Annotated in this window: 52 protein-coding genes, 1 tRNA gene and 1 pseudogene (1 of these 54 only partly in view); 26 read left to right on the top strand and 28 right to left on the bottom strand. The window is 59.1% G+C overall.

Annotated elements, in window-relative coordinates; all coding sequences use genetic code 11:
* Positions 1–309: the beginning of a BTAD domain-containing putative transcriptional regulator gene (locus PL599_RS00585; RefSeq protein WP_269823452.1), read on the bottom strand. It extends 1,644 nt beyond the left edge of the window; 309 of the gene's 1,953 nt are visible here — the first part of the coding sequence; its start codon is at positions 307–309; the stop codon falls past the left edge of the window.
* 172 nt (positions 310–481) lie between these two features.
* Between PL599_RS00585 and PL599_RS00590 the strand changes: the two genes are divergently transcribed.
* The 3 genes from PL599_RS00590 to PL599_RS00600 all read left to right on the top strand — a co-directional run bounded on the left by PL599_RS00590 (position 482) and on the right by PL599_RS00600 (position 2,772).
* Positions 482–973, top strand: a complete 492-nt coding sequence (locus tag PL599_RS00590) for a hypothetical protein (protein ID WP_077985189.1) — start codon at positions 482–484, stop codon at positions 971–973.
* Between the two features lie 90 nt (positions 974–1,063).
* Complete coding sequence (locus PL599_RS00595) at positions 1,064–1,435, top strand: hypothetical protein (protein ID WP_245307239.1); 372 nt, start codon at positions 1,064–1,066, stop codon at positions 1,433–1,435.
* Between the two features lie 422 nt (positions 1,436–1,857).
* The gene (locus tag PL599_RS00600) at positions 1,858–2,772 is read left to right on the top strand and encodes a TIM barrel protein (RefSeq protein WP_269823453.1); all 915 of its coding nucleotides are present in this window, start codon (positions 1,858–1,860) and stop codon (positions 2,770–2,772) included.
* 77 nt (positions 2,773–2,849) lie between these two features.
* Here the strand turns inward: PL599_RS00600 and PL599_RS00605 are convergent, their stop codons facing one another.
* A complete protein-coding gene (locus PL599_RS00605; protein WP_269823454.1) occupies positions 2,850–4,247 on the bottom strand; it encodes a family 16 glycosylhydrolase in 1,398 nt (465 codons plus the stop codon).
* 250 nt (positions 4,248–4,497) lie between these two features.
* Between PL599_RS00605 and greA the strand changes: the two genes are divergently transcribed.
* On the top strand, positions 4,498–4,980 hold the full coding sequence (gene greA / locus PL599_RS00610; protein ID WP_077985186.1) for a transcription elongation factor GreA: 483 nt from the start codon (positions 4,498–4,500) through the stop codon (positions 4,978–4,980).
* A gap of 9 nt (positions 4,981–4,989) precedes the next feature.
* On the opposite strand, the gene PL599_RS00615 is transcribed toward greA, so the two are convergent.
* Positions 4,990–6,408, bottom strand: a complete 1,419-nt coding sequence (locus PL599_RS00615) for an O-antigen ligase family protein (RefSeq protein WP_269823455.1) — start codon at positions 6,406–6,408, stop codon at positions 4,990–4,992.
* 130 nt (positions 6,409–6,538) lie between these two features.
* Positions 6,539–7,702 (bottom strand): SGNH/GDSL hydrolase family protein, encoded by a 1,164-nt coding sequence (locus tag PL599_RS00620; RefSeq protein WP_271358769.1) that lies wholly within the window; start codon positions 7,700–7,702, stop codon positions 6,539–6,541.
* Between PL599_RS00620 and PL599_RS00625 the strand changes: the two genes are divergently transcribed.
* The 3 genes from PL599_RS00625 (at position 7,685) to PL599_RS00635 (ending at position 10,594) form a co-directional block, all read left to right on the top strand.
* Complete coding sequence (locus tag PL599_RS00625; protein ID WP_271358771.1) at positions 7,685–7,867, top strand: hypothetical protein; 183 nt, start codon at positions 7,685–7,687, stop codon at positions 7,865–7,867. The two genes, PL599_RS00620 and PL599_RS00625, sit on opposite strands and share 18 nt — an antisense overlap.
* A 422-nt stretch (positions 7,868–8,289) precedes the next feature.
* Complete coding sequence (locus tag PL599_RS00630) at positions 8,290–9,438, top strand: glycosyltransferase family 4 protein (RefSeq protein WP_142912057.1); 1,149 nt, start codon at positions 8,290–8,292, stop codon at positions 9,436–9,438.
* A gap of 55 nt (positions 9,439–9,493) precedes the next feature.
* Complete coding sequence (locus PL599_RS00635; RefSeq protein WP_269823457.1) at positions 9,494–10,594, top strand: glycosyltransferase family 4 protein; 1,101 nt, start codon at positions 9,494–9,496, stop codon at positions 10,592–10,594.
* 21 nt (positions 10,595–10,615) lie between these two features.
* Here PL599_RS00635 and PL599_RS00640 read toward each other — a convergent pair whose 3' ends face one another.
* From PL599_RS00640 to PL599_RS00670, 7 genes are all read right to left on the bottom strand, one after another.
* Positions 10,616–11,815, bottom strand: coding sequence for a glycosyltransferase family 4 protein (locus PL599_RS00640; RefSeq protein WP_269823458.1), 1,200 nt, complete (start codon positions 11,813–11,815; stop codon positions 10,616–10,618).
* Positions 11,816–11,871: 56 nt separating this feature from the next.
* The gene (locus PL599_RS00645) at positions 11,872–13,443 is read right to left on the bottom strand and encodes an O-antigen ligase family protein (RefSeq protein WP_269823459.1); all 1,572 of its coding nucleotides are present in this window, start codon (positions 13,441–13,443) and stop codon (positions 11,872–11,874) included.
* Positions 13,444–13,522: 79 nt separating this feature from the next.
* On the bottom strand, positions 13,523–14,200 hold the full coding sequence (locus tag PL599_RS00650) for a hypothetical protein (RefSeq protein WP_077985181.1): 678 nt from the start codon (positions 14,198–14,200) through the stop codon (positions 13,523–13,525).
* The gene (locus PL599_RS00655) at positions 14,187–16,448 is read right to left on the bottom strand and encodes a polysaccharide biosynthesis tyrosine autokinase (RefSeq protein ID WP_271358772.1); all 2,262 of its coding nucleotides are present in this window, start codon (positions 16,446–16,448) and stop codon (positions 14,187–14,189) included. The genes PL599_RS00650 and PL599_RS00655 overlap by 14 nt, the downstream gene beginning before the upstream one ends.
* Positions 16,449–16,578: 130 nt before the next feature.
* Positions 16,579–17,472: a hypothetical protein gene (locus PL599_RS00660; RefSeq protein ID WP_269823461.1), complete on the bottom strand. Its 894-nt coding sequence runs from the start codon at positions 17,470–17,472 to the stop codon at positions 16,579–16,581.
* 180 nt (positions 17,473–17,652) lie between these two features.
* Positions 17,653–18,765 (bottom strand): acyltransferase family protein, encoded by a 1,113-nt coding sequence (locus PL599_RS00665; RefSeq protein ID WP_077985178.1) that lies wholly within the window; start codon positions 18,763–18,765, stop codon positions 17,653–17,655.
* Positions 18,766–18,909: 144 nt separating this feature from the next.
* A complete protein-coding gene (locus PL599_RS00670) occupies positions 18,910–20,238 on the bottom strand; it encodes a hypothetical protein (RefSeq protein ID WP_269823462.1) in 1,329 nt (442 codons plus the stop codon).
* A 479-nt stretch (positions 20,239–20,717) separates the two neighbouring features.
* Here PL599_RS00670 and PL599_RS00675 point away from each other — a divergent pair, with 479 nt between their 5' ends.
* The 5 genes from PL599_RS00675 (at position 20,718) to PL599_RS00695 (ending at position 26,948) form a co-directional block, all read left to right on the top strand.
* A complete protein-coding gene (locus PL599_RS00675) occupies positions 20,718–21,953 on the top strand; it encodes a glycosyltransferase family 4 protein (RefSeq protein WP_142912051.1) in 1,236 nt (411 codons plus the stop codon).
* Positions 21,954–22,114: 161 nt separating this feature from the next.
* Positions 22,115–23,599 (top strand): lipopolysaccharide biosynthesis protein, encoded by a 1,485-nt coding sequence (locus PL599_RS00680; protein ID WP_269823463.1) that lies wholly within the window; start codon positions 22,115–22,117, stop codon positions 23,597–23,599.
* The gene (locus PL599_RS00685; protein ID WP_191216708.1) at positions 23,587–24,912 is read left to right on the top strand and encodes a polysaccharide pyruvyl transferase family protein; all 1,326 of its coding nucleotides are present in this window, start codon (positions 23,587–23,589) and stop codon (positions 24,910–24,912) included. The genes PL599_RS00680 and PL599_RS00685 overlap by 13 nt, the downstream gene beginning before the upstream one ends.
* Before the next feature lie 9 nt (positions 24,913–24,921).
* On the top strand, positions 24,922–26,148 hold the full coding sequence (locus PL599_RS00690; protein WP_269823464.1) for a glycosyltransferase family 4 protein: 1,227 nt from the start codon (positions 24,922–24,924) through the stop codon (positions 26,146–26,148).
* Positions 26,149–26,291: 143 nt separating this feature from the next.
* Positions 26,292–26,948: a DUF2161 domain-containing phosphodiesterase gene (locus PL599_RS00695; RefSeq protein WP_269823465.1), complete on the top strand. Its 657-nt coding sequence runs from the start codon at positions 26,292–26,294 to the stop codon at positions 26,946–26,948.
* A gap of 68 nt (positions 26,949–27,016) precedes the next feature.
* Here PL599_RS00695 and PL599_RS00700 read toward each other — a convergent pair.
* A pseudogene (locus tag PL599_RS00700) lies at positions 27,017–28,056 on the bottom strand (hypothetical protein); the annotation flags it as partial.
* On the opposite strand from PL599_RS00700, the gene PL599_RS00705 reads away from it, so the two are divergent.
* Positions 27,998–28,291 carry a hypothetical protein gene (locus PL599_RS00705; RefSeq protein ID WP_269823467.1) on the top strand — a complete coding sequence of 98 codons (294 nt, stop codon included), beginning with the start codon at positions 27,998–28,000 and terminating at the stop codon, positions 28,289–28,291. The pseudogene PL599_RS00700 and the gene PL599_RS00705 overlap by 59 nt on opposite strands.
* A 42-nt stretch (positions 28,292–28,333) precedes the next feature.
* On the opposite strand, the gene PL599_RS00710 is transcribed toward PL599_RS00705, so the two are convergent.
* Positions 28,334–29,587 (bottom strand): arsenic transporter, encoded by a 1,254-nt coding sequence (locus PL599_RS00710; protein ID WP_269823468.1) that lies wholly within the window; start codon positions 29,585–29,587, stop codon positions 28,334–28,336.
* 339 nt (positions 29,588–29,926) lie between these two features.
* Here PL599_RS00710 and PL599_RS00715 point away from each other — a divergent pair, with 339 nt between their 5' ends.
* The 3 genes from PL599_RS00715 to PL599_RS00725 are packed head-to-tail and all read left to right on the top strand — an operon-like array spanning position 29,927 to position 30,907.
* On the top strand, positions 29,927–30,454 hold the full coding sequence (locus PL599_RS00715) for a dihydroxyacetone kinase subunit DhaK (protein WP_269823469.1): 528 nt from the start codon (positions 29,927–29,929) through the stop codon (positions 30,452–30,454).
* The gene (locus tag PL599_RS00720) at positions 30,444–30,800 is read left to right on the top strand and encodes a dihydroxyacetone kinase subunit DhaK (RefSeq protein WP_269823470.1); all 357 of its coding nucleotides are present in this window, start codon (positions 30,444–30,446) and stop codon (positions 30,798–30,800) included. The genes PL599_RS00715 and PL599_RS00720 overlap by 11 nt, the downstream gene beginning before the upstream one ends.
* Positions 30,797–30,907, top strand: coding sequence for a DAK2 domain-containing protein (locus tag PL599_RS00725; RefSeq protein ID WP_191216705.1), 111 nt, complete (start codon positions 30,797–30,799; stop codon positions 30,905–30,907). The genes PL599_RS00720 and PL599_RS00725 overlap by 4 nt, the downstream gene beginning before the upstream one ends.
* A gap of 96 nt (positions 30,908–31,003) precedes the next feature.
* Here the strand turns inward: PL599_RS00725 and PL599_RS00730 are convergent, their stop codons facing one another.
* Positions 31,004–31,378 (bottom strand): MerR family transcriptional regulator, encoded by a 375-nt coding sequence (locus PL599_RS00730; protein WP_142912044.1) that lies wholly within the window; start codon positions 31,376–31,378, stop codon positions 31,004–31,006.
* Between the two features lie 80 nt (positions 31,379–31,458).
* Between PL599_RS00730 and PL599_RS00735 the strand changes: the two genes are divergently transcribed.
* Positions 31,459–32,271 carry an aminotransferase class IV family protein gene (locus PL599_RS00735; protein WP_142912043.1) on the top strand — a complete coding sequence of 271 codons (813 nt, stop codon included), beginning with the start codon at positions 31,459–31,461 and terminating at the stop codon, positions 32,269–32,271.
* 7 nt (positions 32,272–32,278) lie between these two features.
* On the opposite strand, the gene PL599_RS00740 is transcribed toward PL599_RS00735, so the two are convergent.
* From PL599_RS00740 to PL599_RS00750, 3 genes are all read right to left on the bottom strand, one after another.
* Positions 32,279–33,070, bottom strand: coding sequence for a metallophosphoesterase family protein (locus PL599_RS00740; protein ID WP_269823471.1), 792 nt, complete (start codon positions 33,068–33,070; stop codon positions 32,279–32,281).
* Between the two features lie 120 nt (positions 33,071–33,190).
* Positions 33,191–33,796, bottom strand: a complete 606-nt coding sequence (locus tag PL599_RS00745) for a transglutaminase-like cysteine peptidase (protein ID WP_269823472.1) — start codon at positions 33,794–33,796, stop codon at positions 33,191–33,193.
* A 146-nt stretch (positions 33,797–33,942) separates the two neighbouring features.
* Entirely contained in the window at positions 33,943–34,242 is a 300-nt protein-coding gene (locus tag PL599_RS00750) for a hypothetical protein (RefSeq protein WP_077985324.1), read from the bottom strand.
* A 344-nt stretch (positions 34,243–34,586) separates the two neighbouring features.
* Between PL599_RS00750 and PL599_RS00755 the strand changes: the two genes are divergently transcribed.
* A complete protein-coding gene (locus PL599_RS00755) occupies positions 34,587–35,144 on the top strand; it encodes an HNH endonuclease (RefSeq protein WP_003585610.1) in 558 nt (185 codons plus the stop codon).
* 30 nt (positions 35,145–35,174) lie between these two features.
* On the opposite strand, the gene PL599_RS00760 is transcribed toward PL599_RS00755, so the two are convergent.
* The 5 genes from PL599_RS00760 to PL599_RS00780 form a co-directional block, all read right to left on the bottom strand.
* Positions 35,175–35,690 (bottom strand): disulfide bond formation protein B, encoded by a 516-nt coding sequence (locus tag PL599_RS00760; RefSeq protein WP_078053374.1) that lies wholly within the window; start codon positions 35,688–35,690, stop codon positions 35,175–35,177.
* Between the two features lie 336 nt (positions 35,691–36,026).
* On the bottom strand, positions 36,027–37,568 hold the full coding sequence (locus PL599_RS00765; protein ID WP_269823473.1) for a sugar ABC transporter ATP-binding protein: 1,542 nt from the start codon (positions 37,566–37,568) through the stop codon (positions 36,027–36,029).
* A 4-nt stretch (positions 37,569–37,572) separates the two neighbouring features.
* The gene (locus PL599_RS00770; RefSeq protein ID WP_269823474.1) at positions 37,573–38,550 is read right to left on the bottom strand and encodes an ABC transporter permease; all 978 of its coding nucleotides are present in this window, start codon (positions 38,548–38,550) and stop codon (positions 37,573–37,575) included.
* 10 nt (positions 38,551–38,560) lie between these two features.
* Complete coding sequence (locus PL599_RS00775; protein WP_269823475.1) at positions 38,561–39,601, bottom strand: ABC transporter permease; 1,041 nt, start codon at positions 39,599–39,601, stop codon at positions 38,561–38,563.
* A 138-nt stretch (positions 39,602–39,739) separates the two neighbouring features.
* A complete protein-coding gene (locus PL599_RS00780; protein WP_077985163.1) occupies positions 39,740–40,780 on the bottom strand; it encodes a sugar ABC transporter substrate-binding protein in 1,041 nt (346 codons plus the stop codon).
* 154 nt (positions 40,781–40,934) lie between these two features.
* Here PL599_RS00780 and PL599_RS00785 point away from each other — a divergent pair, with 154 nt between their 5' ends.
* The 6 genes from PL599_RS00785 to PL599_RS00810 are packed head-to-tail and all read left to right on the top strand — an operon-like array spanning position 40,935 to position 46,989.
* A complete protein-coding gene (locus tag PL599_RS00785) occupies positions 40,935–41,684 on the top strand; it encodes a GntR family transcriptional regulator (RefSeq protein ID WP_269823476.1) in 750 nt (249 codons plus the stop codon).
* A 22-nt stretch (positions 41,685–41,706) separates the two neighbouring features.
* Positions 41,707–42,447 (top strand): SDR family NAD(P)-dependent oxidoreductase, encoded by a 741-nt coding sequence (locus tag PL599_RS00790; RefSeq protein ID WP_149742896.1) that lies wholly within the window; start codon positions 41,707–41,709, stop codon positions 42,445–42,447.
* Between the two features lie 18 nt (positions 42,448–42,465).
* Positions 42,466–43,938 carry a mannitol dehydrogenase family protein gene (locus PL599_RS00795; protein ID WP_269823477.1) on the top strand — a complete coding sequence of 491 codons (1,473 nt, stop codon included), beginning with the start codon at positions 42,466–42,468 and terminating at the stop codon, positions 43,936–43,938.
* A 3-nt stretch (positions 43,939–43,941) separates the two neighbouring features.
* On the top strand, positions 43,942–45,135 hold the full coding sequence (uxuA, locus tag PL599_RS00800) for a mannonate dehydratase (RefSeq protein ID WP_269823478.1): 1,194 nt from the start codon (positions 43,942–43,944) through the stop codon (positions 45,133–45,135).
* Positions 45,132–46,121, top strand: coding sequence for an aldo/keto reductase (locus PL599_RS00805; RefSeq protein ID WP_269823479.1), 990 nt, complete (start codon positions 45,132–45,134; stop codon positions 46,119–46,121). Before uxuA ends, PL599_RS00805 begins: the two co-directional genes overlap by 4 nt.
* A 25-nt stretch (positions 46,122–46,146) precedes the next feature.
* Positions 46,147–46,989 (top strand): amidohydrolase family protein, encoded by an 843-nt coding sequence (locus tag PL599_RS00810; RefSeq protein ID WP_269823480.1) that lies wholly within the window; start codon positions 46,147–46,149, stop codon positions 46,987–46,989.
* 61 nt (positions 46,990–47,050) lie between these two features.
* Here the strand turns inward: PL599_RS00810 and PL599_RS00815 are convergent.
* A tRNA-Leu gene (locus PL599_RS00815) sits at positions 47,051–47,135 on the bottom strand.
* A 356-nt stretch (positions 47,136–47,491) separates the two neighbouring features.
* Here PL599_RS00815 and uppQ point away from each other — a divergent pair.
* On the top strand, positions 47,492–48,145 hold the full coding sequence (gene uppQ, locus PL599_RS00820) for a polysaccharide biosynthesis GNAT family N-acetyltransferase UppQ (protein ID WP_269823481.1): 654 nt from the start codon (positions 47,492–47,494) through the stop codon (positions 48,143–48,145).
* A 54-nt stretch (positions 48,146–48,199) separates the two neighbouring features.
* Here uppQ and PL599_RS00825 read toward each other — a convergent pair whose 3' ends face one another.
* The 5 genes from PL599_RS00825 to secA all read right to left on the bottom strand — a co-directional run bounded on the left by PL599_RS00825 (position 48,200) and on the right by secA (position 55,974).
* A complete protein-coding gene (locus PL599_RS00825; RefSeq protein WP_269823482.1) occupies positions 48,200–49,471 on the bottom strand; it encodes a GNAT family N-acetyltransferase in 1,272 nt (423 codons plus the stop codon).
* Positions 49,472–49,479: 8 nt separating this feature from the next.
* A complete protein-coding gene (gene uppV, locus PL599_RS00830; RefSeq protein WP_142912030.1) occupies positions 49,480–50,895 on the bottom strand; it encodes a Wzx-type polysaccharide biosynthesis protein UppV in 1,416 nt (471 codons plus the stop codon).
* A 57-nt stretch (positions 50,896–50,952) separates the two neighbouring features.
* Positions 50,953–52,155: a glucans biosynthesis protein MdoC gene (gene mdoC / locus PL599_RS00835; protein ID WP_269823483.1), complete on the bottom strand. Its 1,203-nt coding sequence runs from the start codon at positions 52,153–52,155 to the stop codon at positions 50,953–50,955.
* Between the two features lie 81 nt (positions 52,156–52,236).
* Positions 52,237–53,130, bottom strand: coding sequence for a DMT family transporter (locus PL599_RS00840; RefSeq protein WP_137411494.1), 894 nt, complete (start codon positions 53,128–53,130; stop codon positions 52,237–52,239).
* A gap of 135 nt (positions 53,131–53,265) precedes the next feature.
* Complete coding sequence (gene secA, locus PL599_RS00845; protein ID WP_173990916.1) at positions 53,266–55,974, bottom strand: preprotein translocase subunit SecA; 2,709 nt, start codon at positions 55,972–55,974, stop codon at positions 53,266–53,268.
* A gap of 242 nt (positions 55,975–56,216) precedes the next feature.
* Between secA and PL599_RS00850 the strand changes: the two genes are divergently transcribed.
* Complete coding sequence (locus PL599_RS00850; protein WP_080796595.1) at positions 56,217–57,080, top strand: peptidylprolyl isomerase; 864 nt, start codon at positions 56,217–56,219, stop codon at positions 57,078–57,080.
* The last annotated feature ends 79 nt before the right edge of the window (positions 57,081–57,159 follow it).

Here is a 57,159-nt window from a genome sequence, read left to right on the forward strand (position 1 = left end):
GCCGGCCTTCAGGTCGTTTCCTTCGGTCAGAAGGATGGCGTCGTCCTCATTGGGCAGTTTCTGCAGGCGCAAAATCAACTGCCGCAAATTGCCGAGAGCCCTCTTCTGCTCGACATTTTCCCACAGCAGCGATGCGGCGTACTGGCGGGAAAGGGACTGGTTCGGCGCAAGGATGAGGGCGGCGGTCAGCGCGAAGCCCTTGGACGGAAAAAATGCCTCCCGCACCGCATCACAGCGCGGGGTGCCAAAAAGCCGGATCGGTATCAGTTCAGCGTTCCCAGCCACTTTCGTCCCCTCATGAACCATCATCTAACAACGTGTCCGGGAAATTGAAAGTCATCATAGCGTTCCATTTGACGCTGGTGTGACGCGGCTTGGGTATTGTCGCAGACAGAAGCGTGAATGACGGGTGGAAAACAGCGAACATGCGACGGGCGGGCATCGGGAATTTTCGACAGTGATAGCGTTCAACGGAAGCTACATGGCCTTCGAGCCGCGTATCGAGCCTTACCAGCGTGCCGACGATGTCGGATATGCGGTCAGTGAATTCATGTGGTTCAAGGGTCGTCCGTTCTATCCGGTATCGGCGCTCGTCCATGCGAAGGTCGCGCATGCCAGGCTGTCTGCGGAAAAGGGTGACGACGAGGACGAGGATAATCTCGATATTCTCTTTCGTATGCCGCTGGTGGCGGGCGGGCACTTTTTCGAGATTGTGCTGCGTTCGAATGAGGGGACGTCCTACGGCGGCTGGGTGTGGGGAGAGGAACTGGAAATCCTCAATGAATTCGTAAACGGTTATCGCGTTCTGGCGGGGAAGTTCGACGACAGGCTGATCCGATTCGAATATTCCAGGCGATTTCAGCGCTACCGGACAATCGAGCCGCTGCCGGTGGAAAAATCCGTTTTCCTGATCCAGCGGGAGGCGAAACCTTATGCGGGCAGGCGTGATCTGCCGGGGGTCCCGGTAGCCTGATGACGGGGGCGGCCTTTGGGTCGGCGGGGGAAGCATGGACGCGCTTATCGCGGCATGTCCGGTAAAGCGCAGCTTTACCGGAAGTAACTCGTGAATATTTTTATTTTTATTGTGTGGAAGATTATGATGCCCAATAGAGGTAAAGTGCGTAACAGGGGGGTATCATCGCAGCTTGTGGCGGTGAATTGCGTTTCCGGCGACGATACGCTTTCCGATGCGGAGAGCGTCGGGGATAATTCGCGTCCGCGCGGCGACAGGCTCTACGTTGTCGGCGAACCTGTTTCGCAAACATTATCTTCATCTGTCGTCGTGGACGATCGAGCCGGAGACGAGGCGTCGGGCAGGGCCGAGATTCGAAACAGGATCGTCGATGCCGATATCAGGGCCGCCAAATGGGCCTGGGCGATATTGGCCATTGCGCATTGCTGGCTGATTTATTTCATGGTGTACAATCTCGGTTAGCGCCTTCCGCCCGAATACATGCAGCTTTAACCCGCCGGTGCGAAAACCCATCGCCGCAATTTGCGACCAATCCGATTTTGAGCGGACCCGAGTGTCCGAAACCGGACCTTGCGACAATTTCCCCCGCACGTCTTCATGATGCCGCCGCTTGTCCAGGCGCGGCGTGCGCTCCCTGCTGTTTGCCAGCGGAAATGTCATAAAGCTGTAAATGAAGAAACTTAATTGAGGGATCGGTTTCAACGGAAACGGATCACAATGTCCCGTTCGCTTTCCAACACAACGGCGGCGACCCTGGACTTTCTTACGATATCGCACCGCCCGGGATAGACGATGCCAATATCGGCCGCCCGGACCTGCTGGAAGTGGCGTCGCATGCACGGCGCCCGAGCTCCCATGACCTTTTTAACCCTGGAGATGACGACGTGAGCAATCTTATAGGTACCGGCTTCAACGCCGGCTCGGATGATGGCGAACTGGCCACCCTCGAACACGATCTGCGCGCGCTTGCCGAAATCGGCTGCGATACCGTGGAAATCGCCGCAACAAGCCTCGACATGATCGCCGGCGGCCGGCTCATCGAGGAGCGCGCCGACCGTTTCGTAACGCTCGCGAAGCGGTTCGACTTCCGTTACACCGTGCACGGTCTCGTCTCTTCGAATTTCATGGATCCGGTGACATGCCGTTACCAGATCGACGCGGCCAAGGCGCTTGCCGTTCTATGCGACCGTATCGGTGCGGGCATTCTCGTCCAGCATGGCGGCGCGCTGCGTGCCGACCAGATCGCCGAACGGGCCGATGCCGACAGCCGCGAGCGGGACGCGCTTTTCGAACTGGCTGAATTTTGCAGGCCCTATGGCGTGCGCATCGCACTCGAGAACATCTTCTCCACCGAGCCCGGCCAATATCGCCAGACGCCGGCCGAGGTGGCCGCAACCGTGAAGGCTGTCGGGCACGACAATCTCGTAGCGCTGATCGACTTCAGCCATGCCTATCTCGAATCCACCTATCGTGGCCTCGATTTCCGCGATGAACTTCGCGCCATGGCGCCGGTTGCCGGCCATCTGCATGTGCATGATTCCTTCGGCCGCCCACAGGGCTTCTATCAGCCCTATTTTCCTCAGGAAAACACAGCACTCGGCATCGGCGATCTGCACATGCCCCTCGGCTGGGGCGATATCGACTGGCAGGACATCTTCTCGGAACTTTCCTTCCTGCCAAATACTGTGCTGATGATGGAAATCGGCCGCCGTTATCGCGCCGAGCAGCCGGCAAGCCTTGAAACGGCGCGGCATCTGATTTCGCTGAATGCCGCCCGCACCCAGCTCGCGGCCGAGTGATGGGCCTGACAAGGCGTGAGCCGAGATGCTGATGTTTGAAACACCGGCAGTCCCGATGCGACTGCCGGTGTTTTAATTTATGCGGCCCAGTCGGAGAGCGAATAGGCCTTGATGTAATCGATCATCATCTGCGAGCCGTCGCTGAAATCGGCTGCCGATGGCGTTCCCGCCGTGCCACCGACGGCAAGGTTGACGACCATGTACATGGGGTCATGCATATCGTCAGGCGTATCCGTCTGCGCCACGGCGACATCATCGAAATACCAGGTTATGTGTTCGGCATCCCACAGCACGCCATAAGTGTGAAACCCGTCGGTGCTCGGTACACTGACATTGTTGATCACCGAGGTCTGTTCACCGGTGGCGTTGGAATGGGCGGACATGATGAGCGTGTTAGGGTTCTGGCCGCGCATTTCGATGACATCGAGTTCAGGCGGCCAGGAGCCATCTTCGGGCAGCAGCCAGAAGGCAGGCCAGGCGCCCCGGTCGGTCGGCATATCGACGCGGATCTCGAAATAACCATAGGTCTGGCTGAAGGAGGAATAGGTGTTCAGCATCCCCGAGGTATAGTCATAACCCTCGACCTCGTCGGCAATCGACTGCGGGGTCTCCTCGGCGGTGATGGTCAGGACGCCGTTTTCGGTGCTGAAAGGATTGACCTCCGATGTGCCGGCATAGGCCGGGTTGATATACCATTGCGCCTCACCATTCGTCGTCAGCGAGCTTCCCTTTTCCGGCGCCCACCAATATTTGGCGTCCCAGATACCCTGATCGCCACTGCGCAGCGAGAGCGTATCGAATTCATCGGCAAAGGTCTGGGTAAGGGACGAGCGGTCGAGGCTGAGTTCGAACTGGTCGGCCTGAAGGTCGTTTACGGTCGTTCCAGCAAGAACGATGGCCTCGCCATTCGAAAAATTGAGCCACAGGTCGTCGCCTTGCTGTGTGGCGCTGCCGACAAGCTGATCGAAAGATGTGATGCCGTAGCCATTGAGCCGGATCGTGTCGTTGGCGCTGAAATCGGTAATGAGATCGGTGCCGTTGCCGCTCGTGAAAACAAAGGTGTCGGCCCCGCCGCCGCCGATCAGCACGTCGTTGCCGGCCCCGCCATCGATCGTCTGACTGCCCGACCCGCCGGTAATGATATTGTCGAGCGAATTGCCGAAGGCATAACGCCCGTCACCCGTTACCCGCAGATTCTCGAAATTGTCGGGCAGGGTGTAACTCATCCAGGTATCGATGGTGTCGATGCCTTCCCCGGCATTTTCGGCGGCGCGATTGATGCTCGAATAGAGATAATAAATATCGTCGCCCGTGCCGCCGGCCATGGTCACGTTGACGGAACTGTCTCCCCACATGGAATCATTGCCTGCCGTGCCGGTGAGCAGCGGGCCGGAACCCGTGGCGGAGAAAAATCCCGTGGAGTTGCCGCTGTAATAGAGTGTGTCTCCAAGCGCATTCACTACTGTCCGGGCCATGAACCGTCTCCTGTCCGTTAGCGTTGGCGTCTCACTCCTCCTGCTGCACACTCTAACAGGGCAAAAAGCCCCCTGTTAGGCCGAAATATGAGGGGTATGTTCCGTTACGGTTGCATTGAGCTGTTGAACGAGCACGTTGTCCTGACCCGCTTGCGCCTGTTACATGTCCGTTTTGAACCCGCGCAGCGTGCTCTTGCGGGCGCCTGCGAGCGATGGCAGGATTGGGGCATTCGGGAATGGAGTGTCAGGATTGAGCGTAGCCTTTACCAAGGAAGACAGTGCGGAAACCGCAGCCGAAACCGTTCTGCCGGACCGGATAATCTCGCCTCATCCCAATTTGGTAACGCGGTCCGGGCTGAAGGCCCTAGAAGAGCAGCTGCGGCTGGCGCGCGAAGCCTGTGAGGCGGCTAATGCCATTGAAGACATCAATGAAAGACGCCGCATTTCCGCCAGCCCGCTTCGCGATCTGCGATATTTCTCCGAGCGGGTCCGTACCGCGCAATTGATGCCTGATCCGCCAGCGGACGGCGTCGTCGTCTTCGGCAGCCTGGTGACGTTCAGCCGCGATGACGGGCGAACGCAACGGTTCCGGATCGTCGGCGAAGATGAAGCAGATCCCGCTGCGGGAACGATGTCCTATGTCTCCCCGGTTGCAAGGGTGCTGATGGGAAAAGCGGCTGGCGATCTCGTCCGTTTGGGCGGGAGGGAGATCGAGATCGTCGATGTGGCCTGAAACGTCCCGTCAGAACACAGGCGGCCTTAGACCCGGCGGGTCGCTGATGAGGCTTCGTTCTCCCCTGTTGCGCGCATTGTCTGCCGTTCCCAGCATCCGCATCATTGTGTTTCTCAGGAAAAGCCTGAAGTCCAGATCAATGGCGGTATAGGCAAGCCCAAGCCCCACATGAGCCATGAAGACGGGGTTGAAATTCAGCTCTTCAAATTGATAGCCAATAATGACGCCGATTGCTGAATAGGCGAAAAAGCCGATTTTGCGTTTTCGGAAAATTACATAAACCAGCGCAAAGGCGCTCATGATGCAAAATCCCAACCCGGAAGCGTAGGCGGTGGCCATAAAACCATTATGTGGTGTGCCGATCCTCGATATCCGCGCAAGTTCTTCGTATCGCGCGGTAAACCCTATGCCCACAGGATGCTGGAACATGACCTGAAAACCGCCGGTGATCGTCTCCCACCGCTCATGCAAATTGTTGCTGCTGTTGCTGTCCTCAAGAAAACGTTTCGTAAAGGCCTGTTCCGCAAAGTCGAAAGCACCGAGCGGCAAAACGGCGGCGATGACGAGCGCGCACAAGGCAAACCCGAAATAGGTGCTGAGCAGCATTTTGATCGAAAAATTCCGAATGTAGAAATATAGCCCGATAGCGAGGACGGCAAACACCCCCGAGCGGTTGAGCGTGAGGGTGAAGCTGGCGAGATATACGAGCAGAAACACGGCAAACAGTGCGGGGCGTTTGTGGCGTTCGGCGACATAGGCCGCCGCTGCTCCGGCGAGCGCGAAGGCCGGTCCAGCTGTATTGCCGACGGGCCAGATGCCGCCTGCCTTTTCGACGCGCAAAAGCAACGGGGTTATCTCACCTTTCGCCGCAAGCTCCAGGACGCCTGCCTCATCGAACATGAAGGACAATCCGAGCGAGGCGAGCTGGTCATGGATGACGGTGTCCAGGAAAAGCAGGATCGTCACCGCTATGAACCCCGCAAATATGCCCCAGCAGAACAGTTCGAGGAGGTTTTCCTTGAACAGCATATAGGCAAAGAACAGAAAATAGACCGCATAAAAATAGGTCATCGCCGTTGTATAAAACTCGCCATCGCCGCGCGCGTCGGCAAACAGCGTCGTGAGGACAAACAGCATCGTCAGCGGAACAAGATAAAACAGGATAATCGACAGCGTCAGGCAGCGAATGTAAAGCAGGGCGAGGACGGGCAGCGTCATCAGCACCAGCATGTCGGTAATATTGAGGAAACGCAGGCCGAGATTGCTGGTCAACACATTGCATTGAATGAAGAAACCGATGGAATATACGAATATCGCGAGACAGACGCCGGGAATATTGATCGTTTTTGACGGGTAAAGCGGCATTGCCAAAACAAAACCCGGTATAGAGGGCTGGCGCGACGCCGCATGATTTGCTGGTCTTCTCATCAGCAGTCTCTATCTTTTGTGAGCGGATTTCGACTGTCCATAGGAGAGCTCTACCGCCTGGCAATGAATATAATATAACGACTATTAGTGGGCTGGATGGCGCCGCCACGCAAGACATTTTATCGTTTCGTCATGAGATCAGATTGCCTTTCGGCAAATCCCCTTCGACGGCGATGATGCGCTGAATATGAAGTGGCTCATTCGAGCCGGGCGCGCCGGTGCCGAATGCCGGAAGGATTCGCAGATAAAAAGCATACCCCGACGGGTTGATGTCGGGGTCTATGGCAATCCCGTTGGCGATCGCCCACATCCAGCCGCTATTGCCGGAGATGTTGGCCCCTCCAAATTGCAGGGCGGAGCAAACGATCGTCCGGACTGCGCCGCCGCTTTTTGCAACCAGCGTTATGTAGGGCAGACGCTGCTTTCCGTTGTTTTTATAAAGTACGGCGAAGGAAACGGTCCTGCCGATCATCGCGACGGCCTCCGCATTGCGGAAATAACGTGTGAGCCCTGCCGTCTGGCTGCCATTTGCATAGAGGGCGAGGCTGCTTGCAAAGGACGGGGAGAAGATGATTTCGGTGGTTTGGGTGGCGGAACCTGGCGAAGTCATGCCCCAGCCCGTCGGGACGGAACCAGTCCAATCGGTGAAATCACCATTGCCGATGAGATTGGCGGCGGGCAGCCTTGGCCAGCAAGGTGTCTGGAAGCTGTTATCGCGTGCCGACCTCAGATAGGAATCGAGCAGGGCCTGGGCTACCAGGCAGGAACCCGCCTCGTTGGGGTGAATATTGTCCCGATAAAGGGCGGCGTCCTTGCCCTTCGCCATAAATACGGCATGCGTATCCACCAGCGTGAGATTCGGATGGGAGCGGGCCAGGTCGAGGATCGCCTGATAGACCTTGTCGTAACCCGTGCCATCACGCCACGGGTTCTGCGTGGTGATGAGTTGAGGAGCATTTGGCCATTTCCATTCGGTCATTCCCAGTGGTCCGAACAATGCGGCTCGTCCGGAGCTCAAAATGCTGCCCGGCATTTCGAAAGTTTGCATATTGTGGCCATGATGCATGATGCAGAGGTCGGGACGGGGAATCTCCAGCGCTGCCGAGCGCTGTTCCGCAAGCATGTACCCCGCCATGCCGCCGGGCAGCGTCGCAAGATAGAGCGTCAGCGTCGCCCCCTTGCCGGCGCGCAGCGTAACCGGGGCCGCATAGGTTTTTGGTCCGGTGGCGGCGCTCGTCTCCCATTCCGCCCAGCGGTATAACACAACAGTCGTATCGTGCAGATCGCCGAGCATCATCGCAAATTGCTGAAATGGTCCGGCTTCGGCATGGGCGGTGCTGTCGCCGTTCACGAAGATCGCGGCATTCTGGCCGGCCGCCAGACGGGCCCGCAAGGGCGAGAACGCGGTCAGGGAAAGACCGGCGTCGCCCATGTTTCGGGAACCTATGCCGAGCGTTAAGCCGATCATGCGGCCACCTCTTCCGTTCGCGCCATATATATGCATATGTTGTATCCGGGCGGTGTCATTGTTCGCTCTCCTGGTCTGGCCTTAGAATAATCCCGCTGCGAGACCCGGGGAAAAATGCGGGGGGCGAAACAGAAAACAGCGCATGAAAAAGAGCGTCGTAAATTTTTCTTTGATTTGGCTCGAAATATAGAAATAGAATATTATTCTGATTACTATTGGTATTATTGAATTTTATTAATAAAATGGGCTTTGATTCAGTTGTTTTTAACTATCGTTATGCGTTTTTGCGCAGATTTCGGTGAGGATATTCCTGTTGCTTTCGGGCAGGTTCGTTGTTTTTGCCGGTCGTCAGTTCGTGCCCGCAATTACAGGCGGATGCGTCATGGGTCCTCCCATCCGGCGGGGGAGACGCCATGACATCGGCTCTTTTCGTCAGCCATACCGGAGAGAAGGGTGGCGCCGAACTTTTTCTGACGGACCTCGTCAAGGCGGGCCCGCACTCCTGGCGCGCCTGTTTTCTCAGTGGCGGTGCGGCCGCAGATGATCTCATTGATGCGGGGCGGACTCCGGTCATGCTGTCCGCTGGAGAAAAAATGCTGTCTATACGCCGCGATGCGTCTTTCGGCGCGCTGTTGCGCGGAGCGGCCGACGTGGTGGCGGTTGCCTGGCAATTGAGCCGGGAGGCGAGGCGCTATGATGTGATCTGCGCCAACTCGCAAAAGGCGCTTTTTGTCTGTGCGCTGGCCGCGACGTTCAGCCGTCGGCCGCTCGTCTGGATTTTACACGATATTGTCACCGATCCCGCTTTCAGCGCCGCCAATCGCCGGGCCTCGCTGGCATTTGCGCGCCTTTTCGCCAGGCTGGTTGCTGTCAACTCCGACGAGACGGGCCGGGCTTTCATCGAGGCCGGCGGCGAGGCGGATAAGGTTCGCATCGTCTACAACGGCTTCGACCCCGCGAAAGCAAGGATTTATGAGCCCGGCGCGGCCGCGCGGCTGCGTGCGGAACTGGGCCTTGGTCCGCAACCGCTTGTCGGCCTTTTTGGCCGGCTGAGCGAATGGAAGGGACAACATGTGTTTCTGGACGCGATTGCGGCGATGGAGGGCGTGCAGGCGGTCATCGTCGGCGGTGCGCTTTTCGGGCAGGAAGCGTATGAAGCGCGAATCCGCGAACAGGCGTCCCGTCTCGGTCTCGACGGCCGCGTCCGTTTCCTCGGTTTCCGCCCGGATGTGCCGGAATTGATGGCGGCGATGGATGTGGTTGCTCATACCTCGATTGTTGCCGAGCCCTTCGGCCGGGTGGTGGTGGAGGCGATGATGTGCGGGCGTCCGGTTGTCGCCACGCGCGGCGGCGGTGTTACCGAAATCATCCGTGACGGCGAAACCGGCCTTCTTGTGCCGCCGGGGAATGCGTCGGCGCTGGCAGCGGCGATCGGCCGCATACTGTCGCAACCGGCTCTGGCGGAAAGGCTGGCGCGAAAGGGGCGGGAGGATGTGAGCCAGCGTTTCTCACTGGAGGAAACCTGCCGCTCTGTTTCAGCGCTGCTGACGGAGGCGGCGTGAGGTTTCGCGCGGCGATCGACAGGAACAGGCAATGCCAGCAGGCGGAAGGGCCAGGATGCGCATTCTCATAAACATGCCGAGCCAATATGGCGGCAAGGCCTCCGGTGTGGCCCGCGTGACCTTCAGTCTGCTGGAGCGGCTGCTGGAACAGACGACCGATGACTATGTTCTGCGCTCTCCCTGGATGCGGGCGCAACTGCCTGAAAACCTGCGCGACAGCCGGTTGCAGCTCATCGAGACCCCACGGCCGCGCGTCATGGTTTTCGATGTGGTGCGTCAGGCGGTGACGCTGCCCGCGCTCTGCCGCCGGCATGGCATCGATGTGCTTTTTAATGCCGATCCTTTCGGAAGTCCCCTCGGCGGCAAACGGCGTCTCACCCTTGTTCATGATCTTTATTTCAAAACCATTCCGGAACAGATCGGCTGGCGGGCGACCCTGACGACTGATTTCATCTTCAAGCTGATGATGGCCGGTTCGGATCGGATCGTCTGCGTATCCGAAGCGACGCGGAAGGATCTCGGGCGTTTCTATCCCGCCGCTGTCGGTAAGAGCATCACCATTCATTCCGACAGCACGCTGAATGTCGATCCCGGGGCTTTCGACACGGTGCCGCCTGTTCCCGGACGCTACATACTGGCGGTCGGAAACGCGACGTCCAATAAGAATTTCGCTCTCCTGGGCAAAGCCTTTGCCATACTAGGCAAAAAATGGCCGGATTTGCGCATCGTGCATGTTGGCCGTGACGAGGCGGAGGAAATCGCCGGCGCGCTGGACGATCCGCAGTTGCAGGCCCGGCTGATCCGGCTTTCCGGCATAGATGACCGGCAACTGACCGAACTTTACCGTCACGCAGCCTGCCTTTGCGTCCCCTCCACCTATGAAGGCTTCTGTCTGCCGGTGCTGGAGGCGCAGCAGCTAGGATGCCCGGTCGTCTGCTCCAATCGTTCGGCAACACCGGAGATTGCCGGCGAAGGCGCCCTGACTTTCGATCCGTCGGATGCTCAAAGCCTCGTCATCGCGCTTGAGCGACTTTTGGATAATCCGGAGCTGGCAGAAAATCTCCGTCAGGCGGGTTATGAAAACCGCAAATCATATTCGTGGCAGAAGGCTGCGGAGAGCTACGTGCAACTTTTCAAGCAAGGAGCCGCCGCCTGAGGAGGGAGGCCGTCGTCACGATCATGCGGTTTTGCACACATCCGCATAGAGCTTTTCATAGGCCGCGACGACCCCACGTGGCTCAACGCCTTGGCGAATTCGTTCCCGGGTCTCAAGCGTTTCCGCTAGCATGGCGGGATTGCGTATCGCCTCCGCCAAGCGCGCGGCCAGTTCGGTGGCATTGCCCGGGGTGAACAGGCGTTCCGGCCTGTCCGCGCCGATCTGTTCGGCGACACCCGCAAGATTTGCGCCGATGACGGGTACGCCGCGCAGAATGGCTTCAGCGACGGTGCGGCCGAAGGCCTCCGGCCATAGGGGCGGCACGATGAGGCAATCTATGCCGGCGAAGAAATGATCGGCCTCCACATAGCCCGGAAAGTCGACCGGTAGGCCGGCTGCCTTTTGTTGATAGATCTCGATACCTTCCGGCGCGCGCCCTGCCATGACCGCGCGCCAGCCCTGCGGCGGCAAAAGCCGCAACGCTTCTATCAGCAAGTCAGCCCCTTTCGGTGCTTCGATGCGACCCAGATAGCCGAAAACCAGAGGGTTGCCGGGTGTGCGGGCAATGCGCGGTTCCGGCGAATCGGGTGGTGAGATGGCATTCCAGATCACCGTGCGGCGGTTTTCGGGAACATGGGTGAAAAAACCGGCCCGCACGTGGCGTTCGACGATATCGCGACCGACGCCGGCGACAGCATCGACCGCGCATTGGCAACGCCGGTGGAGATAAGAAAAGGCACGGCATTTTTTGCTGCTGCCATCGCAGATATGCCCATCATGGAACAGGGAGCCATTGGTGCACATGCTCGTGAAATCATGCAGCGAATGAACCAGCGGAACGCTGCGCCTGCGGATCATCGGCCAGATCAGCGGCGTCAGTTCAGACAGCGAATGCGTATTGACCACGTCCGGCCGGAAATCATCGATGACACGCGCAAGCCTGCGAACGAGGCGCAGATCCAGTTGAACGGCGATCTTATAATATTTTCGTTTCCATTCCGGTTGCTGCCCCCAGTCGCCGATAAAGAACGGCGTGGTATGCCCGAGGCGGTGAATGGTGAAACCATCGCGTTGTTCCCCTGCCTGCTCTTCACGTGAGATGGCGGCCACCGCGACCGTGTGCCCCTTATCCGCAAGTCCACGCGCAAGATCTTCCACGAATATTTCCGCACCGCCCACCCGATCCGGAGAAAATAGCGAGGTTATCTGCAATATCCGCATGCTCAATTTCCTGCGCCTTTAAGATCACGAAACCTGTTTTGCATTCGTGAAATCCATTATTGCAGACGAAGCGGCGTTTGTACTGTCGGACCTGAACGGTCCGGCGCCGGCATTGCAGCATCGTGTGGAAATTGTCTGCGCCTTTTGCGGCCTTCCCGCTCCATTCCGGGCGGGTTCAGGCAAAGCGTGACGACCGGGGCGAGGAAAACGGCATAGGCCATGGCAAAGCCTGGAACTTGCAGCGAAAAATCAAGCGTTGAATGCAGCAGGACGAGCAGCAGTGCGGCAAGGCCGAGATGAGAGGCATAACGATAATTTCTGCGTTTCAGCGCCCCGCGAATGAAAATCACCAGTTGGATGAGCACAAAAAAAGCGAGATAAAACGGGAAGGCTGCACCGAGTGTCAGCAATCCCTCGGCGTAGACATTGTGGGCATGGGTGACGACGGCGTCCACCCCGCATCGCGCCACATGATAGGGCGCATAGATTTCCGTAAAGCTTGCCAGACCTGATCCTTGTGGCCAGTTGTCGGCGATGACGCGTGCGATGCCCGGCATGTAGCAAAAGCGCATATCGTCTTCCAAACGCATTTCCATGCGAAGCGCCACCCGGTTGGCGAAAAGCGCGAAGAGGGCGATGGCGACGGCAATCAGCAGCGCGGCACGACGTCTCGTCCCGCGCTGCCTGCGCCGGCTGGAGGCGCCATTGCGCCCGGTTCTGGCCGGAGAGTTGAACACAATCAGCAGGATCAGTAAAATCAGCGCTGCGAGGCTTGAGCCGATCCCCGCACGCGATCCCGTCAACATCAATGCGATGAAACAAAAGCCTGCGAGGACACCGAGAAATGCGGCCCTGCGGATGAGCTGTTTTTGCTCCACCGGCACGGTCAGGCGATTTGCCACGAGCGCCTTTACCCTGACCCAATCCGGAGCGAGGAGGCTTTTATGTAACAATGCGGCGAGCGTGATAAGGATGAGGCCGAAAAAGGTCGCGGCGGTATTGCGATTGACAAAAAGGCCGGTGAGGCTGCCGAGATAGAAACGCTTCTGGATGAAGCCGAGAGCTTCGGGGAAAAGCACGAATTGCACGATGGAAAACAGCGCGAGCCAGCCACCGGCGATTGCGAACCATCGTAGCGTCTTCGCCGCGCGCTCGTCGCTATCGAAAATCACGAGGCCCGTCATGAAGACGCCGAAGGGCAGGGCGGCGCTCATGAGGCCGATCCGGTCATCCGCCGGTGTCAGGGAGATTGTGGCGGCTGGCGCATTCTGCATGAACATGGCGGCGATGGACCATGCCGGGTTGGGGCGCGCGATGCCAGGCATGGAGGAGGCTTGCAACAGCACCTGAACGATAAGCGCTCCCAATAAAAGACAGGCCGCCGTAAGTACTTTGCCTGCACCGCCCTTTGGCGGCCCGAACAGCAGGATTGCCGGCGCCAGCAGGAGATAGATCGCCATCGTGACAACGATGCGACTTTCGATTTCCGTTGCGCCGCGATTGAGAAGCGCCAACAGAAATATTGCCCAGAACGCGATTATTGCGACCGGCCGGACATAGTCCCGAACCGCCACCGGTGGGGTCTGCAAGGAGGGGAGCGGTTCTGATCGGGATTCGGTGAGCGACATATCTTCGGGCTTTGTCGGAATTGTTTGTGGTAGCTATGCCGCGAATATCGACGAGGCTCAGCCGTTTCATCGTTTCAGATCATGACGGCGGCGCGGGGCGTCTTGTGTCCGCTGGTACTGGCTTTGGACAAACCTCCGCCAGGGTCCATCGCAGGATTTCCCCCTGTTTGCCGCAGACGACGGCCGTATCCGCCTCGCGGGCCGCCTCGGCCTCGGGCAAGGTGTTCTTCGGAAATTGCCGCCACATCACGAAACGCCCACGGATCAGATTGGCATCGGCAGGCCCGTAGAGCTGGGAGAAGTTCATCAGCACGGTGACTTCCATGGGTGAGGCGTTGCGCAGCGAGCGAACCATGGCAAGACGCAGCCAGACATCGCCATTTGCGGGAAAACAAAAGAGCGAATGGCGAATAAAGGTCTCGGCAAAACCGAGACGCGCCGCGCCGGAATCGGATGCCGGATCGACGCCATTCGCATCGAGATCGGCCAGAACGAGCCTTAGACCGGCTTTGACGATATCCGAACGGCAGATTTTTTCGGTGACGATGGGCTGAAGTTCAGGGATTGTTTCCGCAAGGAGATCAGGCGCAAGGCCATTATTGTCGTCGGCGATCCGCGCCAATGCGACAATATCGGAAAAACGCCGGCTTTGCGAAAAGGCCTGGGCGGCGACGGACAGGACAAAGATGGAAATGACGAGGACCGGTACGACCGCGAGGGCTTTCCGCAGGCGGGTCACGCCGTTACGCCTGATCATGGTAATATCGTGTATAGCGCGAATGATAATATTCGCTTGAACCATAGGCGCGGTAAAGCTTCAGCTTTTCGGTGTCCACCTTGTTGAGGATGACCCCGAGGCACTTCTTGCGGATATGAACCTCATTCTCCACCGTGTTCCGCACCGCCCGGCGGGCGGTTCTGCCCCATTCCGTGACGAAGATGAAACCGTCGATCCGGCCCGCCATGGCGCGGGCGTCGACCACCGGCCCGAGCGGCGGCAGGTCGACGATGATATAGTCGAAAGCCGTGCTCGCTTCGGCCAGCAGCTTGTGCATTTGCGCCGAGGTCAGCAGTTCGGAAGAATGAGGGACACGCTGTTTGACCACCGTGGGCAGGAAAGCGAGACGCGTCTTTTCGTCATGAAGCAGCACGTCCTGCACGCTGCGGCCTTCCAGCAGGACTTCGAGCAGGCCCTCACTCGCGTGACGCGCCATGGCGCGCGTTGCGCCGGGATTGCGAATGTCGGCGTCCAGCAAGAGGACCGGCGCACCCTGCCCGGCGAGCAGCTGCGCAAGGTTGATGGAGATCGTGGATTTCCCTTCGCTCGGTAAGGCCGAGACGACGCCGACAATCCGGGCCCCGCTTTTGGCGGGAACGCCGAGATCGATGGCAAGCCTGGTGCTGCGCAGGGTTTCGGCGAAAGAGGAGAGCGGATGGTCGACCGCATAGCGCGCAACGCTGGTGGGGCGCGTCAGGGCCGCATGGCCGCCTTCCTGATCTTCTATTATGGCCTTGTTGTTCTGGATGAGCGGGGTATTGCCGAGGAATTCCAGCCCAAGAACATCACGGACCTGTTCCCCGGTGCGGAAAAAACGATCCCGGAATTCGCGGAACACGGCAATGCCGCCGCCTGCTGCGGCGCCCATGATCATGAACAGCGCCAAAATCATGGTTTTGTTCGGCTTGCTCGGGATTCTGGGCGGCATCGCCTTGGAAATCACCCGCGCCTCCGTCACGGGGAAGGATTGCTGCTGCATCGCTTCCTGATATCGCTGCAGGAAGGTCTGGTACATGTTCTTGTAGGTTTCGGCTTCACGCTGCAATTCGCGCAGCTGAACCTGTGTCTCGCTGGCGGAGTTGCTGATGTCGGTCGCCTTGGCGACACTTTCGGCGAGCGACTTTTCCCTCGCTTCCGAGACTTCCAGATCGCTTTTGTAACTTTGCGCGATGCGGCTGATTTCCTGGAACATCAGCCGGCGGTATTCCTGCATTTCATTGCGCAGACGTACCGCCTGAATGTGGTTGCTGCCGAGCCTGCTGGTAATTTCCGCCTCAGTCTTGGAGGCTTCGAGATATTTTTTGCGCAGATCGTTGGCGACCGAGCTGTCGAGAATATCGGTAACGACCGCATCGACATCGTCGGTGGCGAGAATATGTTCGATGCGTTGCACCCGCGCCCGCGCCCTGGCCGTTTCCGACTGCGCCAGGATCAGCGCGCTGTTGGATTCCGCCAGCTGCTGATCGGAGAGCAGGCCGTTAACGCCGGTCGAGATCAGATTATGTTCGGCGCGAAACTTCTGCACGGCCAGATCGGTTTCGAGCGCCCGCTGGCGCAGCTCCGCAATACGGTCGGACAACCAGTCGCTGGCGCGTCTCGTCGCCTCGTATTTGGAATTCAGCTTGTCCAGCAGATAGGCCGAGGCCACGGCATTGACGATCTGCGCGGCGAGAACCGGCGATGTCGAATTATAGGTGAGTTCCAGCGCGTAGGTCCGGCCGATGCGCTTGACACTGAGGCCGTTGAGCAGCTGGTCCGACAGCGCTCTCTTCAGGGTTCCATCGTCAACCACCGCCTCTTTTTTCTTCGCTGGCGAGAACCATTGGGAAACATTGACGAGTGAGCGGATGGTGCCGAATATCGAGCCTAGAAGTGATGCGCGTGTTGCCCTGAATTCCTGGTTTTCGGTGAGGTTGAGACTATCGACGACGGCAAGCCCGATGGTTTCCGATTGCAGAACCTCGACCTGGCTGAGAATGGAAGCTTCATCCTCTATGACGCCGCCAATCGTCGAAAGCTGTTCGACAATCTGGCTGTTATTGCGGTCGATCAGCAGCGTCGCCGTCGCCGAATAGATCGGAACGGCCGTTGCCGCAAAAGCGAGGCCGATTGCCCCGGCGACTGCGACCGCGGCAAGCACGATGCGCCATTGTCGGCGGATCATTGCAAGAACGGCGTCGATATCGATAAACTCGGACGTCAGCCCGCCTTTATCGTAGTCAGCCATCGTCAGGGGATCGTGCCTTTGCAACAACTGTCAGCCTCGCTCTTTTCGGCGGGCGCAACGCCCGCCAAGTCACGGTTGCATCACAGAACTGGCGGCAGCCTTCCCCGCGGGAAAGGCGACAAAGCCAAACTCAAACGGGACTTGTGCTGACAGGCGTGGTGGTGCTGCCGGTCGAGAAGAAATTGTTGATCGTGGTGAAAAAGGACGTGCCGGTGCTGCCTGTCGCTCCGCCACTACCGCCGCCGCCGACAGGTGCGCTTCCGCCGCCCGCCTGTGCGGTGCCATCTGCGGTGCCTGCCGTTCCCGAACCGCCGATGCTGTTGGCGCTTGCCGGCGAGGAACCGGCTCCGCCGATCGGCGATGCCGTCGCCGCGGCAGCCGCAGGGGCGGCCGGACCGGCAGCCGTTCCTTGGATATTCTCGCTAAAGGCGATCAGAAGATCGGCGGGCACGTTTGCGCCCTTTGTCTGCAACTGAATGGCGGCTGCCAGTATCGTATTGCCGTTCCTCATTGCGGTAGCATGGGCAAGCGCCAAGCCTTCGCCGACGACTTCGGAGAAGTCCTTGTTACCGACCTTTTGGGCCAGTGCGACGATGGTGGGCAGCTGGCCGGAGTCACTCAGGATGAGGCCGGAAAGCTGTTCGGAGAACTGCGCTGCGCTGGTGGACACGGCGATGATCGGAAATCCGCTCGTCACTTTTCCGGTTACATCGGCCGTTGCCGCATCCGTGCTGGAGGCGATGGTGATCAGATCACTGATCATCCCCTGCGTCGGAGACTGTTTGAACAGTTCCGCCGTAGCAATCGAAACCGTGTCCGGATTGCTGGTGTTGACGCGGTTCAGAAATGCGGCGGTGGTTTCATCGGCGGCCTTGACGGGCCCGCCTGTTGCCCCGCTCTCAACGGAGGGCGTCTTCTGCGGTGCAGTTTCCACGTTCTGTGCGTTGGCGACAACAGAAAACAGACCCATGTTGGCGATGAACATCGCACCGACGAGCATCGAGCCGTTACGAATGCGGGGCATCCAACTCTCCAAATCTTTTAAAATACGACTTTAAATACATCCAATGCCAGGCAAGTTTACCCAACATCTAAAATTTCCTTCTAAATCGCACAGCCCAAGCAAAGGATCAAGCACTAAATAAACTTGCTGCGGAAACCCTCAGCTATTGTTAACAACCGCCCTTGCCTTGTTTCGGTTTGTTCATGACACGGCGACTTTCCGTGGTGACGTTATCAGCCGGTCACGCAGCCAGATATTGGCCGGCGTCTCGACAAGGACGTGAAAGACATGGGCTATGGCGACGGTGCTGACGACGATGACGAGATAAACGAGGTTGCCCCATTCGGGCGGGAACGTCACGCCGCCGAGCGCGATCTTGAAACCCCGGAAGATAAAGGGGTGCAGCAGGTAAAGCGCATAGGATGAATCGCCGAGTTTCGCCAGCGGCTGGGCGAAACGGGGCAGGGAGATGTTTCTGGTCAAGGTCGCCGCCGACATCAGCAAAATCGCGCCGCCGCCGAAAACCAGCAGCCGCGAAAACGAATAACAGCCCGGATCGCACTTGAACCCTATCCTGTTCAGATCGGTGAGCATCCAGATCGCCATGCCGCACAGGGCCGTTGCAAGTCCGAGCAGGGGCGGCAGGCGAACGCCTCGCAGGAAGAGGACCGCGATGAACATGCCTGCGACAAATTCGAGAATGATCGGCTGGAACCAGAAGCTGAACGGCAGGCCGAGATCGAATGCGGAGCCGATCATGACGGCGGCAAACAACACGCCGGCTGTCGTGAAAACCGCGCGCTCCAGCGGCAGGAAGATGAACGCTGCGAAAACGATGTAAAAGAACATCTCGTAATTCAGCGTCCAGCCGAGATCGATCAGCGGAAACGGATAGGCGTCGCCATAACCCATGCTGTCATAGGGAATAAACAGGTAGGAGGTGAGGATCGACTGTAGTGGCGGAAAGGCCTTTGCGCTGATTATGGTCACGCTGGCGGCCATGGCGAGCCGCAGGGTCAGCACAAACCAGTAAAGCGGGACGATGCGGAGGAACCGGCGCAGCAGAAATGCGGAACGACCGCCCGTCGCGGCAAAATAGGGCCGGGATGCATAAACGATGACGAAGCCGGAAATGACAAAAAACAGGTCGACACCGCCTCCCAGCCTCAGCAGATGCAATGGAAAAAGTGTGAATGGCCAGTTCACGTCCGCGTGCAGCGCAACGACCATGGTTGCCGCAACGGCGCGCATTAGCTGAAGGACATCGAGACGCTGCGCGCCGGCAGCGGGCGCTTTCTTAAAATTTTTCATCATCGTCAATCTATAAAAATAAAGATATATTTAGTATTATATCGCACCCGCTTTTGCGGGGCGGAAGTCCAGTATTCAAGCAGGCTATCATGCAATAGCGCGACGCGATACACACAATTTTGCGATGCGGCATTTCCTCCGCATCAGTCAGAAAACTTCCAGAACCGTAAGCTGGTCGCTGACGGAAAGCCGGTATTGCCCGCTTTCCTGCGTAATTGTCTGCTGGCTCACGGAGCCGTCATCGCGGAAACGGTGTGCGATAACGTGACTATGCTGGCCGGCCACCGAAAATGTGGCAACCCGTTCGGCGGGCGGGTTTTCGATGCGGGCTGGCCACTGCCAGCCGGAAATTCCAAGCCAGACAGGCACGAGCAGAGCACCGTCCGGTCTTGTAAGGTGCAGGGCCAACCTTTGGGAATCGTCGGTAAGGAAATCGAGCTGTCGTTCCGCCGGTCCGGTCTGCCGTTCCGCCCTGCAAAGGGAAAGAAGGATGCGAACGGCCTCGTAAGCGGGGGTGCGGCTTAGATCATGGCGCAGCAGGCCGAAGGAGGATTCCGGGCTTGTCTCATCGGCGGCGAAGCTTGAAACCATTTCATAGATGTAGGACCGGCGGATGCCGCTGATGAAACACCAGAGCAGCATGCGCGGCATATAGCGCGCCTTGATGCCTTCGGTGACGGGGAAATGAAATGTCCTGGTCTGCAGAGAGGTATGGTAACCCATTTCCGTGGCGAGCACCGGCCTGCCGGCCGCTATATGCGCCGAAGCGGCGACGGATTTAGAGAGCGCCCCCGGACCGGTGGTTTCGGGATGCTCCATCCCGGCATAAGGGTGGATATTGCCGTAATCGCAGGCATTTTTCAGATCCAGCGCCAGCGCTCTGTTCGACAGGACATAACATGGCGCCGCAACGGGCACCGCACTCAGGCGCGGAACCGAGCGGATGGTGTCGTGCAGCGCCGCCTGGTGCTCCGCCGAAATGCGCGGAGCATTTTGCGGGTCCTTCGTCAGGTTGGGTTCATTGCTGCCTTCGAAAATATCGATACCCGCATCGCACCAATCGTAAAAATCCGTGAGTCTGTCGAGCGGCGTGGAAACGTAAGGGTTGAGATTGTCGTAACAGATGACGGTGAGGCGAACGCCAGCCGCCACGATCCGTCGCAGCCGCCGAAAGACGGGGCTGTCGCGACTGTCTCTTGCGGCGATGAGCCCGTCGTCACGCAGATGCCGGACGCCCAGCGCTTCGAGCTCGGGCACGATCCGGTCGAACCGTTCCGGATAGACGCCCGTGGGGCGGGTGAAGTGACCGCACACCCCGACACTGTCGAGAAAGGCTTCGGTACTGGCCGAAGCAAGTCTCTGCGCCCTTGCCGAAGTAGCGCTAAGACCCGAGGCGGCGACCAATGCAAGGGGTGCTGCTGAAAGCAGGTTGCGCCGCGTCAGGCCACCCATCGTGGCTGGCGTTCTTCCATTCATCTGCGCCTCCTTGAGAAACGATAAGACAGACGCCGTCACATGGGCGTCGCCGTTTGAATGGCGGTCACGGTTGCCCGGTCTCGATATCAAAATGGTCCGGAAATCTTGGCATTTGCGGCCGCCCAAAATCCATCTCTTTGAAATAAAATGATATTATGAATTTCAGTTAAATCATTGCCTGCAACGCAACCGATTGCCGATTGCCTGCACTTTAAAGTGGCTAAACCGTAACACGAGGCCGGTTCTTTTCGCAACACCGCATGGCTTTTGCCGCGCCGCAAAAAAAATCACTTGAAATAGCGTCGATTCCCGTGCTTTTTGAAAAGTAGATTTTGGTAATTCATATTTTCAAACATTAGTTCTGCTCCGGCTCTTTATATTTTTGCAGATGTCTCACTGGTCTCCTGGAATGAAGGGAGACAAACGAGCCCGGGATGGACGCCATAGATTTTCGATGAAGGAAAACAGAGCGTATCCGCATGAGAATTCTCCATCTTAGCAGCCTTTATCCGCCGCATATCGTTGGTGGATGCGAGCGTTCGGTCGAACATCTCGCCGAGGAACTCGTCTCCATGGGACATACGGTCGGCGCCGCTTGTATCGAGCGGCAGGCCGAACCGAAAACCATGCGCAACGGCGTCTCCGTCTACCGCATGTTCCATAATAACGATTTCTGGCTTGAGGACTGGCCGCAATATTCGCCGCAGCAGCGGCGCATGCAGAAGCTCAAGCAGCAGTGGAATTTCGACGTCGAAAAACAGTTCGAGGCCGTCCTCGACGATTTCAAGCCTGACGTTCTCAACACCCATTCGCTGCTGGATGTGACGACGCTGGTGTGGCGGGCGGCGCATAAGCGCGGCATTCCGATCGTTCACACGATCTGCGAATATGATCTCCTGTGCGGCAATGCCGCCATGTTCAAGGGCGGTAAGCCCTGCGAGCACATCCATCTCGGCTGTCAGGCGGTGAATTTCACCAAGAAATTCACCCAGCGTTATATCAGCGCTGTCGCAAGCGTCGGCACTGAAATCCTCAAGACGCATGTCAATCACGGGCTTTTCCGTCACATCCCGGAAAACCTGCGCCGCGTTATCTTTTATTCCTGCACGGTTCCGGAGGGCGATCCGGTCGCCCGCCGGCAGATCGACCGCACTGGCCGGCCGCTGACCTTCGGTTATATCGGCCGTATCAATACGGAAAAAGGCGTCGGCAACATGGTCGATGCCTTCAGGGAAATCGGTCACGGGAACTGGCGCTGTCTGGTCGCCGGCCATGCGATGGACGATTCGATCGAGCGTTTCACGGTTCAGGCCGGCGATCTGCCGATCGAATTCGTCGGCTGGGCGAAACCGAAGGAGTTTCTCGAAGAGATCGATGTGCTCATCGTCCCTTCCTTCTGGGCCGAGCCTTCGCCACGCACGATCTACGAGGCTTATGCCATGGGCGTGCCGGTCATCGGCGCAGCCTCCGGCGGCATTCCGGAGCTGATCGGCGAGACCAACCATGACTGGCTGTTCGAACCGGGCAACGCCACCGACCTTGCCGCCCGTATCCGCCGCGTGCTGACGCTCTCGCGCGAAGAATTGCCGACGGAGGCGGATTTCGGAAACATCGTCGAGGAATCCACCTCGCGTCGGGTCGGCGAAAATTATGTGAAACTCTATGAGGACGTCCTGACGAGCAGCAGGCAAAGCCGAACCCTGCGTGCATCTTAACCGGCAACGGACCCGGTCCGTTGCCGCGGTTTTCTTTGAAGGAGAGGGCATATGGCGGGAAGCAATAAGGGCAGCCTCCGCTTTCACGGCCTGGGCGTCGACTGTTTTGCGGCGGTTGCGCATGTTGCGTCGACTCGGCCGGGTTTACGGATGGTGGATTGATGGCCGAAGCTACGTCGATAGGCAGCGCCGCCGTTACGGGTGTCTTCTGGTCCATCGTCCAGAACTGGGGCGGTAAGCTTTTCACCTCCATTCTCTTCATCGTTCTGGCCCGTTTCCTCAGCCCTACCGATTATGGCATGGTCGCCACCGCCGGGCTGGTGCTGATGTTGATCCAGATGGTGTCGGAGTTCGGATTCGCGGACGCGATCGTGCAGAAACGCAACCTGGAACCCGGCGACGTCAATCTGCCCTTTTATGCCTCGGTCACGGTCGCAACGCTGCTGGCTATCGTCGTCTGCGTGTTTTCACCGGAACTGGAACGCTGGTTCGAGGTCGAAGGGCTGGCGCCGGTCATCGTGGCGATCTGCATATTGCTGCCGCTGAACACGGCTTCGATGTTTCAGGAGGTGAATTATCGCCGTGCTTTGGCTTTCAAACCGCTGGCAATCAGAACCTTCATCTCGAACATCGTCGGCGGTGGCGTGGCGATTGTTTTCGCGATCACGGGCATGGGCGTCTGGAGCCTCGTCGTTCAAACCTATGTCGCCACCCTCGTCACGCTGATCTGGCTCTGGCGAAAGCCGCATTGGCTGCCGGGCACCGCTCTCAATCCCGGCACCTTCGTCGAACTGCTTCGCTTCGGTTCGTCGGCGCTCGGCCTTCGCATTGTCGATTTCGCGGCCACGCGCCTGATCGATTTCATGATCCTGGGACGTTATGGCGTGGCCGTCTTCGGACTCTACACGGTTGGCAGCAGGCTCTATCAACTTCTGATGCAATTGCTTCAGGCGGCGCTCTATGACGTCTCGCTGACGGTGCTTTCACGCGTTTCGCACGAACGGGAACGAATGGCGGCGCTCTACAAGCAGTCGATCACCATGTCGGCGATCTTCTCGACGCCAGTCTTTGTGCTCGCCGCGGCATTGGCGCCAGAAATCTGCAACGTTCTGTTCGGTAGCCGCTGGCAAGGGGCAGATGAGGTGGCGCAACCGCTGCTTCTGCTGGGCGCGCTGCAATGCGTCCAGTTTCAAAATGGTCCTTTTCTTTCTGCGCGTGGTAAGCCTGGCAAAGTACTGATTGCCGGAAGCGTGAAGGCGATTTCTACGATCCTGCTGATTTTGCTCGTTCCGACAAACAGCATTAAGGAAATCGTTGCTGTATATGTCCTCGGGCAAGTCACCTCTACTCCTTTCACGTTTTTTTATGTCGCGCGAGAACTTGGCATTGGTCTAGGGAAAATCTTCCTTCTGCTCCTGCCGAGCTTTGCGTCCAGCGGGTTATGCTTTCTGCTCGTGTACTGGATACGCCCTGAGGTTAGCGCGTTTGGGATGGGTGATTTCCTATCCGGACTCGTGCTCGGGTCCATTTTCGTTGCGACATATTCTTTTCTTTTGGTCCTGACCGCGAGGAGCGAGGCCAGATCTGCCATCACGCTCCTCACGAGCAAAATAATTTCTCGAAAGGAAAGAAAATGCGCAAGCTAGTTAAGAAGATCATCCCGGCGCCACTTCATAAGAAATGGGTGAAATATAACGAGCAGCGAAACGGCGACATGATAATTCGGCAGCTCTTTAAGGATCTGCAAGCGTTGAAACGCAGTATCAAACCTGTTGCTGCGGGAACGCAACTCAGGCGGATTTTGATCGTAACGGGTGACCCCGTAACTCTTTTTGGGTCCATCGGTGATGATGCAATGATTACGGCCACTTTACAGCAAGCTCGCGCGAGTAATCCTGAAGTCGAAATAGATATTCTTGTCGACGGATCGGATTCTGTCGGCCCTGCCCTGGCGAGGGGCTTCACCCCCGTGGATATCTTTGGGAAACCCGATTTTATAAGCGCTTTGGCTCAACAATTCGTGGCGCGGAATTATGACTGTGTTGTAGTGGTCGGTGCGGATGTCATGGACGGATATTACCACCCACTGGTAAGTGCGAAATTTCTCGCCAGCGCGGATCTGGCCGCGGCCGCCGGAATTAAGAGTGTCATCCTCGGTTTCAGTTTTAATGAAACGCCTTCTCCCATATTGGCCATGTTCTATCGAACTCTGCATCCGGGAGTTTCACTCAACGTACGTGACGCGGTCTCCCTTGAACGTCTTAAATCCTTCGCGAAAACAAATGCAGCACTTGTTGCCGATTCTGCCTTTAGTCTCATTCCATCAGAGCCTGATCTGGAGACGCGTTCATGGATTGAGCGAAAGCGGGCTGAAGGCTTCAGAGTAATGGGCTTCAACCTGCATCCCATGTTGTTTAAAAATGCAGATCAAGTGCAGGTTGATGCGATTATCCGGCATGGAGTGGAAGCGCTTAAATTTGTCGCCGAGGAAAGACCGGTATGCTGGTTGCTCATTCCGCACGACTACCGGGAAGGCTTTGGCGACCAGGCTTGCCTTAAGGCCATTGCTGAACTTGTCCCCGCTTCGCTTGCAGACAAAGTTCGATATCTTGAAGGTGAGTGGCCTGCGCCTGTTCTGAAGGGGGTCGCGGGGCAACTCGATGGCCTTGTCAGCGCACGCATGCACCTTGCCATCGCGGCGCTGGGCAAAGGTGTGCCTGTTACATGTATCGCCTATCAAGGTAAATTTGAGGGGCTATATAAGCATTTTCGTCTTGCCGCATCCGATCTTCTTTCGCCGTCTGCGTTTTATACAGAGGAGGGTATCACAAGTACTCTGATAAAGTTCGTGGATCACGTTGATGAAATTCGCGAAAACGTAAAGAATAAGCTGCCCGAGGTTCTTGAACTTTCCAGAAGAAATTTTCAGCTGTTTGAAACATTCTCTAGACAGGCGTGAGACATTCAGGTGAAAGTTGCTTTCGTCTCAGCCATTCCCGCCGTTCCCGCGTCCGAGGGCAATCGCAGCCGGATTCTCCAGTTGACGCGCGCCGTTCGCAGCCTGGGACATGAGGTGCATTTCGTTTATGTTGATACCCCGATTGCCGCCGATTTCGATCCGGCCGCGCATGAAGCAGAATTCAGCTCCGGGCGCCTGCATTTCGTATCACGGCAGCGGAGCCGTTTTAAAACAAGGCTTATCGGGGATTGGGGGTTAGAAGCTGAAGTGATCGCGTTTCGAGCCGTCCGAAAGGTCCACCGCCTTCTCGGTCGCGACAGCGGTTTTTATAATCACCTCGACGAGTTCTATTACCCGGAAATCGGCCGGCAGGTTCGGGATATTCAGCGCCGGCTTGGCATTGATGCCGTCATTGTCGAATATGCCTTTCATTCGCGGGCGTTCCTGGGGTTGCCGAAGGGGGTGCTGCGCATTCTCGACACCCATGATTCCTTCGCCGACCGACACAAGGCTTTCGTCAATACCGCGAACAAATACGGATACTGGTTTTCCGTTCCACCGAAAATGGAAAGCAAGGCTTTCCGCCGTGCGGACGTGGTTGTCGCCATTCAGGAGGAAGAGGATCGGACGTTCAGGCAGCGGCAGGGGGCAGAGCCGCCGGTTGTTGCAACCGTCAGCCATACTCTCGATCTCGGTGGAAGAGTGGAAGACCTCAGTTCGAGCGACTTCCTGTTTCTTGGTTCCAGCAATGACGCCAACATCATTTCCCTGACGGGCTTCATTGACAACGTCCTGCCGATCGTCAGGGCGACACGGCCGGATATTCGCCTGGTCGTGGCTGGCAGCATATGCGGCAAGATCGGGGATAGGGACGGTGTTGTCAAACTTGGCCGCGTGGACAGCCTGAAGGAAGCTTTCACCCGTGCGCCACTCTCGATCAATCCCATCACGCTTGGAACGGGCATCAACATAAAATTGCTCGACGCTCTCGCCGCAGGTGTTCCCACGATCAGCACCCGGACAGGCGCGAGGGGACTTTCGGAACGATACCGGCGCGGCGTGGTCATTGTTGGCGATGGTGATCATCAGGCTTTTGCCGACGCAATCCTGCAACTGGCCGCGAGCCAGGATCAGCGGCAGGAACTGGGAAACAAAGCCTTCGAGGACGCGATTGAGTGGAACCGCCGGCAAATGACGGTGCTGAATAATATTCTGACCGGCAGGAAGCCTGAATAAGGTATGAGTTTTCCGCTGGATGCCGTCTCCCGCCGAGGGGACCGATAATCCGTGATGTCCGTCGCTGCGCCCGTCAAAGGGTTGTTCTTGGTGGGCGGATCGATGTATTCAGGGGCCGGATCGTCACTTGAACCCGCTGGTATATGGAAACGTCGCTTTATCTGCCCGTCAAAGGCTTTCTTGAAAAGGCTGGTTACACCGTCAAGGGTGAAGTTGGTGGTTGTGACCTCGTGGGTCTAAGCGACGACGACCCGGCTGTTGTCGTGATCTGCGAGCTGAAACTGAGCTTTAATCTGGAACTTATCCTGCAGGCTGTCGATCGGGCGGCTATCGCAGATGAGGTCTGGATCGCGGCGCGGGTCTCGGCCAAGGGCAGGGGCCGTGAGGCTGACAAACGTTACCGGGATCTCTGCCGCAGGCTCGGGATCGGCATGCTCGGTATTTCCGATGCCGGCGATGTCAGCATTCTCGTCGGCTCCGTGACCCCTATGCCGCGCACCAATCCGAAACGGCGCTCCCGGCTGATGCGCGAACACCAGAGGCGGCGTGGCGATCCGGCAGTGGGTGGCAGCACACGCGCGCCGATCATGACCGCCTATCGCCAGCAGGCACTCGGCTGCGCAGAGGCGCTGGCATCAGGCCCCTTGCGCGTACGCCAGATCAGGTCCAGCGTCCCGGATGCCGGCAAAATCCTGCTCGCGAATGTCTATGGCTGGTTCGAACGGCTCGATCGGGGAGTCTATGGCCTGACCGAGGCGGGGCAGGAAGCCCTGCAGCGATGGCCGCAACCGGCAACCTGACACGAAACGGCTCGTCCCATAAACCGGAAGCCCTTCTCGGCCTTCCGGGTCCTGTTGAATGGCAGCCGCTATTCCGCCGTTGCCTGAATGTCGACCTTGTCGAGCAGAAGCATCGAATTGTCAGAAGCGGCAACGAGATCCAGAAGGCCGAGGCCATTTGCACCTGTCGATTTGACCGTGACCGTCAGGTTCCCGGTGTGCTGATGAAGCGGCCGAGCGCCTCCACCGCATTTTGCAGTTTCGGCTGTTCAGCCGCGACCTGTTGCAGCAGGGCACTTGCCACCAATGTCAGGGTGGCGCGAACCTCTGCCTCGCTCATGTGGTTTTCCAAAGAATAAAGCTTGATCGCCTTGGCCATCAAACCTTCGTCCTTGATCGTGAGTTTCACCTCGCGGCCGGCAAGCCCGAAGAGTGCGGCCTGGGCGCGACCGATGTCGAAGGGAAAGAATTCTTCCGTAAACCCGTTCGCGAGACCGGAGAAATTGACGCTGCCAATATCCTTGCCGCTGAAGCAGATTTCCCGGATCATCAGATTGTTGTTCGGTTCGTCCCAACCCGCGGAAAGGCCATAAGACAGGGCGAGCGACTCGATGCCCAGCTTGCGCGCTTCAACAAGAACCTCCTCCGACGAGTCCGCCGGGATGGGAAGAGTCAGATCGTCCTGCCGGATCGTAATGTCGGTCGGAATGCCGTTGAAGGGTTTTCTCAGCCCCATTTCGAAATTCTTGAGTGTGAACTTGACGCGCTCCGGCGTGCCTTTCGTTTCCTCGTTTGCCTCCTCGTCCGATTTTTCGGGCGCGGCCACATCGACATTGATGCCGCCAACACGGATCGTTCCGAGTTCCGGTATCAGACGGTTGAACGGAAAGGTCTCGATCTCCGTATCATCGAGCCCGGCGAGCTCGGAAATTGCCTTGATCGACGAACTCCAGTCAAAGCCCTTGAGGCTTGCCTCATCGACCTTGATCGAGTTGTCGCCATTTTCGATCGACATGCCGTTCATGCCGAGATCGAGTTTGCGGCTGTCCATCTGCATGTCGATACGATCGATGGCGGCCTTAACCCTCTTGCCAGCCGCGCCCTCGCTTTCGTCGGGCGCATCCACCTTCATCGCTTTTGCCCAACAGCCGCCGCCGCCCGGTCCGGCGGATGGTCTGGGTCGCCCCGATGCGTCGCCTCCACCACCGCCGTCAAAGGGCGCGCATTTCCGCCTCGAGCAGGGCGATAGCAAGATCGATGTCAAATGTGCCGATGACGAGCCGATGAAGGCGTGCTCGGACATCCTCATGCAGCTGATCGACAAGATCAACGAGGAGTCCGATAGGAGACCGGAAGCGGCGTAACGGCGCCGCTTCACGCCCTCTCACGGCGTCCTCATGCGCGTGTCAGAGCAGCAACGTTGCAAGCGACGCCAGCAAGGCCGGTGTCATGACGAGGGCGCCCAGTTTGAGGAAGTCCAGCGCGCGCACATGCAGGCCTTCGCGCCGGAGTGCTGACAGCCAAAGGATGGTTGCAAGCGAGCCCGTGACCGACAGGTTCGGTCCCAGATCGACCCCGATCAGAACAGCGGCAGTGACATTGTCCGGCACCTGTGCAGCCTGAACGGCACTTGCAGCGAAAAGACCAGCCGGTAGGTTGTTGACGAGGTTGGAAAAAAGCGCGACGGCGACGCCGCCGATCCCAATGGCCTGTGCCTGCGAATGTTCACTCAGCGCCTTCAATTGCTCAGCGACCACGGCGGTGATGCCCGTATGGCTAACGGCTTCGACGATGACGAACAGGCCCGCAACGAGCGGCAGCACACCCCAGCTCACATCCTTGATGATCTCCACCGGGTTCTGCCGCACGATGGCAAGAACGAGGATAGTCGTGATTACGCCAGCGAGGAACGTCGGAAGGCCGAGATCCATGTGGAATGCAGAGGCTGACAGCAGCACGGCGGCGGTTGCCAGCAGGCCGACGCCCGCCAGTTTCGCCGGCAGGCTGAGGGTCGGGCGTTCCACCCGATCCGCGACGGTGTCTTCCGCGAGAACACGGCGCTGCGACCAGTAAAGCGCAAGAAAGGTGACAAGAATTGCCGCAATCGACGGAAGCAGGAAGGTGTCCAGCCAGCGGGACAGCGGCGGCATCTCGCCGCCGGCAAAAATGACGAGGTTGGCAGGGTTGGAGATCGGCAGCACGAAACTCGCCGCATTGGCAATGAAGGCGCAGATATAAAGGTAAGGAAGCGGATTCTTGACCCTGGCGGCACGGCAGGCCGCATAAACGGCAGGCGTCAGGACGACGGCGGTGGCGTCGTTGGAGAGAAGCGCGGTCACGACGACGCCGATCAGGTAGATCAGCACGAAGAGGCGCCGCGCCGACCCTCTGGCGTAAGAGATCGCAACGGCGGCGACCCAGTCGAACAGACCTTCACGCCGGGCAAGCTCAGACAGCAACATCATGCCGGTCAGGAACAGGTAAACGTCGAGACCCTTGATCACCCCTGACCAGACTTCCGCAGGAGTCAAAATGCCCAGCGCGAGGATCAGCAGCGCTCCTGCGACGGCCCATACGGCCTCGGGCCACCGGAACGGCCTGATAACCACCCCTGCCGCAGCAGCGACCGCAATGGCCGACGTATAATACGCAGCGCTCATGTGTTTCCTTGATGCTGGTTGTTGAGGTTGATCAGGTGGTGGGTTGCGTCTGGTTATTTCAGTGTTGTCTTCGCGTTCGGGAAGCCCGGCGGGAACAAAAGGGATTACCGGCATTCTATACAATGTCGGAAGCGGGCTGACCACAAGTCTGCCGACAATTACCTCAGTGAGGAGGCCAGTCCTGTTTCGTGCTTGAAGCTTTGCCGTGCATTTCCGACGCTTGCAATCGGCGAGGAGACCATGCTTGTTCACTGTTCAAGCCGCATCTACGCGTTTTCCAGCGCGCGTAAATGCCGGAATACCGCCCGCCCGCCGACGCACTGCATCGAGGAGTAAGGCATGAAGAAGCTTATCAACGATCCATCCACCGTTGTCCGGGACATGCTGGAGGGCGTCGTGGCGCTCAGCCCGCAAACCACTCTGCTTCTGGATGAGAACGTGATCATTCGATCCGGGCTGCCCGAGGCGGAGAAGCGCAGGGTGGCGGTGCTTTCGGGCGGCGGCAGCGGACATGAGCCTGCCCATGCCGGTTATGTCGGCGTGCTGGCCATCGTCAAGAACTATACCGGCGACCGGCTGAATTTCGGCTTGGCGGCGGAGCTGGCGAGGGCCGAAGGAATCCCTGTCGAGATCGTTGTCGTCGCCGACGACGTTGCCTTGAAGGATACGGTTCCCGTCGATCGCCGCCGCGGGATTGCGGGAACGGTGCTCGTCCACAAGCTCGCCGGGGCCGCAGCGGAAAAGGGGCTTGCTCTTGAAGAGGTGACCCGCATCGCCCGGGAAGCCGCCCAAGCTCTCTTTGATGGGTGTCTCGCTGGGCTCCTGCACGCCGCCGGCTGTCGGCAAGCCGGGCTTCGTGCTGGGTAAGACCGAGATTGAAGTCGGGCTCGGAATCCATGGTGAGCAGGGCGTGCAGCGGATGCCCATCGCCTCGGCTGACGCGCTCGTGAAGCTGGTGATCGAAACAATCGAGGCCGACGGCAAGCTCGCCGGCGGCGATCGCGTCGCGCTGCTGGTCAATGGCCTAGGGGCAACGCCACCGATGGAACTCGCTATCGTGGGCACGGTCGGCGGTCGTGCTGCTGGAGGCGAAAGGTGTCGTCGTGGAACGCGCCTGGGCCGGCGCCTTCCTTCGGCCCTAGATATGCCGGGTTTTTCGTTGTCGGTCTTGCAAGTCGACGATGCAGCGCTGCAAAGGCGACAGCCTCGATGAAGCCACGGCTCGGGCGCGCAAGTTACCTCGGTGAGTGGGTGGTCGGTCATCCCGATAGGGGCGCGGTCGCCGTCGGTATCTGGCTCGAAGCTATTGATGGTGCGTGAGGATCGGCCTTATCCCCGGTTAACTGATGTGGCGGTGGAGATGACTGTCCGCCGCCCGCTCCGTAAAGCGGGGATGGCCATCGCTGACACAGAGACTTACCGGCGGCCTGAAGCCGGAGTGGATTTTTCGAAGGTTGCCAGAATGTCTGTGAGCAGCTTCCGGCTCCTGGAAAGTCCGTTCATCTGTTCTTCAACCCTGCCGATCTGCATCCGCAGCTTCGATTTCAATTCGTCGCATGGCTGGAAGGCTTGCCGCTGATCAAGGGAGCAGGGCAGGAACTCCCTGACATTGGCGAGGGTCATGCCGGCATTGCCGAGCAGAAGGATGCGCTCGACGGTATCGACGTCGGCGACACTGTAGTCGCGATATCCGGCCTTCGTGCGGCTGGGCGTGAGAAGGCCTTCGGCCTCGTAATAGCGGAGCATTCTAATGCTCACACCTGTTTTCAGGGAGAGTTCGCCGATCTTCATTTCCAGCCCTTGACTCTGACAGCGCTGTCAGACTGTAGGGAAGACGCTCCAAGATGTAAACACGCTTCAGGAGCTTGAAAATGACTGGAAAATCCCGCTTTCGTACCGAACTCGATGGCCGGACGGCGACCGCACAAGACTTATCACCTCTGGCCTTCGCAGGTTTTGCGCATTTCACCGCCATGCAGGTGCGGGACGGCGCCGCGCGCGGGCTGGATTTGCATCTCGCCCGACTGAAATCGGCGTCGCAAGAGTTTTTCGGCAGAGCCCTGCCGGATGATCTGGTGCGCGACCGGTTGCGGACAGCGATCCATGCAGGCCCGCCGGCCCTGTCGCTGACGGCTACCCTGTTTTCGCGCAGTGGGGAATTCACTCGGACGGGAGCAGAGAACGACCCCGCCATTCTCGTTCGCACAACGCCTGCCTTTGATGATCCGAAACAATCCCTGCGTCTGGCACTCGTCAACCATGAACGCCCCTTCGCAACGATCAAACATGTGGGTGAAGCATCAAAAACCTATTTCCTTCGCAAGGCCGTCGAGGGTGGATATGACGATGCGGCCTTTGTTGACGCGCGGGGATATCTGAGCGAAGCAACCATCTGGAATCTGGCCTTTTGGGATGGCGAGGCGGTGGTCTGGCCAAGGGCCGCCTTCCTTGCTGGTATCACGATGAGCATCATTCGCCGCCAGCTCGACGCGCTCGGCATCGCTCAGCGCGAGCAACTGATCCGTCCCGCCAATCTCAGCGATATCAAAGGCGCGGTCGTGATGAATTCCTTGACACCCGGTATTCCGGTTGAAGCTCTAGGGTCGCATTGCGTGCCCTTGGCGCCTTCTTTCGTGAAAATGCTCCACCAGGCCTACGAGCGCGAGCCGCTGGTGAAAATCTGACCGAGGCTTAGCCGATCAGGTGCAGGCCCGCATCCGAGAGCCTGAGAATGGTGAGCCTGCCCGTGGTGTAAGCGCCGGTGTCGATGCCGATGCGCTGCGGGCCGGTCTCCGGTTGCTCCACCGGTGTGTGTCCATGGACGACGAGGAGGTCGAGTCCGGCTCCCTGTGAGAGGAAAGGCTCACGGATCCAGAGCATGTCCTCATCGGTCTGCGCATCAAGCGGCAATCCCGGTCTCAAGCCGGCATGCACGAAGATATAGGAGCCGATGCGGGCATAGACGGGCAGGCTGGATAAAAGCTGGCGATGCGGCTGCGGGATCGCGCCGAGCAGCGCATCCCTGAAAGGCTGTAGCCTGAGACGGCCTTTATTCATGAAATAGTCGATATCGACCCCGTAGGACAGAAGTGTCTGGCGGCCGCCGAAGTCCAGCCAGTGCATATTCTGCTGCGGATTTTCGAGAAAATCATGGAAGAGCTGCTCATGGTTGCCGCAAAGCGCAATACGGCGCAGCGGCGCGGGCGGGGGCTGCAGCAAATGTTCGAGAACGCCACGGGAGTCCCGTCCGCGATCGACATAGTCGCCGAGGAGAACGACCAGCGCGGGTGCGGGCTCGGGTCCCAGATCGGCGAGGATTTTCCGCTCCGCCTGCAAAAGCAGATCGAGGCAGCCGTGCACGTCGCCAATGGCGTAAATAGGGAAGGTGGCCGGCTTGTCGCCAAGGTCTATTCTACGCCGCCTCCGGTCGTCGCGGGGGGCTGGTTGCTTACGACCGCGAATCCAGTTGAATACCTTGGGCATAGCTGCCGATACTGTCTCTGCCGCACAAGGTCAAGGGCGTTGGAAACGGCTGTCGCATCCTGCGTCAAAGCCCGTGTCGAAGCCCCCACGAATGAAGCCCACGAGTGCAGGACTGACGGTCTAGAGTTTCAGCCAGATGCGCGGGTTCTCATGCGACTGGATCTTGATCCATTTCAGATCGACGGCTTTCCAAGGCTTGACGACATTGGTGCGGTTATCAAGCACCAGATCGCCCTGGCTGGTGCTGACGACCAGGACGGCATGGCCAATGCCATCCGTCGTGCGCGCCGTTGCGATGCGCAACGCGCCTGAGGGCCAGCCGGCGCGCAGGAGGCGTTGCCGCTTGGTCACCGCGAAATCTTCACAGTCGCCGCTTGCCGGGTTCAGTTTCCAGTCGTCTTCGCCGTCCTGTTCGCTGGCATAGATTATCGACGTGTTGATCTCGGCGTTGATGCGCTGGAGTTCCGCGCGCTTCTGTTTGCTCAGTTCCACCATATCGCGGTCGCCGATCCGGAGGCACTGGTCGGCGGCGCTCTCGCAGAATTTCGCAAAGGCAATGGGCGCGATGGTCGGGCGGCTCGTGGTCATGAACTGGCCAGGCCGCGATGCGCCGGGTTTCTGGGTGAGGCCGCCGAGCTGGACGGCCGATGCCGTTGTCGCAATACTTGCCGCCACACAGGCAGCGACGGCAAAGATCTTTGCCAGACGGATTGTTTTCTTCGCCATGTCCTTGCCCCTGCACAATTGTCGTCTCTTATGCCTGGCACCATAGCGACCCATTCTTGCGGGCCGTTTAAGTCGATAGATTGCATTTTAACGAAATCTAATTTTGTTGCAGCGTGCTAGAAACAGTCGGAAAATTGGGCTCGCGCTCACCTGCAGCGGGTTCTACCCTCGGTGTCGATGATACAGGTTTGCTGCGGGACAGCGCGCCTGAGTTCACGCCGTGTATCGGGGGAGGCGCGGTTTACCGGCGGCCGGTCGTAATTTCGGTAAATTTCGAAATTGCGCCCGCCGATCGTTCCCTGCGCTCCGCCGCGGCCATCCGGCGTCACTTCGTAATTCTGGTACTGCTGGGCATGGGCGCACGCGAAGAGACCGATCACGGCGACGAGCACGCCGGCCGCGAGGCTGCCCCGCAATGCTGCCGCTTGCCGCCTGCCCAACCTCATGACCGTTCCTCCATTGACGAAATGACGGACGCCGCCGCACATTTGCCATGCCGGGCGCGCATTGATGTTCCATTGGTCCGTCGGGGGTAATCATATCACCGATAGTGCGTCCGGTGTGAGAAGGATTTGTGTCTGGCAAAGGCCCGAATCGCCTCCCTGCCGCATCGGCCCGCGGTGTCCCTGGCCAGGAGGCTCCACCGTGCCGCTTGATCGTCAGGAATGCGAAAAACGCCATTTCAGGGCTCAAAAATTAAGCTCTTCGCCGCTGCATTTATAGGCTTCACAATCCTGTAACAACGGACCTAATATACAAGTGCAGATGCCGAATCGCTCAGGAGAAGCCCTTGACGATTGCAGTTTCACCACAGGCCCTGCCGGCGCTCGTTCTGAACGCAGACTACAGGCCACTGAGTTATTATCCCTTGTCGTTATGGTCCTGGCAGGACGCGATCAAGGCCGTCTTTCTAGACCGTGTGAACATCATTGCAGAATATGATCATGCGGTGTCGTCCCCCAGCTTTTCCATGCGGCTGCCGAGCGTCGTCAGCCTCAAGACCTATGTGCAGCCCACCCGCAACCCCGCTTTTACACGCTTCAATGTTTTCCTTCGGGACAAGTTCGAATGCCAGTATTGCGGCACGCGGGACGAATTGACCTTCGACCACGTCATTCCCCGCGCGCATGGCGGTGAAACGACGTGGCACAATGTCGTGGCGGCGTGCTCTCCCTGCAACCTTAAAAAAGGCAGCAAGCTTCCCAAGCAGGCGGGCATGTTCCCGGCGCAGAAGCCTTTCCAGCCCACGGTTCAGGATTTGCACAATAACGGGCGGCTGTTCCCGCCCAATTATCTGCACGAAAGCTGGATGGACTATCTTTACTGGGATACCGAGCTGCAGCCCTGATCTTTTAAGGACTGCAACGCGGTTTTCCGTTTACCGGCTTTTACGGCTCGCGCCAAAAAAGGCGACTGCCGCAAGTGCAACGCTTGCGATGACATTCCAGCCCGCAAAAGAAAGGCCGAGCACCCGCAAGGCGGCGTCGTTGCAGGAAGGCGCCTTGATGGCGTTCAGATTGCCCAGCAAATCGCCGGCATTGGTGGTGATGGAAGGCGCCCCGGTGGCGCAGGTGATCGGTCCTTCCCAGAAACCCCATTCCACACCGGCGTGATAAACGCCGAGCCCGGCGCCGATCAGCATCGCCACACCGATAAGGGCAAGCAGCAACCGGGTGATCTGAACCGGCAATTTGAAGACGCTGGTCGCAATGGCCAAGATACCCAGCGGAATGGCGTAATAATAGGGATCGCGCTGCAGCAGGCAAAGCGCGCAGGGCGTATAACCGCCAATATGCTGAAAACCGAGGGCGGAGCCGACGGTGAAGATCATTCCCGCCGTGACGCCGAGAGCGGCGAGCGTGCGGCTGTTGTCGGCGGTGGTCGCATTGGCCATGTTGTTTTCCTCGAACTTCGAAAAGAAGCAGATATCCCGGACGGGCTTTCAAAAAGGCGGGCGTGATGGCGAAATTAAGTCGCCGGTTTCCACGGTGTAACGGGATTCGTCTAATCCAGTCCGCTGCGTCTGGCAAATGAAAGCCCGGCACTATTGGCGGGATGAACAAGCAAAGTTTTGTGAGGGTTGCGATCGCGGCTGTCATGACGGCGCCTTTTCAAGGGCTTCGTAAAGCGATCGAGGTCCGCGTCGTTACACAAAGCGGGCGCGCACCGCAGCCGCCCCCTTTCCGGGAGGCTGAAACAAAGGGCCGACCGTAAGTCTTCGGCGAAGCGTCTATGCCGTGAGGAGGCCGGCCTCGCTCTCCTGCGGATGGTGAATGTGTGCCATGATGTGCTGGCTCATATCGGCATAGATGCCGTTGTTTTCGACGATGCCCTTCACCCTGTAACGGTCCATCACGACGATGCGATCCGCCAGTGCCACCATTTCCGGCATGTCGCTGGTAATGATGAGAATGGCGGTGCCGCTATCTGCCAGCTCGCGCAGCAGATCATGCAGATAGGCCTTGGTCTTGATGTCGATACCAACGGAGGGTTCATCGACGATCAGCAGTTTGACATCGGCGGCGAGCCATTTGGCGACACTGATTTTTTGCTGGTTGCCGCCCGATAGATTGCCGACCGTCTGGCTGAGGCTTGGGGTCTTTACTTCGAGCTTTTTAAGGAAAGGCGTCACCGCCGCGCGGATGCGCCCATCCGAAAGCACGCCGAACGCATTCGCGAGCTTGCGCCAGATGGGAACGCCCGCATTGGCAAGAACGGAGTGCTGGAGAATGAGGCCATCGCCCTTGCGGTCTTCGCTGACATAACCGACGCCATAGTCGTGGATCGCTTCGGCAACGGAGCGGATGCGTGCCGACCGGCCCGAAAGACGCAGGTCGCCGGCCGTGACCGCGAACTTACCCATGATCGATTTTGCAAGTTCAGTGCGACCGGCGCCGACCAGCCCGTAAAGGCCGACGATCTCGCCCTTGCGCACGGACAGGCTGACATCGCGGTGACCGATCGCGGTCGATACACCCTCAAGTTCCAGCACCATCGGATGGTGTTCGACCGTGCGTTTGCGCCAGCCGCCGCCGCTTTCGGCGCGCCCGATCATCAGGCGCACGAGATCCTGACGTCCAAGCCCTTCCATCGAGCGGCTTTCGCAGGCGTTTTCACCATCCCGCAGAACCGTCACCCGGTCGCAGATGTCGAGAACCTCCTCCAGCTTGTGGCTGACGAAGACGAGGCTTGCGCCATCGTCGCGCAGGCGGCGCAGAATGCGGAAGAGGTTGTCCGTTTCGCTCGGCGTCAGCGATGTCGTCGGCTCATCGAGGAGGAGCACACGGCTTTGTAGTGAAAGCGCCTTGGCGATTTCCACCAGCTGCATCTGCGCAACGGAAAGCTCGGATACCGGTGTTGCCGGATCGATTTCCAGATTGAGTGCCTCAAGCCAGCGGCGCGCGTCGCGGTTCAACGCGGCGTAGTCGATGGGTTTGAGATAATGCGCGCCAAGCTTTTCCATGTGGATATTTTCGGCAATCGAGAAGCGCGGAATGAGGTTGCGTTCCTGATGGACGACACCGATGCCGCGGGCAATCGCCTCGCGCGGATTACCGAAGCGCACTTCCTGCCCATCAACGAGAATCTGGCCGCTGCTTTGATGATGGACGCCGGTGATGACCTTGATCAGGGTCGATTTGCCGGCGCCGTTCTCCCCAAGCAGGGCATGGATCGAGCCGGGCTGCAGCGAAAGATTGACGCCTTTGAGGGCTCTGACGCCGGGAAAGACTTTTTCGACGTTTCGCGCCTGAAAAACGGGTTGTTTGTCCATGATGTCAGGCCTTCCCTGTCTTTTTGCCGAGATGCGTTTCGCGCAGGCGGTTGATGCCGACGGCGGCGAGGATCATCGCGCCCAGCACCACCTGCACGAGGAACGGATCGATGGAGAACAACACCAGTGCCTGCGTGATGATGGCGACGATGACGACGCCGAGCAGGGTCGCCCCGACGCTGACATGCCCGCCGGCCAGCACGGCGCCGCCGATGACGGGGGCGGCAAAGGACAGGATGAGCCAGTCGTCACCGATGGAAGGCTGGCCGATCTGCAGACGGGAAACGAGCAGGATGCCTGCAACCGATGCCAGAAAGCCGGAAATGCCATGTGCCACGATCACCGTCATGCGCACCGAAATGCCGGAAAGCTCCGCCGCATGGCTGTTGCCACCGATGGCGAGGATGAAACGGCCTATCGGCTGGCGGCGCAGCATGAACCACAGGGCGAATGCGATGGCGATGGTCGGGACTGCGAGCCACGGAATAGGCCCGGCAATGAGGGCCGAACCGAAGTCTTTCACCGAGTCGGGTATGCCGTAGAATGGCTCCGCCCGTGTGATTCCGAGGTTGATGCCTTTGTAGATCGACAGTGTCGCCAATGTGATGACAAAGGCGGAAATGCCGGTAATGGCAATCAGCAGGCCGTTGAGCATGCCGCAGACAATACCGATCAGCACGGCGGCAATGGCAGCCACCGGTGCCGGAAGCCCCCAGACCTGCATCAGTCCTGCAAAGGAGATTGCCGCGAGGCCGCCGATCGCGCCGACGGAGAGGTTCATCTGGCCGATGGCGATGATGATCATCTGTGAAAAGGCGATGAGCGCATTGACCGAGATGGCCAGAAGCAGGATCTGGATGTTGAAGGAAGACAGGAAGTTGGGGCTGAAGCCGCGGATCAGCACAATTGCCAGCACCGTGACAAGCAGGGGGCCGAACCAGTCGGTTCTGGCAAGGCGTAGAAGGGTGTTGTCGGTCGTCATCGTCCAGTCCTCAAGCCAGATTGCGCCGGGCGAGATAGCTTCGCCGCGCCTTGTCCATCAAAACCGCCAGCAACAGCAGCAGGCCAAGAAATGTCTGGACCCAGAATTCACCGAGCTGGAGCAGCAGCAGGCCGCTGGTCAGCATGGTGACCAAAAGTGCGCCGAGACAGGTGCCTAGAACCGAAACCTTGCCGCCCTGCAACAGCGTGCCACCGAGGACGGGCCCCAGGAAGGCTGGCAACAGCCAGTCCTGCCCGAGTTGGCCGGCCATGGAAGGAATGGCCGCACCCGTGCGGGTTACCAGCATCAGGGCAGCAAGTGAGGCAAGCAGGCCCGACAGCATATGGCACGCAATGAATATGCGGTCGACGCGGATGCCGGAAAGTTCCGCCGCTTCCGGGCGTGCGCCTGCCGCCAGCATTTCGCGACCAAGAACGGTGCGCCGGTAGAGAAAGGACAGGGCGAGGGCCGTTGCGAGCGTGACGAGAAGCAGCGGCGAGAAATAGGTCGCGAGCTTCATCTTTCCGAAGGCTGCGAAGATCGGCGGCAGGCCGCGATAGGCCTCGGCCCGCGTCAGGAAGATCATCACCCCGAAAAAGATGCTCATGGTGGCAAGCGTGATGATGAAGCTGTGCAGCCCCGTGCGAATGACGGTCCAGCCATTCACAAAACCGAGCGCTGCACCTGTGGCGAGACCGCCAATGACAGCGAGCGGCCATGGCACGCCAAGCACTTCGATGAGATAACCGCAGGCCATGGCTGCCGAGACGCCGATCGCTCCAACGGCAAGATTGAGGCCGCCGGTCACGATCACCGCCATCATAGACAGGCCGATCATGATGTTGATTGCGGCACTGCGTCCGAGCGTGAACAGGTTGAAAGGCGACAGGAAGCCGCTGGCCGCCACGCCAAAAATGATGGCGAAAACGACGATCAGCAGAATGAGGCCGAATTCATTGGTGAGGAAAAAACGGCTTTGCGAAATGCTCGAGCGCATGCGTTCCTCTGTCTCCTGCACGCCTTTTGTAAGCAAACTATCGTTCACGGTCATGAAAATGTTCCGGTATTTGTTTGGCCCGCAGACCTCGGCGGTCCGCCTTGACATTGCGCTGCCGCCGGAGCGGGCTTTCGACGACGCGGGATTGCCGGGCGTGATCGCGGCCCGCCCGGCAGGTGTTAAAAAGCCTGATTATTTGCAGCTCAGATACGTCGCATCGAAGTTCGCAAGCAGCTTTTTGGTCTCGGCGCGCATGGCATCGACATAGTTATCGACCTTGCTGGCATCGACATAGGCGGTGCCGGAATCGATGAACTTGGTCGTCAGTGCGTTGGACTTGAACGGCGCGTCCGCCTTCACCTTGCAGCCGGACTGCAATTTGCTCAAAGCGAAGGAGCCGACATAACCCTGGCCATAGGGGTTCTGCAGCATCGTGCCATCAACGAAACCATCCTTGATCGCTTTCAGCACCACTTCGTCGTGGTCGATGCCTACCATGTGGATGCGCTTGTCGCCGATCTTGCGCAGGGCGTTGGAAGCAACGACCGCCGGAACCCAGGCCGTGGTGACGATGCCATCCACTTCCGAGGCATGGGCGGCGAGGTAAGCGTTGATCTTTTCCTCGGCCGGTTCCGGCGCGTCGATATCGGCGATGACCTGAACGACCTCGGCGCCGCCTTCGTCAGCCGCCTTCTTCACGGCATCGATACGAAGCTGGGTGTTGGGGTCAACAAGGAAGCCGGTGAAATGGGCGATGCGTTTTTTGCCCGTTCCCATTGCCTTGATGAGTTCCTTGGTGCCGAGATAGGCCGAATTGCCGGTATCGGTGCCGAGGCAGAAGGCCGCAGGCGAAGGGTCCTTGAAGCAGCCGGCGCCGGCAATCACGTTTGCGCCGTTGCCGGTCAGTTCCTCGGCTGTGGAGACCGCGCCGACGGGATCGCCGGGGAAAATCAGGAAGCCGTTATACCCCTGGCTCAGAAGGCTTTCTAGAAGCTGGTTCTGCTGTGCCAGTTCCCATTTCTGCGGCACCTTATAGTCGGCGCCCGCCAGACCGAAGTCCTTGGCGGCGTCCTTGCCGGCCTGCTCCCAGGCAGCGAAATAAGGGTGCGGACCGCCTGGAACGAGGGCGACCTTGCTGGCGTCCGCCGCCTGCGCAACACCGCAGGCTCCAGCGCCGATGATTGCGGCAGCGACGAGGCTGCGCATGAAATGCGTCATGTTTTTCTCCTCCATGAAACGGCCTGTTTCTTTAAAAAAAAGCGACTGGAACCCCCCTTAATCGCTTTTTCTCCCAACAGCCGACTTGCGTAAGCACTATGGACACTAGTATACTTGTATCCAAGTTGCAATCAGATTTTCACGGCGGCCTTTCAAAAGGGGAGCGTTCATGACGAAAAACACCAATGCCGGCTTTGCCGGACGCGGCGGCCATCAGGAGGCCTCAGGCCCTGGAATCGAGAGCGTGGAGCTTGTGGTCAACCGCTATGGATCCGTGGCCGATCAGGTTCATGCGGCCCTGCGTCAGGCCATTGTCGAAGTGCGGCTGGCGCCCGGTGCGCCAATCAGCGAGAACTCCATCTGCCGTCAGTTTTCCGTGTCGCGCACACCGGTGCGCGCCGCCATCCAGCGCCTGTCTGAAGAGGGGCTTGTGGATGTCTATCCCCAGCTCGGCAGCTTCGTCGCACCGATCAGGCTCGGTGAAATCCAGGACAGCCATTTTATCCGCCGTTCGCTGGAAGTGGCGCTGCTGCGCGAAGTTGCGCCGAAATGGACGAAAGAGATGAGCCGCACGATGCGGGATGTCATCGCCGAGCAGGAAAGGGTCATCGCCGCCAACGACGCCAACGGCTTTTTCCACGCCGACGAGGCGTTTCACCGGCTGCTCGGCACATTCTCCGGCCGCGAGGGCGTCTGGCAGGCAATCCTTGCCGCCAAGGTGACGCTGTCGCGGTTCCATCGCTACTGGGCGAAACCGGAGCGCCTGCCCGCCGTGATCGAGGAGCACCTGGCGGTCGTCGACGCCCTCGATCAGGGCGATGCCGACGCCGCGGAAAAGGCGCTGGTGACGCATCTGGATATGGTTTTCGTGATCTACGAACAGCTGCCCGAAGAAGAGCGCAAGCATTTGTCCATTTGATAGTGGACGTGGAGGAGACGGAATGGAACTGAAACACAAGACCGCGCTCGTGACGGGCGCGTGCGGCGGCATCGGCCGCGCCGTAGTCGCGGCGCTGGTGGCGCAAGGGGCAAGGGTGCTCGCCTTCGATCGCGATATCGAGGCTGTTACAGCGCTCGCGGAGGGGTTTGGCAACGCCTGTGATCCCATTGCCGTCGATCTCGGCGATGCGGCGGCACTACAGGCCGTCATGAAAGATGTCGCAAATCGTTTCGAGGTCATCGATATTCTCGTCAACAATGCCGGCGTACTGTCGCCGCACAAACTGGCCGCGACCACGCTTGACGAATGGCACAAGTTGATGGCCGTCAATCTTGATGCCGCCCTGCTGCTGACGCAGGCCGTCGTTCCCGCCATGAAGGAAAACCGCTGGGGGCGGCTGATCAACATTTCCTCTTACGCCTGGAAATCCGGCGGCCTGACGGCGGGCACGGCCTATTCGGTGTCGAAATCGGCAATGGTCGGCCTCACCTACTCGTCCGCTCGCGAGCTTGCCCCTTTCGGCGTTACCGCCAATGCAGTCGCGCCGGCCTATGTGGTTTCGCCGATGATCATGGAGCAATTATCGGAGGAAGACCGCCAGCGCCAGCTCGCAGCCATTCCCGTCGGGCGTTTCTGCCAGCCGGAAGAGGTGGCGCATGCCGTGCGTTTCCTTGCCTCGCCGCTGTCCGGCTTCATGACAGGCACCGTCGTCGACATGAATGGCGGCCTGCAATTCGGCTGAGATACGGAGAAAACAAACGTGACCAATCGTCTTTCTTCCCTTGCACTGTCCCATCTGCCGCAAGACGTGCTCGTGCCAGCTTATGACCGCAAAGCGGTCACACCGGGCATCGTGCATCTCGGCGTCGGCGCCTTTCACCGCGCCCATCAGGCCGTGTTCATCGATGATTGTCTCGCGCGTGGCGAAACCGGCTGGGGCATTGTTGCTGCCTCGCTGCGCAGCCCCGATACGCGCGATGCCATCGCGCCACAGGACAATCTCTATACATTCTGCCTGCGTGACGGTGAGAACGAGACGTTGCGGATTGTCGGTTCCATCCTCGAGACCATCGTCGCCCCTGAAGATCCGGAGCGGCTGCTGCAAGCCATGACCGATCCGCGTGTCAGGATCGTCACTTTGACGGTGACGGAAAAGGGTTACCTCGCCGATTTGTCGGCGGGCGCGCTTCTTCGTGACCATCCCGATGTCGTTCATGATCTGGCGCATCCACAAAAGCCGCGCTCCGCGCTCGGTTTTCTGCTGGAAGCAACAAGACGCCGGAGGGCCGCGGGGGCTGTGCCGCTGACTTTGCTCTCCTGCGACAATCTTCCGTCCAACGGACGCATCCTGCACCGTCTTCTGGTGGAGATGGCTGGTATCACCGACGAGGATCTCGCTGCGTTCATCGCAGAAAATCTTTCCTGCCCCTGCGTCATGGTGGACCGCATCGTGCCCGCCACCACGGCTACCGACCGTGAGCGTGTGACGGCGCGTCTCGGCTGCGAGGATGCCTGGCCGGTAATTGCGGAACCCTACTTCCGCTGGGTAATCGAGGATCGCTTTCCGCACGGTCGCCCTGGCATCGAGCTGTCAGGTGCCGAAATCGTTGAAGAGGTCGAGCCCTATGAGCATATGAAGCTCAGGATGCTGAATGGCGCTCACACCGCCATGGCGGCCATCGGTCAGTGCAGCGGGCTTGAGACGATCGCCGATATCTATGCCGATCCGCGGGCGCGCGGGTACATCGATCATTACTGGCGGGAGGTCGGATCGACCTTGAGCCCGGCCGTCAGCGGTCCGGACTATGTTGCCGGTCTGCGCCAGCGTTTCGCCAACCCCGCCCTTCGTCATCGCGCCGCCCAGATCGCCTCTGACGCTTCACAGAAAGTGCCGCAACGCATTCTCGCGCCGCTTGCGGAACTGCGTGCCGCAGGCGCGCCGAATACAGCCGCTCTTTTTGCGGTTGCGATGTGGATACGGTCCTGCGCAGCGCTGAACGAGAAGGGAGAGGCAATTGTCATGGCCGATCCGGCCTTTGCGGAGTGGGGTGCGCCTACCGGGAGCGGCGAGGAGCCGGATGCGGTCATCGACCGGTTTTTAACATTTCGTCGCGTCTTCGGGCCTGAATGGCAGGCGGACGAGGCGTTCGTTACGGCGCTTCTAGCCGCCTATCGCGACATCGTCGAATACGGGGCGCTTGGCGCCATCGAACGGCATTTTTCGGAGGAATAGACTATGAAGGAAACCTGGCGGTGGTTCGGTGAATCGGACCCCATCACCTTGGAGCATGTGCGGCAGACGGGTGCGAGCGGCGTTGTAACGGCGCTGCACCAGATTCCCGACGGCACCGCGTGGCCGGCGGAAGAGATCGCCAAACGCAAGGCGATGATCGAGGCGGCCGGTCTGGAATGGAGTGTCTGCGAATCCATTCCCATGGAACAGTCCGTTAAGCGTGGTGATGCCGATGCCCCGAAGGCGATTGCGCGCTGGAAGGATACGCTCGCCCGTCTCGGCCGCGCTGGCGTTCCCGTCGTTTGCTACAATTTCATGCCTGTCGTGGACTGGACGCGCACGAACCTGCGCTGGCAGGCACGTAATACCGGATTGGCGCTGCGCTTCGAAATGGCGGATTTCGTCGCTTATGACGTCTTCATCCTGAAGCGTGTTCGTGCGGCGGAAAATTACGATCCTGCGCTGGTTGCACGGGCCGAAGCGCGTTTTGCGCACATGAGCGAAGATGACCAGGCTCTTCTGGAACGCAACATCATAGCCGGTCTGCCAGGCGGCGCGCTGGTGCAGACGCGCCAGTCCATCGCCGCGCTGATTGCATCGTTCGATGGTATCGACAGCACGACCATGCAGAGCAATCTTCTCGCCTTTCTGCGGGAAGTCGTGCCGGTTGCGGAAGAAGTGGGCGTGCATCTCGGCATCCACCCTGACGATCCTCCATTCTCGCTGTTCGGCCTGCCGCGCGTGGTCTCGACACCTGCCGATATCCGCACCATCCTCTCGGCCGTTGAAAGCCCGAACAACGGCATTACCCTTTGCACCGGCTCCTACGGCGCGCGCAGTGACAACGACCTCGTGGCAATGGCACAGGAGTTCGCGTCCCGCGTCAATTTCGCCCATCTTCGGAATGTGACCGTTGAAGCGGATGGTTCCTTCTCTGAGGACGATCATCTTGATGGCGGAACCGACATGATCGGCGTCATCGAGGCATTGTTGCGCGAGGAGCTGGCCGCCGCCAAGGCTGGCCGCCGCACCAATATTCCAATGCGACCTGACCACGGCCATCTGCTGGGTGATGACATCACCAAAAAGACCAACCCCGGCTATTCCTATATCGGCCGCATGAAGGGTCTCGGCGAACTCCGTGGCGTCATCCGCACCGTCGAGCGCCAGCTTCGCCGAGAGGAGGGGGCCGCATGAAAACCCGCAAACTTGGCCGCACGGCGCTGTCGCTGAGCGAGCTTTCCTTCGGCGCTGCCGGTATCGGCAATCTCTACCGCAACGTCAGCCGCGAGGATGCGATGGCGACGCTGCAAGCCGCCTGGGACGCCGGTATCCGTTATTTCGATACCGCACCTTATTACGGGCAGGGCCTCTCCGAACGACGCGTCGGGGATTTTCTTCAGGGCAAACCACGCGACGAATTCGTGCTGTCCACCAAGGTCGGGCGGATCCTGAAACCGGCCGAAGCGGGCGTGACACCGGATTACGGTTTTGTCGACGCGCTGCCTTTCGTGGTGGAATACGACTACAGCTATGACGGCATCATGCGCTCGCATGAGCAGAGCCTTGCCCGGCTTGGTCTCGGTTCGGTGGATATTCTCTATGTCCACGATCTGGAGGAGACCACGCTTGGAGAGGAAGCCTATCGCCATCATTTCGGAATATTCACCGAAAGCGGCATCGAGGCGCTGCACGAGTTGAAGGCGAAAGGCCGGATCGGCGCGTTCGGCCTTGGCGTGAACGAGGTTCCGGCCTGTCTGAACCTCATGGAGATAGACGAGATCGACTGCATCCTTCTGGCGGGCCGTTATACGTTGCTCGACCGGTCGGCGGCGGCGCGGCTGCTTGGGCGTTGCGCGGAAACCGGCACCGCGCTTGTGATCGGTGGTGTCTTCAACTCGGGCATTCTTGCAACCGGTGCTAGGCCGGGCGCGACCTTCAATTACAATGAAGCCGCGCCTGAAGTCATGGAGCGGGTGCGCGCCATGGAAGATCACGCCGCCAGCCACGGCGTCGCGCTCGCAGCGGCCGCTTTGCATTTTCCGCTGCAAAACGCCGATGTCGCCAGCGTGCTGATCGGCACGGCAAAACCGGACAGCCTCCGGCGCAATCTATCTATTTTCGAAACGGCCGTGCCGGACGCCGCCTGGGCGGGTTTTGACGCGCTCGCTCTTGACGATTGACTGGCACGACAGGGAGGAGGACGCCATGGACCTCATTGATACCCACCAGCATCTGATCTTGCGGGGCAAACTCGGTTATGCCTGGACGCGCGGCGAGCCGAGCCTTGCGGGAAGCTTCACCCGGGCGGACTATGCAGCTCTTGTCGAGGGCAGCGGTGTCGTCGGCACGATCTTCATGGAAACCGGGGTCGATGACAGTGATTATCGGGCGGAAGCCCGGCTTGTGGCCGGCATGGTTGGGGAAGGGACCTTGCCGATGTTCGGCCAGATCGCCAGCTGCCGGCCGGAAACGGATCAGGGGTTCGATGCCTGGCTGGAGGAATGCCGCGACCTCAAAGTGGTCGGGTTCCGCCGTATCCTCCAGGTCATGCCCGACGATACCAGCCGTGCGGAAAACTATCGCCGAAATGTGCGCAAGATCGGCAAGGCCGGATGGCCGGTCGATCTGTGTTTTCATTCCCGTCAGCTTGCCATTGCCGCCGAACTTGTCCGGGCCTGCCCCAATGTCCGTTTCATGCTCGACCATTGCGGCACGCCTGATATCGCCGGAAACGATTTTTCTGCCTGGAGCGAGCGCATGGCCGATCTGGCCCGCCTGCCCAATCTCTCCGTCAAGCTTTCGGGTGTCACCGCCTATTGTGCGCCGGGGCAAACGACGCTGGAAAACGTGAGACCTTACGTGGAAACCGTGTTGACGCTGTTCGGCCCCCAAAGAATGGTCTGGGGCGGCGACTGGCCGGTGGTCGATCTCGGTTCCGGCCTGCCGGAGTGGATTGCCATGACGAGAGCGCTTCTGTCGGCGCTTTCACCGGATGAGCAGGCAGCGATCGGCCATGGCAATGCCAGACGTTTTTATCTGGCGGCATAGCATGATCCTTGACCAGATAAGGTCTCGTTCATGCCGATAATGTCGTTCAAATCATAAGAGGTGGTGCGGGTGGTCGGGGTCGAACCGACACTCCTTGCGGAACCGGATTTTGAGTCCGGCGCGTCTACCAATTCCACCACACCCGCATTTCGATGCCGATTGTGTTTCAGGTCACTGAGGCAATGTCACGGCGTCTATCACGGGCGAGACCTTGCGTGCAAGCCCAAAAGCAGGAAATTTGCCTTTACGAAAGGCTATCCCAGTGCGCGGTGGCGTAGGGCGAAAATCACGAGCCGACATTTAAAAAATCGGCGAAATTGCTGCGGCGCAGGCATTTCAATCAGTCGCGCCTGTTTCAAAACAATACACCTGGGGTTGAATTATTCGGATAATTTTAGATATCTCTAATAAAATAGCATATACGCAATTACTAATTGAAACTATGATGCCGATGTGGAGTTTCCACGCGGGGCGGGAGTAGCCAACTCATAGGGAGGAAATTATGAGGGCTCTTTCTCGCAATTTGTTACTGTCTGCCTGCTTGATCCTACCGGTCAACGCCCATGCGCTGGATATCGGGATCGGCGGAGAGAACGGGGTGAATGCTAGCGTGGGTAGCAATGATAGCGGTGGTCTCGGTGTCGGTGCTTCCGTTGGCGGCAGTGGCGGGGTTAATGCCGGTGCTGATATCGGCGGCCGCAGCGGCGGCGGGCTGGGTGCGGATGTCAACGCTTCGGTCGGTGGCAGCAATGGGGTCAATGCGGATGTCAACGCATCCGTCGGCGGTTCCAGCGGGGTCAATGCCGGCGTGAATGCCTCCGTTGGCGGTTCCAACGGTGTCAACGCAAATGTCGGAGCCAATGTGGGCGGATCAAGCGGGCTCGGTGTCGATGTCGGGCTGGGCATTGGCGGCTCAGGTTCGCCCGGTAACCCTGGCAATCCGGGGAACCCGGGAAATCCTGGCAATATCGGAAATCCGAACAATCCCGGCCGGCCGATGACGCCTCGCGCCATGCGTCAGGTCATCCAGTCCTATAACGACATGTCGCGCACGGAGCAGATAAAGCTTGCCCGCCGGTGCGTCGATATTCTGGGTGGCGGATACGATGCCGCTTTGACGCAATTGTGCAAGATGATCAGGACGGCCTCGCGCTAAGACGGGTCCCATCCGCGTCCTGAAATCCGAAGGGCGCTGCCAGCGCCCTTCGGATCAATTGCCCTTGCGTCCGAAGGACAGGATTTTCTGCCGCAGGCTGCGGGCGAGGTTGCGGGTATTGCGGTACATGTCCACCTGGGTGGAAACCTGCCGCACGTCCCGGTCGCTATTCTGGGCAAGCCCGACAACCAGCGTGCCCATTTCCTGCCGTTCCTGCCAGAAGCGGCTCATGATCGGATGATCGGGCACGGCGCAGCTGTCGCTGCGCAGAATATTGGCGTCATCCAGATGCCAGTCGGTCAGTTTCTGCACCAGCAGCTTGCCGGGAGAAAATTGCGCATAGTTTTCGTCGAAAGCGGTCTTCCACGTATAGGCTTCGCCGGCTGCGATGAAGACGACCATGGAAGCAATCGCGCTGCCGTTGAGATCGATGGTGTGGATACGCACCGCATCCGCTTCGGCCAGATTGGTGATCGCCTCGCGGGCGAAGGCGGCGCGATAACGGTCGTTGACCAGCGCGGTGCGCTTGCGGCCTTTCCAGCCGCTCGCCTCCAGCGCCAGAAACTCCTCCATGCGGTAGCGCACGTCCGCTGGCTGCCGGGTAACGGTATAGGAGAGGGCCCCAAATTTTTCGAGCTGACGCCATTGCCTGTTCATTTCGCGCAAATGGTGCGGCGCAAGGGCGTTTCGCAGATACGCCTTGCCGTCGAGAAGGCTTTCCAGCATCGGCCGGTAATAATTGCCCGTCGTCGTCACCGGCAGGTTGCGGCTGAGCGCGATGGCTTTGAACATTCGGGCAAACGGCCCTTCCAGCCGGACATCCGGCAGAACCAGAACATTCGGCAGACGCATGTTGCTGTCGGACAGCGCATCGAAAAGATTGTCGAGGGTTTCGGCAGCACCTTCGGTGTCGACCAGCGGCGTGCCGAGCGGCCCGAATGGATTGGCCCAGACGCGAATGATGGAGGGACCGATGGAAAAACCCGGCTTTTCCACGGTAAAGGGCATCAGGAAGCGCATGCGGCTTCTGGCGCCGTTCTCGTCGCGGATGAGGGCGAAACGCACGGACTTGTCTTCGATGCGCGGCATGGCGGGTGCGAGAAGCCTTCCGGTGAAGAAGACATTCGCCTCCATGACGCGATTGGACAGAAAGTCGAGTTCTTCCTGCATGTCATAACCGAGCTGACCCGGATAGATACAGAATTCCCGGCCATCGCGGCCCACGCGTCGGCTGCTGTCGGCCACGGGACGGTCACGCTCCGCAGACGCCATCAGCGCCGCGATGCGCGGATCCTGAAAATCCGGATTCTTTGGATCGCTGGACATGCTTATCGTTACACCGCCTTCCCAGTGTTTTGACCCGCCCGGGGATCGTTGAAGGCAAAAAGGACGATCCCGAGTGTGCGGCGAATGGCAATATGCAATAGCACAGCTTCTATGCACATGGCTATCGCCACCGCTGCCGCGGCCCCTGCCAGACCATAGACCGGAATGAGCGCCATGTTGAGTGCAATGTTGCAACCAAAGATGATAATATAAAGCGCGACGCACAATTTTTGTTTGCCGGCCATGTTCAGCAATGTTTCTCCCGGGCCGATCAGCGCCTTGGCGAGGAAGCCTGCGAAAAGGAAGAACATCAACTCATAGCCCTGAACGAAGCCGGGGCCGAACAGCGACAGCAGGAACGGGCCGGCCAGGAGCACCACGCTGCCGACGGCGAGCGACGGCCAGAAAGCCCAGCGCGCGGCCTGGCTGGCGAAACCGGCAAGCCCCTGCCTGTCATTGGCCGACATCAGGGCGGCCAGGCGCGGGGCGGCGGCCGCCTGCACCGAGAAAAACACAAATTGCATCAGCACGATGGTCTTGGCCGCGGCAAAATAAATGCCGACCTGATCCGGCGGCAGGTAAAGGCCGACGATCACCACATCGGAATTGGTCATCAAAAAACCGATGCCGTCGATCAGGAACATCGGGAAGGCGAAGCTTATCCAACGGCGGAAATGCACCTTGCGGGCCGTGCTGCGGAAATGCCGGTTGAGCCGGCGGTTCATGAAGACGAAATGGAAAAGCGTGGTGACATAGGTGGCAAGAAGCGCCGTGAGCATGGCTGTCGTTGCGGTTTTTCCCGCGCCAAGACCGATTGCCGCCAGCATGAACAGCAGGATAAGCACCGGGCGAACGATGTAGGTGGGGCTGAGAGCGGAGACCGCCCAGCCATTTGCGCGCGCCGTGCCGTTCAGCACATCGCCCAACGCCACCATGGGCAGGGTGAAAAGCGCCAGCGACATGGGAATGAGATAGTAGGAAGCGATGCGCTCGCCGAAGAAATACAGGAAAACGAAGCCGAAGATCGCAAGCGCGCTGGCCGAAAGCATGGCGAAGACACGCGCCGTCGAGGTCAGTCCCATGATCTTGTCGTGGGCGTCCTCCAGACGATAGCCGGGTAAAAAGCGTATGACCGTGGTGTGAAAACCGAGACATGAAAGATTGCCGAACAGGATCACCAGTACCCAGACAAATGCGAACAGGCCGTATTCGAATTCGCCCATCAGGCGGGCAAGAATGATCTGGGAAATGAAGGCGATGCCGGCGCTGACGATACGCACCGCAAACGCAACGAGCGCCATACGCTGCGCACGGGAGAGTTCATCTCCGCCGGAAAGAAGAACGGCGACTTTCTTTACCAGCGGCGAAAGCTTCGCGCGCAGGTCTGCGGGTAGGGCTTTTTCCGCCGTGTTGAGGATAGCCATGATCCACACGCCATCATTTCCAGTTGAATAGGCAGGCCGATCATACCCGCTCCATCCTTAACGAAGGGTTTGGGACGCGCCGGCCCGTGTGCCAATATCGTCCATCACGCGTGGCTTGCGGATGCCGTTGAACAGGAAAAGGGCGAGCGGGCTGCAACGTATCGCCTGATGCAGCATATAGGCCACCGCCGTGGTGGCCGCGACGATGATGGTGAATTCCAGGATGGGCGGCAGCGCAATGAGGATGAACAGCGTTCCGAAGGCGTAGATGAGCGGATGGTGAAACAGGTAGATAGTGAAGGATGCATCCGTCATGCCTCTGGCAATCCGGTTCGGCCTGTCGAAATAGCGGCAGGCGAGATCGATCAACAGACGGCTTGTCGCCACCGCCGCAACTGCCGACACCAGCACCAGCAGCGCCGAATTCGAAAAGGGATGTTGCAGGCGCAAGGTCACCGCCGTCGCGATGGCGCCCGCCGCGACGATGCCGGTGGGAAGACCCGTCTGGCGAAAGCGGTGAAAGAGGGCGCGGTCACGCTGCAGAAGCGCGCCGATGAGGAAAAATGGCATGTAACGCGCATAGGGGTCGGAGGCGCGTTCATAAAGAAGAAAAAGGGGGCTTCCGCTCTTTGCCGCAAGCAGGCCGGATCCGTAGATCGTCAATTCCCATAAAACAGGCAGGATGCACAGCGCCGCAAAAAACAGGGCGGCATGCCGCTGGCGCAGGCTGCCGAACCAGTGTCTGATATGTGCCAATGGCGGACGTTCCGCGAGAAACAGCAGGCCGGCAAGCAGGATCGAATAGAAGATAAGGGCCGGCAGGAACCAAAGATGCATGATCCATTCTTCGCTCGGACGCAGCAGGCCGGGTAGGCTTTCAAGCAGCCGGTCGGCCGGGATGTCGCCTTTGGCGACGCCGGCCAGTTGCAGCAGGAAAAGCTGTGATGGCCCGAGCAGAAGGACCGCCACGACAAAGGGCACGCCGAGACGCAGGAAACGTTGCCTCAGCCAGCGCATCTTGCCCTTCTTGCCGATGACCATGGTGGAGAAATAGCCGGCAACCAGAAAGAATGACGGCATACGGAAGGTGACGAGCGCAGCACCCAGCGCGCTCAGAAGCGGGCTGGTGTCGAAATCCTTGATGTCCCATGGCAGAGCATGGCTGTAGAGAAGGGAGGCGTGATAAGGGATGCCGAGCAGCATGAGGAGGGCCCTTAGCGGGTCCCAGTAATGCTCGTAATCTGATTTGCCCGGTTGCATTTTCCCCTCGCGCCGTAAGCGCGATCCCGTTTGATCAGCAATGACCAGCACGACTATTGGTGGAAAACGCTAACAAACCCTTCACGCCCCGGAGGGTGTGGGCGGAGCCTTTTTCCTGGGCAGGAGATCGAGAACCAGGGCACAGCCTAAGATGATGATGCCGGCGCCGAAAAGCTGGGGAAGCGAAAGCGGTTCATCCAGCACCAGTGCGCCGATGAGAACCGCCACGACGGTCACGGCGAATTCCACGCTGATCGCCCTGGTTGCACCGATCGAGGAGACAAGCCTGAAATAGGTGATGTAGGTAAGTCCGCTCATGACAACCGCCTGTATGAGCAGATAACCGTAATCGATGAAGCGCGGCGCTCCAGGCAGGGGCACGGCCAGAAGAAGCGGTAAAGTCATCAGCCCGCCCGTGAGGAAGGAGCCGATGGTGATTTCCCACGAACCCACGCCCTTGAGATGGCGGCTGGCATAGTTGCTGCCATAGGCGGCGCAGATGCAGGCGGCAACGCAGGCGGCGCAGCCGATGAAGAAGCTGGTTGTGACGGGAACCGCGGGAAAGCCGACGAGCAGGATAATGCCGCCGAAGCCGATGACGAGACCGGCAAAGCCCCGCTGCGTCAGACGCTCAAGACCCCATAGCTGTGAGATGAGCATTGAAAAGAGCGGGATGGTGGCCACCAATATGGCCGCCATGGCGGTACCGACCAGCGGCGTCGCATAGGAAAGGCCGATCAACTGTCCCGCGACGGTTGTTGCGCCGACAACGGCAAAGGCGCGCCAGCTGGCGGAAAATGCAAGCTTTCGGCGGGCCGTAATCGCGATCAGAAACAGGGCGACGGCGGTGACAAGCGAGCGAAGCGTAACCGCGCCGATCCAGCCGAAGGCCTCCACGACATGCAAAAGCAGCAGGAAAGACATTCCCCACGCGAGTGCGAGAAAAACATAAGACGCAAAGTCGCGAGGAGCCATGAAAGCGTTTTCCGAAAGACGATGAGGCTCCCATATTGGAAATTGCCGATATCCGTCAACAGCGATCAAGTGGCGCAACGAAAATCGCCCGCAACCGAAGGTGCGGGCGATTTCGTTTGACTGTCGGGAACTGCTTCAGGCCTGTTCGTAAACGCCGTGGCAGTGCTTGTATTTCTTGCCGGAGCCACAGGGGCACATTTCGTTGCGGCCGATACGGCCCCAGGTGGCCGGGTTTTCCGGATCGCGATCCCCCGCCGGCACGAAAGCGGCCTGCGCGCTCTGTGCCATTTCATCTTCACCCGTGAGAGGGTCAAGATGATGCGCCGTCATTTCCGGCAGCTCGGGCTGCTGCGGTTCCTGCTGCACGAGTTCAACGCGCATCAGCTGGGCGGTGACGGCCTCGCGCAGATTGGCGAGCAGGGCCTGGAACAATTCGAAGGCTTCCGCCTTGTATTCCTGCAGCGGGTCGCGCTGTGCATAACCGCGGAAGCCGACGACAGAGCGCAGATGGTCGAGATTGACGATATGTTCGCGCCACAGATGGTCGATCGTCTGGAGAATGACCGAACGTTCCACATAGGTCATGATCTCGGGGCCGAAACGTTCCGCGCGCTCGGCGGCGTATTTGTCGGCGGCCTCGGTGACGCGCTGGAGAATATCGTCCTCGGCGATGCCTTCTTCCTTCGCCCATTCCTCCACCGGCAGGTCGAGATTGAGGAACTGCGCGACACCGGCCTTCAGGCCTGCAATATCCCACTGTTCGGCATAGGCATTTTCCGGAATATGCTTGGTGACGAGCGTTTCGATCACTTCGTGGCGCATATCGGCTGCGGTTTCGCCGATATTGTCTGCTTCCATCAGTTCGAGACGCTGCTCGAAGATCACCTTTCGCTGATCGTTCAGCACATCGTCATATTTCAGAAGGTTCTTGCGGGTCTCGAAGTTGCGGGCCTCGACCTTCTTCTGGGCGCGTTCCAGCGCCTTGTTGATCCACGGATGGACGATTGCCTCGCCTTCCTTGAGGCCGAGCTTCTGCAGCATCGAGTCCATGCGCTCGGAACCGAAGATGCGCATCAGGTCATCCTGAAGCGACAGGTAGAATTTCGAGCGGCCCGGGTCGCCCTGACGGCCGGAACGGCCACGCAGCTGGTTGTCGATACGGCGGCTTTCGTGGCGCTCGGTGGCGATGACGTAAAGACCGCCGGCGGCCAGCGCCTTTTCCTTCAGCACCTTGATTTCGGCGCGGATAGCCTCTTCCTTCGCGTCACGCTCAGGGCTGGACTCCATGCCTTCCAGCTCGCGCTCGAGGCGCATGTCGACGTTGCCGCCGAGCTGGATGTCGGTACCGCGACCAGCCATGTTGGTGGCGATGGTAACTGCGCCCGGAACGCCGGCCTGCGAAACGATATAGGCTTCCTGCTCGTGGTAACGGGCGTTCAGAACCTGGAAATCGGTAAAGCCGGACTGACGCAGCATATGGGCCAGAAGCTCGGATTTCTCGATCGACGTCGTACCCACCAGAACCGGTTGACCGCGCTCATGCGCCGCCTTGATCTCGGTGATGATCGCCTGGAACTTCTCCTCGCCGGTGCGATAGACCTCGTCGTCCTCATCGATGCGCTGGATCGGCAGGTTGGTCGGCACTTCGATGACGTCGAGACCGTAGATATTGCCGAATTCTTCCGCTTCCGTCGATGCCGTACCGGTCATGCCGGCGAGCTTGGAGTACATACGGAAATAGTTCTGGAAGGTGACAGAAGACAGCGTCTGGTTTTCCGGCTGGATCTGCACCTTTTCCTTGGCTTCGAGAGCCTGATGCTGACCTTCGGAATAACGGCGGCCCGGCATCATACGGCCGGTGAACTCGTCGATGATGACGATTTCGTCGTTACGGACGATATAGTCCTTGTCGCGGGTGAAGAGCTTGTGCGCCTTCAGCGCATTGTTGATGTGATGGACGATGGCGACGTTTTCGACGTCGTAAAGCGATTCGCCCTTCAGGAGGCCCGCCTGCCGCAGCAGGTTCTCGAGCTTTTCGGTGCCGTCTTCGGAGAAGTTGGCCGAGCGCTGCTTTTCATCGATTTCGTAATCTTCCGGCGTCAACAGCGGAATGAAGGCGTCGATGGTGTTGTAAAGGTCGGAACGGTCGTCCAGCGGGCCGGAAATGATGAGCGGCGTGCGCGCCTCGTCGACCAGGATCGAGTCGACTTCGTCGACGATCGCGTAGTTGTGGCCGCGCTGAACCATCTGGGCGCGGTCATACTTCATGTTGTCGCGCAGATAGTCGAAGCCAAGTTCGTTATTCGTGGCGTAGGTGATGTCGCAGGCATAGGCCTCGCGGCGCTGGTCGTCGTCCAGCCCGTGGACGATGACGCCGGTCGTCAGGCCGAGGAAACCGTAGAGCCTGCTCATCGTGGCCGCGTCGCGCTTGGCGAGATAGTCGTTGACGGTGACGACATGCACGCCCTTGCCGGCGAGCGCGTTGAGATAGACCGCAAGGGTCGCCACCAGCGTCTTGCCTTCACCGGTCTTCATTTCGGCGATAGCGCCTCCATGCAAAATCATGCCGCCGGTCAGCTGCACGTCGAAGGGGCGCATATGCAGAACGCGGCGCGATGCTTCGCGGGCAACGGCGAAAGCCGGGATCAGCAGGTCGTCCAGCGTCTTGCCATCGGCAAGCTGCTGGCGGAATTCCGCCGTCTTGGCCGCCAGCGCTTCATCGGAGAGCGCCTTGGTGGCCTCTTCCAGCGCATTGATGGCTGCGATCTTGCTTTTATAGGAGCGGACGCGGCGGTCATTTGCCGAACCGAACAACTTGCGGGCTATTCCGCCGAGACTGACCATATTACTGGCCCTTTCTGAAATTCCGTTTTGCCGGGCGCTTTTCTCCGTCACGCCGATTTCAGCATAAATGACGGACTTCGCCCTTCAACGTATCTGGACGCGAGGTTGCGTGACAGATAAGAGGGGGGGCAAATGATGTCAACGGTTCTGCCCGTTACAGAATGGCCACAATCCGGTGTTTGGAAGTTTTTTCAGAGCCGGAAACCATGTCTGGAGCCGGCATTGTCCCCGAAAGGTTCAAAATGTTGCGCTATAATAAAATTGCGGCTGCGGTGATTGTGGCCACGCTCGGCCTCCAGCTTCCGGCTTTTGCACAGGAAGACAAGGTTGTCGCCAAGGTCGGCGATCTGGAAATCCACCAGTCCGAACTCGACCTCGCCATGAGCAATCTCGACCCGCAGCTCGCGCAGCTTCCCGATGAGCAGAAGAAGGTTGCAGCCTTGTCCGGTGCGATCGACGTCAAGCTTCTGGTGAAGAACGCCAGCGCCGAAGGGCTGGAAAAGACCGAAGATTTCAAGAAGCGCATGGAATTCATCCAGGACCGTGAGCTTCACAACGCCTATTTCCGCAAGCACGTGGTCGACGCCGTCACCAATGACGAAGTAAAGGCCCGCTACGACAAGGAAGTCGCAGCCCTGCCGCAGGAAGAGGAAATCAAGGCCGCGCACATTCTCGTCGCCAGCGAGGACGACGCCAAGGACATCATCAAACAGCTTGATTCGGGCAAGGATTTCGCCGCGCTCGCCAAGGAAAAGTCGACCGATTCCAACAAGGATGACGGCGGCGATCTCGGCTGGTTCGGCAAGGGCCGCATGGTGCCGGAATTCGAAGAGGCCGCTTTCGGCCTCGAAAAAGGCGCCTACACCAAGGCTCCGGTGAAGACCCAGTTCGGCTTCCACGTCATCAAGCTTGAAGACAAGCGTATCGCGCCGCCGCCGGCTTTCGAGCAGGTCGAGCCGCAGGTTCGTCAGCTTGTCATGCGTGACAAGTACGTTGCCCTCATCGAAAAGGCAAAGGCTGACCAGAAGATCGAAATCATGGATGAGACGCTGAAGAAGGGCTACGACGAAGCCACGAAGGAACAGCAGGCTCAGCCGCAGCAGTAAAGACAAATGTTACGGGGCGGCTATGGGCCGCCCCGTTTCATCTCAGGCATTCCAGACCCCTTTTCCAGAATTTCAGGCG

It is taken from the genome of Agrobacterium sp. ST15.16.055 (genome assembly GCF_027956555.1).
In the GTDB taxonomy this organism is placed as follows: Bacteria; Pseudomonadota; Alphaproteobacteria; order Rhizobiales; family Rhizobiaceae; genus Agrobacterium; species Agrobacterium salinitolerans.

Excerpts from the sequence above, each read along its gene's own strand:
- PL599_RS00590 (WP_077985189.1), top strand. The coding sequence starts at position 482 with ATGGCCTTCGAGCCGCGTATCGAGCCTTACCAGCGTGCCGACGATGTC.
- PL599_RS00605 (WP_269823454.1), bottom strand. The coding sequence starts at position 4,247 with ATGGCCCGGACAGTAGTGAATGCGCTTGGAGACACACTCTATTACAGC.
- PL599_RS00615 (WP_269823455.1), bottom strand. The coding sequence starts at position 6,408 with ATGAGAAGACCAGCAAATCATGCGGCGTCGCGCCAGCCCTCTATACCG.
- PL599_RS00620 (WP_271358769.1), bottom strand. The coding sequence starts at position 7,702 with ATGCTCGGCGATCTGCACGATACGACTGTTGTGTTATACCGCTGGGCG.
- PL599_RS00630 (WP_142912057.1), top strand. The coding sequence starts at position 8,290 with ATGACATCGGCTCTTTTCGTCAGCCATACCGGAGAGAAGGGTGGCGCC.
- PL599_RS00635 (WP_269823457.1), top strand. The coding sequence starts at position 9,494 with ATGCGCATTCTCATAAACATGCCGAGCCAATATGGCGGCAAGGCCTCC.
- PL599_RS00640 (WP_269823458.1), bottom strand. The coding sequence starts at position 11,815 with ATGCGGATATTGCAGATAACCTCGCTATTTTCTCCGGATCGGGTGGGC.
- PL599_RS00645 (WP_269823459.1), bottom strand. The coding sequence starts at position 13,443 with ATGTCGCTCACCGAATCCCGATCAGAACCGCTCCCCTCCTTGCAGACC.
- PL599_RS00650 (WP_077985181.1), bottom strand. The coding sequence starts at position 14,200 with ATGATCAGGCGTAACGGCGTGACCCGCCTGCGGAAAGCCCTCGCGGTC.
- PL599_RS00655 (WP_271358772.1), bottom strand. The coding sequence starts at position 16,448 with ATGGCTGACTACGATAAAGGCGGGCTGACGTCCGAGTTTATCGATATC.
- PL599_RS00660 (WP_269823461.1), bottom strand. The coding sequence starts at position 17,472 with ATGCCCCGCATTCGTAACGGCTCGATGCTCGTCGGTGCGATGTTCATC.
- PL599_RS00665 (WP_077985178.1), bottom strand. The coding sequence starts at position 18,765 with ATGATGAAAAATTTTAAGAAAGCGCCCGCTGCCGGCGCGCAGCGTCTC.
- PL599_RS00670 (WP_269823462.1), bottom strand. The coding sequence starts at position 20,238 with ATGAATGGAAGAACGCCAGCCACGATGGGTGGCCTGACGCGGCGCAAC.
- PL599_RS00675 (WP_142912051.1), top strand. The coding sequence starts at position 20,718 with ATGAGAATTCTCCATCTTAGCAGCCTTTATCCGCCGCATATCGTTGGT.
- PL599_RS00680 (WP_269823463.1), top strand. The coding sequence starts at position 22,115 with ATGGCCGAAGCTACGTCGATAGGCAGCGCCGCCGTTACGGGTGTCTTC.
- PL599_RS00685 (WP_191216708.1), top strand. The coding sequence starts at position 23,587 with ATGCGCAAGCTAGTTAAGAAGATCATCCCGGCGCCACTTCATAAGAAA.
- PL599_RS00695 (WP_269823465.1), top strand. The coding sequence starts at position 26,292 with ATGGAAACGTCGCTTTATCTGCCCGTCAAAGGCTTTCTTGAAAAGGCT.
- PL599_RS00705 (WP_269823467.1), top strand. The coding sequence starts at position 27,998 with ATGGCGGCCTTAACCCTCTTGCCAGCCGCGCCCTCGCTTTCGTCGGGC.
- PL599_RS00710 (WP_269823468.1), bottom strand. The coding sequence starts at position 29,587 with ATGAGCGCTGCGTATTATACGTCGGCCATTGCGGTCGCTGCTGCGGCA.
- PL599_RS00715 (WP_269823469.1), top strand. The coding sequence starts at position 29,927 with ATGAAGAAGCTTATCAACGATCCATCCACCGTTGTCCGGGACATGCTG.
- PL599_RS00725 (WP_191216705.1), top strand. The coding sequence starts at position 30,797 with ATGAAGCCACGGCTCGGGCGCGCAAGTTACCTCGGTGAGTGGGTGGTC.
- PL599_RS00730 (WP_142912044.1), bottom strand. The coding sequence starts at position 31,378 with ATGAAGATCGGCGAACTCTCCCTGAAAACAGGTGTGAGCATTAGAATG.
- PL599_RS00735 (WP_142912043.1), top strand. The coding sequence starts at position 31,459 with ATGACTGGAAAATCCCGCTTTCGTACCGAACTCGATGGCCGGACGGCG.
- PL599_RS00740 (WP_269823471.1), bottom strand. The coding sequence starts at position 33,070 with ATGCCCAAGGTATTCAACTGGATTCGCGGTCGTAAGCAACCAGCCCCC.
- PL599_RS00745 (WP_269823472.1), bottom strand. The coding sequence starts at position 33,796 with ATGGCGAAGAAAACAATCCGTCTGGCAAAGATCTTTGCCGTCGCTGCC.
- PL599_RS00750 (WP_077985324.1), bottom strand. The coding sequence starts at position 34,242 with ATGAGGTTGGGCAGGCGGCAAGCGGCAGCATTGCGGGGCAGCCTCGCG.
- PL599_RS00760 (WP_078053374.1), bottom strand. The coding sequence starts at position 35,690 with ATGGCCAATGCGACCACCGCCGACAACAGCCGCACGCTCGCCGCTCTC.
- PL599_RS00765 (WP_269823473.1), bottom strand. The coding sequence starts at position 37,568 with ATGGACAAACAACCCGTTTTTCAGGCGCGAAACGTCGAAAAAGTCTTT.
- PL599_RS00770 (WP_269823474.1), bottom strand. The coding sequence starts at position 38,550 with ATGACGACCGACAACACCCTTCTACGCCTTGCCAGAACCGACTGGTTC.
- PL599_RS00775 (WP_269823475.1), bottom strand. The coding sequence starts at position 39,601 with ATGACCGTGAACGATAGTTTGCTTACAAAAGGCGTGCAGGAGACAGAG.
- PL599_RS00780 (WP_077985163.1), bottom strand. The coding sequence starts at position 40,780 with ATGGAGGAGAAAAACATGACGCATTTCATGCGCAGCCTCGTCGCTGCC.
- PL599_RS00785 (WP_269823476.1), top strand. The coding sequence starts at position 40,935 with ATGACGAAAAACACCAATGCCGGCTTTGCCGGACGCGGCGGCCATCAG.
- PL599_RS00790 (WP_149742896.1), top strand. The coding sequence starts at position 41,707 with ATGGAACTGAAACACAAGACCGCGCTCGTGACGGGCGCGTGCGGCGGC.
- uxuA (WP_269823478.1), top strand. The coding sequence starts at position 43,942 with ATGAAGGAAACCTGGCGGTGGTTCGGTGAATCGGACCCCATCACCTTG.
- PL599_RS00805 (WP_269823479.1), top strand. The coding sequence starts at position 45,132 with ATGAAAACCCGCAAACTTGGCCGCACGGCGCTGTCGCTGAGCGAGCTT.
- PL599_RS00810 (WP_269823480.1), top strand. The coding sequence starts at position 46,147 with ATGGACCTCATTGATACCCACCAGCATCTGATCTTGCGGGGCAAACTC.
- uppQ (WP_269823481.1), top strand. The coding sequence starts at position 47,492 with ATGAGGGCTCTTTCTCGCAATTTGTTACTGTCTGCCTGCTTGATCCTA.
- PL599_RS00825 (WP_269823482.1), bottom strand. The coding sequence starts at position 49,471 with ATGTCCAGCGATCCAAAGAATCCGGATTTTCAGGATCCGCGCATCGCG.
- uppV (WP_142912030.1), bottom strand. The coding sequence starts at position 50,895 with ATGGCTATCCTCAACACGGCGGAAAAAGCCCTACCCGCAGACCTGCGC.
- mdoC (WP_269823483.1), bottom strand. The coding sequence starts at position 52,155 with ATGCAACCGGGCAAATCAGATTACGAGCATTACTGGGACCCGCTAAGG.
- PL599_RS00840 (WP_137411494.1), bottom strand. The coding sequence starts at position 53,130 with ATGGCTCCTCGCGACTTTGCGTCTTATGTTTTTCTCGCACTCGCGTGG.
- secA (WP_173990916.1), bottom strand. The coding sequence starts at position 55,974 with ATGGTCAGTCTCGGCGGAATAGCCCGCAAGTTGTTCGGTTCGGCAAAT.
- PL599_RS00850 (WP_080796595.1), top strand. The coding sequence starts at position 56,217 with ATGTTGCGCTATAATAAAATTGCGGCTGCGGTGATTGTGGCCACGCTC.